General features: G+C 70.0%; 41 protein-coding genes and 1 pseudogene (1 of these 42 running past the window's edge). 26 read left to right on the forward strand and 16 right to left on the reverse strand.

Annotated elements, in window-relative coordinates:
• Positions 1–178: 178 nt before the first annotated feature.
• Both RN901_RS00005 and RN901_RS00010 read right to left on the reverse strand, forming a co-directional pair.
• The gene (locus tag RN901_RS00005; protein WP_310754575.1) at positions 179–928 is read right to left on the reverse strand and encodes an alpha/beta family hydrolase; all 750 of its coding nucleotides are present in this window, start codon (positions 926–928) and stop codon (positions 179–181) included.
• A pseudogene (locus RN901_RS00010) lies at positions 925–2,196 on the reverse strand (MFS transporter); the annotation flags it as partial. The pseudogene RN901_RS00010 and the gene RN901_RS00005, both read right to left, overlap by 4 nt.
• Before the next feature lie 209 nt (positions 2,197–2,405).
• Between RN901_RS00010 and RN901_RS00015 the strand changes: the two are divergent.
• The 9 genes from RN901_RS00015 to RN901_RS00055 all read left to right on the forward strand — a co-directional run bounded on the left by RN901_RS00015 (position 2,406) and on the right by RN901_RS00055 (position 10,340).
• Positions 2,406–3,200 carry an enoyl-CoA hydratase-related protein gene (locus tag RN901_RS00015; RefSeq protein WP_310754579.1) on the forward strand — a complete coding sequence of 265 codons (795 nt, stop codon included), beginning with the start codon at positions 2,406–2,408 and terminating at the stop codon, positions 3,198–3,200.
• Positions 3,201–3,245: 45 nt separating this feature from the next.
• A complete protein-coding gene (locus RN901_RS00020) occupies positions 3,246–4,466 on the forward strand; it encodes a thiolase family protein (RefSeq protein ID WP_310754580.1) in 1,221 nt (406 codons plus the stop codon).
• A gap of 25 nt (positions 4,467–4,491) precedes the next feature.
• Positions 4,492–5,340 carry an enoyl-CoA hydratase gene (locus RN901_RS00025; RefSeq protein WP_310754582.1) on the forward strand — a complete coding sequence of 283 codons (849 nt, stop codon included), beginning with the start codon at positions 4,492–4,494 and terminating at the stop codon, positions 5,338–5,340.
• A complete protein-coding gene (locus RN901_RS00030; protein WP_310754584.1) occupies positions 5,333–5,851 on the forward strand; it encodes a GNAT family N-acetyltransferase in 519 nt (172 codons plus the stop codon). Before RN901_RS00025 ends, RN901_RS00030 begins: the two co-directional genes overlap by 8 nt.
• Positions 5,848–6,705: a 3-hydroxyacyl-CoA dehydrogenase family protein gene (locus RN901_RS00035; RefSeq protein WP_310754586.1), complete on the forward strand. Its 858-nt coding sequence runs from the start codon at positions 5,848–5,850 to the stop codon at positions 6,703–6,705. The genes RN901_RS00030 and RN901_RS00035 overlap by 4 nt, the downstream gene beginning before the upstream one ends.
• 22 nt (positions 6,706–6,727) lie before the next feature.
• On the forward strand, positions 6,728–8,083 hold the full coding sequence (locus tag RN901_RS00040) for an aspartate aminotransferase family protein (protein ID WP_310754588.1): 1,356 nt from the start codon (positions 6,728–6,730) through the stop codon (positions 8,081–8,083).
• Between the two features lie 31 nt (positions 8,084–8,114).
• Positions 8,115–9,020 carry an SDR family NAD(P)-dependent oxidoreductase gene (locus RN901_RS00045; protein WP_310754590.1) on the forward strand — a complete coding sequence of 302 codons (906 nt, stop codon included), beginning with the start codon at positions 8,115–8,117 and terminating at the stop codon, positions 9,018–9,020.
• 127 nt (positions 9,021–9,147) lie between these two features.
• Positions 9,148–9,366 carry an acyl carrier protein gene (locus RN901_RS00050; RefSeq protein ID WP_310754591.1) on the forward strand — a complete coding sequence of 73 codons (219 nt, stop codon included), beginning with the start codon at positions 9,148–9,150 and terminating at the stop codon, positions 9,364–9,366.
• Between the two features lie 62 nt (positions 9,367–9,428).
• Positions 9,429–10,340: an alpha/beta hydrolase gene (locus RN901_RS00055; RefSeq protein WP_310754593.1), complete on the forward strand. Its 912-nt coding sequence runs from the start codon at positions 9,429–9,431 to the stop codon at positions 10,338–10,340.
• A gap of 30 nt (positions 10,341–10,370) precedes the next feature.
• Here RN901_RS00055 and RN901_RS00060 read toward each other — a convergent pair whose 3' ends face one another.
• Genes RN901_RS00060 through RN901_RS00070 form a run of 3 tightly spaced genes read right to left on the reverse strand, consistent with a single transcriptional unit; the run spans position 10,371 to position 22,410 of the window.
• Positions 10,371–12,137 carry a solute carrier family 23 protein gene (locus RN901_RS00060; protein WP_310754594.1) on the reverse strand — a complete coding sequence of 589 codons (1,767 nt, stop codon included), beginning with the start codon at positions 12,135–12,137 and terminating at the stop codon, positions 10,371–10,373.
• Positions 12,134–15,712 (reverse strand): beta-ketoacyl synthase N-terminal-like domain-containing protein, encoded by a 3,579-nt coding sequence (locus RN901_RS00065; RefSeq protein WP_310754675.1) that lies wholly within the window; start codon positions 15,710–15,712, stop codon positions 12,134–12,136. The genes RN901_RS00060 and RN901_RS00065 overlap by 4 nt, the downstream gene beginning before the upstream one ends.
• Entirely contained in the window at positions 15,658–22,410 is a 6,753-nt protein-coding gene (locus RN901_RS00070) for a polyketide synthase (protein WP_310754596.1), read from the reverse strand. Before RN901_RS00070 ends, RN901_RS00065 begins: the two co-directional genes overlap by 55 nt.
• A 181-nt stretch (positions 22,411–22,591) precedes the next feature.
• Between RN901_RS00070 and RN901_RS00075 the strand changes: the two genes are divergently transcribed.
• From RN901_RS00075 to RN901_RS00110, 8 genes are all read left to right on the forward strand, one after another.
• Positions 22,592–23,503 carry a creatininase family protein gene (locus RN901_RS00075; protein ID WP_310754598.1) on the forward strand — a complete coding sequence of 304 codons (912 nt, stop codon included), beginning with the start codon at positions 22,592–22,594 and terminating at the stop codon, positions 23,501–23,503.
• Positions 23,504–23,620: 117 nt separating this feature from the next.
• Positions 23,621–24,694, forward strand: a complete 1,074-nt coding sequence (locus tag RN901_RS00080; protein ID WP_310754600.1) for a lysylphosphatidylglycerol synthase transmembrane domain-containing protein — start codon at positions 23,621–23,623, stop codon at positions 24,692–24,694.
• The gene (locus tag RN901_RS00085) at positions 24,694–25,839 is read left to right on the forward strand and encodes a phosphatidylserine/phosphatidylglycerophosphate/cardiolipin synthase family protein (protein ID WP_310754601.1); all 1,146 of its coding nucleotides are present in this window, start codon (positions 24,694–24,696) and stop codon (positions 25,837–25,839) included. The genes RN901_RS00080 and RN901_RS00085 overlap by 1 nt, the downstream gene beginning before the upstream one ends.
• Positions 25,840–25,843: 4 nt before the next feature.
• Positions 25,844–26,950 (forward strand): hypothetical protein, encoded by a 1,107-nt coding sequence (locus tag RN901_RS00090; protein ID WP_310754603.1) that lies wholly within the window; start codon positions 25,844–25,846, stop codon positions 26,948–26,950.
• 96 nt (positions 26,951–27,046) lie between these two features.
• Positions 27,047–29,482, forward strand: a complete 2,436-nt coding sequence (locus RN901_RS00095; protein WP_310754604.1) for a DUF1592 domain-containing protein — start codon at positions 27,047–27,049, stop codon at positions 29,480–29,482.
• Between the two features lie 5 nt (positions 29,483–29,487).
• Positions 29,488–30,897 (forward strand): DUF1552 domain-containing protein, encoded by a 1,410-nt coding sequence (locus tag RN901_RS00100; protein WP_310754606.1) that lies wholly within the window; start codon positions 29,488–29,490, stop codon positions 30,895–30,897.
• Between the two features lie 32 nt (positions 30,898–30,929).
• Entirely contained in the window at positions 30,930–32,684 is a 1,755-nt protein-coding gene (locus RN901_RS00105; RefSeq protein WP_310754608.1) for an ankyrin repeat domain-containing protein, read from the forward strand.
• A gap of 28 nt (positions 32,685–32,712) precedes the next feature.
• Complete coding sequence (locus RN901_RS00110) at positions 32,713–34,704, forward strand: ABC-F family ATP-binding cassette domain-containing protein (RefSeq protein ID WP_310754610.1); 1,992 nt, start codon at positions 32,713–32,715, stop codon at positions 34,702–34,704.
• A gap of 60 nt (positions 34,705–34,764) precedes the next feature.
• On the opposite strand, the gene RN901_RS00115 is transcribed toward RN901_RS00110, so the two are convergent.
• The gene (locus tag RN901_RS00115) at positions 34,765–37,122 is read right to left on the reverse strand and encodes an SLC13 family permease (protein WP_310754612.1); all 2,358 of its coding nucleotides are present in this window, start codon (positions 37,120–37,122) and stop codon (positions 34,765–34,767) included.
• Positions 37,119–39,389, reverse strand: a complete 2,271-nt coding sequence (locus RN901_RS00120; protein ID WP_310754614.1) for an amino acid permease — start codon at positions 39,387–39,389, stop codon at positions 37,119–37,121. The genes RN901_RS00115 and RN901_RS00120 overlap by 4 nt, the downstream gene beginning before the upstream one ends.
• A 245-nt stretch (positions 39,390–39,634) precedes the next feature.
• Here RN901_RS00120 and RN901_RS00125 point away from each other — a divergent pair, with 245 nt between their 5' ends.
• Complete coding sequence (locus tag RN901_RS00125) at positions 39,635–40,849, forward strand: acyl-CoA dehydrogenase family protein (RefSeq protein ID WP_345782333.1); 1,215 nt, start codon at positions 39,635–39,637, stop codon at positions 40,847–40,849.
• 15 nt (positions 40,850–40,864) lie between these two features.
• Here RN901_RS00125 and RN901_RS00130 read toward each other — a convergent pair whose 3' ends face one another.
• The 4 genes from RN901_RS00130 to RN901_RS00145 are packed head-to-tail and all read right to left on the reverse strand — an operon-like array spanning position 40,865 to position 44,061.
• Positions 40,865–41,923 (reverse strand): phosphotransferase, encoded by a 1,059-nt coding sequence (locus RN901_RS00130; RefSeq protein ID WP_310754617.1) that lies wholly within the window; start codon positions 41,921–41,923, stop codon positions 40,865–40,867.
• A 27-nt stretch (positions 41,924–41,950) separates the two neighbouring features.
• Entirely contained in the window at positions 41,951–42,445 is a 495-nt protein-coding gene (locus RN901_RS00135; RefSeq protein WP_310754620.1) for an aromatic-ring-hydroxylating dioxygenase subunit beta, read from the reverse strand.
• Positions 42,442–43,734, reverse strand: a complete 1,293-nt coding sequence (locus tag RN901_RS00140; RefSeq protein ID WP_310754621.1) for an aromatic ring-hydroxylating dioxygenase subunit alpha — start codon at positions 43,732–43,734, stop codon at positions 42,442–42,444. Before RN901_RS00140 ends, RN901_RS00135 begins: the two co-directional genes overlap by 4 nt.
• 27 nt (positions 43,735–43,761) lie before the next feature.
• Positions 43,762–44,061 (reverse strand): YciI family protein, encoded by a 300-nt coding sequence (locus RN901_RS00145; protein WP_310754623.1) that lies wholly within the window; start codon positions 44,059–44,061, stop codon positions 43,762–43,764.
• A gap of 175 nt (positions 44,062–44,236) precedes the next feature.
• Between RN901_RS00145 and RN901_RS00150 the strand changes: the two genes are divergently transcribed.
• From RN901_RS00150 to RN901_RS00160, 3 genes are all read left to right on the forward strand, one after another.
• Entirely contained in the window at positions 44,237–45,742 is a 1,506-nt protein-coding gene (locus tag RN901_RS00150; protein WP_310754624.1) for a sodium/proline symporter, read from the forward strand.
• Between the two features lie 103 nt (positions 45,743–45,845).
• Complete coding sequence (locus RN901_RS00155; protein WP_310754625.1) at positions 45,846–46,391, forward strand: HigA family addiction module antitoxin; 546 nt, start codon at positions 45,846–45,848, stop codon at positions 46,389–46,391.
• A 4-nt stretch (positions 46,392–46,395) separates the two neighbouring features.
• A complete protein-coding gene (locus RN901_RS00160) occupies positions 46,396–46,827 on the forward strand; it encodes a TA system VapC family ribonuclease toxin (protein ID WP_310754627.1) in 432 nt (143 codons plus the stop codon).
• A 33-nt stretch (positions 46,828–46,860) separates the two neighbouring features.
• Here the strand turns inward: RN901_RS00160 and RN901_RS00165 are convergent, their stop codons facing one another.
• Positions 46,861–48,120 (reverse strand): aminotransferase class V-fold PLP-dependent enzyme, encoded by a 1,260-nt coding sequence (locus RN901_RS00165; protein ID WP_310754628.1) that lies wholly within the window; start codon positions 48,118–48,120, stop codon positions 46,861–46,863.
• Positions 48,121–48,335: 215 nt separating this feature from the next.
• On the opposite strand from RN901_RS00165, the gene RN901_RS00170 reads away from it, so the two are divergent.
• Genes RN901_RS00170 through RN901_RS00185 form a run of 4 tightly spaced genes read left to right on the forward strand, consistent with a single transcriptional unit; the run spans position 48,336 to position 53,156 of the window.
• Positions 48,336–48,863: a hypothetical protein gene (locus RN901_RS00170; RefSeq protein WP_310754629.1), complete on the forward strand. Its 528-nt coding sequence runs from the start codon at positions 48,336–48,338 to the stop codon at positions 48,861–48,863.
• Between the two features lie 37 nt (positions 48,864–48,900).
• Positions 48,901–50,616, forward strand: a complete 1,716-nt coding sequence (locus RN901_RS00175) for an amidohydrolase (RefSeq protein ID WP_310754630.1) — start codon at positions 48,901–48,903, stop codon at positions 50,614–50,616.
• Positions 50,617–50,626: 10 nt separating this feature from the next.
• Positions 50,627–52,333, forward strand: coding sequence for an amidohydrolase (locus RN901_RS00180; RefSeq protein ID WP_310754632.1), 1,707 nt, complete (start codon positions 50,627–50,629; stop codon positions 52,331–52,333).
• Positions 52,334–52,376: 43 nt separating this feature from the next.
• Complete coding sequence (locus RN901_RS00185) at positions 52,377–53,156, forward strand: enoyl-CoA hydratase-related protein (RefSeq protein WP_310754633.1); 780 nt, start codon at positions 52,377–52,379, stop codon at positions 53,154–53,156.
• Positions 53,157–53,257: 101 nt separating this feature from the next.
• Here RN901_RS00185 and rpmA read toward each other — a convergent pair whose 3' ends face one another.
• The 4 genes from rpmA to RN901_RS00205 form a co-directional block, all read right to left on the reverse strand.
• On the reverse strand, positions 53,258–53,515 hold the full coding sequence (rpmA, locus tag RN901_RS00190) for a 50S ribosomal protein L27 (RefSeq protein WP_310754635.1): 258 nt from the start codon (positions 53,513–53,515) through the stop codon (positions 53,258–53,260).
• Positions 53,515–54,072 (reverse strand): 50S ribosomal protein L21, encoded by a 558-nt coding sequence (gene rplU, locus RN901_RS00195; RefSeq protein ID WP_310754636.1) that lies wholly within the window; start codon positions 54,070–54,072, stop codon positions 53,515–53,517. Before rplU ends, rpmA begins: the two co-directional genes overlap by 1 nt.
• Before the next feature lie 103 nt (positions 54,073–54,175).
• On the reverse strand, positions 54,176–55,717 hold the full coding sequence (locus RN901_RS00200) for an Rne/Rng family ribonuclease (RefSeq protein ID WP_310754637.1): 1,542 nt from the start codon (positions 55,715–55,717) through the stop codon (positions 54,176–54,178).
• 180 nt (positions 55,718–55,897) lie between these two features.
• Positions 55,898–57,124 carry an acyl-CoA dehydrogenase family protein gene (locus RN901_RS00205; protein WP_310754639.1) on the reverse strand — a complete coding sequence of 409 codons (1,227 nt, stop codon included), beginning with the start codon at positions 57,122–57,124 and terminating at the stop codon, positions 55,898–55,900.
• A gap of 269 nt (positions 57,125–57,393) precedes the next feature.
• On the opposite strand from RN901_RS00205, the gene RN901_RS00210 reads away from it, so the two are divergent.
• Positions 57,394–57,671, forward strand: the 5' portion of a protein-coding gene (locus tag RN901_RS00210; RefSeq protein WP_310754640.1) for a sigma-70 family RNA polymerase sigma factor. It continues 256 nt past the right edge of the window; the window shows 278 of its 534 coding nt (coding positions 1–278); its start codon is at positions 57,394–57,396; the stop codon falls past the right edge of the window.

Genomic DNA, 57,671 nt, shown 5'->3' on the forward strand with positions numbered 1-57,671 from the left:
CATACCCACCATAATACACACCACATGGCGGGAGATGCAAGGGGACGGAGCTAGCTCGTCCGGGATGACGGCGACACCGAAATGCCGCGACAAATCAATAGAGTTAGGTAATTTATGGACGACATGGGACTCGACTGGAAGACGCGAGCGTTCTATGGAATACAGCCCCGCGGGAACGTCAGGGAGAGGGCTCGAGGCCAGTCGACCAGGCGGCCGCGGAGGCCGCGATTTCGTCCGCCACCTCCTCGTTCGTGAGGTCGCTGCGCTTGAGGACGCGGAAGGAGTGGTCGGCGCCCTCCAGCTCGTGGAGCGTGGCGAGTGGGCCGAGCGAGGCGCACGTCTCTTCGATCAGGTCCCGGCGGGCGAGCGCGTCCCGCGTCCCCTGCAGGAAGAGCATCGGCACCGTCACGCCGCCGAGGTGGGCCGCGCGCTCGGCGGCGCGCTCGGGACGGCCGGGCGCGTGGAGCAGGAATCCGAAGAAGACGAGGCCGCGCACCCCCGGCAGCGGCGCGTCGGAAGCGGCGGTCGAGGTCATGCGACCCCCCATCGACTTGCCGCCCGCCAGCAGCGGAAGCCCGTCCGCCAGGGCGGCGGCCTTCGCGACGGCGGCTCGGACGGTCTCCACGAGGATCGGCGGCCGGTCGGGAGGCCGGCGGCGGCCGGAGAGCGCCCGCGCCTCCATGTAGGGGAAGTGGTAGCGAAACGATGCGATCCCCTGCCCCGCCAGCCGCTGCGCCATGTCCGACATGAACGGGTGCTCGATCCCCGCCCCGGCCCCGTGCGCGAAGGCGAGCATGGCGCGCGGCTCCGGCGGGCGCACAAGCAGCGCCGACACTTCACTCACGCGGAGGGAGACGAACTGAGCCTGCTCGGAGAAGCGATGCGTCTCGCCGACCTCGCCGGCCGCGCGCGGAGCAGGCCCGCTCACGGCGACTTCGTGTCCGGCTGGTCACGCGGTTCGTGCGCGGCGACCGGGCCCGTCCAGCGGTCCGTGGGATCGAGTGCTTCTTCCGCCGTGGGATCGCGCGGCGCCGGGATCCGGAGCGCCAGCCACAGGGCGATGGCCGACGCCGCGGCCCCGACGAGGAACGGGCTCTCGATCGAGTACAGTTCGAACAGGTGGCCCGCCGCCAGCGGCGCCAACACACGGCCCAGGCCCCCGGCCACCTGGCTTCCGCCGAGCACGGACCCCTGTGAGTGCTCATCCGTGTTCCGCGAGATCAGGGCGTGGAGCGACGGGAAGATGAGTCCCGTCGCCGCCGCCCAACTCGGCACGAGGAACCAGAGTTGCCAGCGGTCGGCCAGGAACGGGATGGCGCCCACGCCCAGGGCGAGCAGCGCGCACCCCGCGCGCACGGTGTTCGGTTCGCCGAACCGCTTCACGATCCGCCCGACGAGCCCGCCGCGCACGATCACGGTGACGCCTCCCGCGAGCGTGAACACGAGACCCATGTCCGCAGCCGTCATCGCGAACACGCGCTCGGTGTAGAGGGCGAGCACCGACGTCATCGAAGTGAAGCAGGCGAGCGTCAGAAAATACACGACGAGGAGCAGCCACAGCGGAAACCGCGTCAGAGAGCCCAGCCACATCCCGACGGTCGCGGCCTCCCCCTTCGACGCGTCGGCCCGGCCGGAGCGGAAGTGCCGCGACTCCGGCAGCAGGACCATCGCCGCCATCAGGTTCAGCAGGCACAGCCCCCCGGCGACGTAACCCGGTGCTCCCAGCCCGAAGCGGCTGAAGAACCCGCCGATCGCCGGTCCGAGCATGATCCCGAGGCCGGACGCGGCCCCGATGAAGCCGAGTCCCCGGGCCCGTTCCTCGCCCTCCGTGGAGTCCGCGACGTATGCCTGCGCGATCCCGAGCGTCCCGCCGGCGGCACCCGCCGTCGCGCGAGAGATGAGGAGGAGCCACAGGTTGTCCGCGAGCGCGAACAGGAGGTACGAGAGCGCCGACGCCAGAAGCCCGATGAGGAGGAGGCGCCGGCGTCCCACCCGGTCGGAGAACCGTCCCCAGATCGGTGCCGACAGGAGTTGCGTGATGGAGAACGAAGCGATGATGAGGGTGACCCAGCGCGGCGAGGCGCCCAGTTCCTCGGCGTAGAACGGGAGCAGCGGGAGGACGATGCCGAAACCCATCATGTCCACCATCACCGTCCCGAACAGGACGCCGAGTCCGGAGCGTCTCAGCATGCGAGCAAGGTCTTCACTCTGGTCACGACACCCCGGGCCGACTCCACGTTGCGCTCCGAATCGCGTCCGCGTGACGGAGCGGAACTCGTGGAGAACTCACTGTACGTCACGCGGGAGCCGGGATAGTTTGACCGTCCGCCGCAAGCCGGGGGAAGGCCCGGCGCGGCGGCCTCTCGCACCTCATCTTTCGAGTGGTTCTCAAGAGGAAGGAATCCATGGCTGACACGCTGATTCGTTATGCGGCCGACGACGGCGTCGCGGTCTTCACGATCGACGACCCGCCCGCGAACACATACACGTACGAGATGATGCGCGACCTGGACGACGCGATCCTGCGCGCGCGCTTCGACGAGAACGTCCACGTCATCGTCATCCGGGGCGAGGGAGACAGGTTCTTCTCCGCCGGGGCGAACATCAAGATGCTCCAGACCTCGGACCCCTACTTCAAGTACTTCTTCTGCTTGCACGCGAACGAGACGCTGACCCGCCTCGAGCACACGCCCAAGCTCGTGATCGGCGCCCTCAACGGGCACACCGTGGGCGGCGGACTCGAGATCGCGCTCGCCTGCGACATCCGGATCGCCCGCCGGGACGCGGGGAAGATCGGGCTGCCCGAGGTCAACCTCGGCGTTCTCCCGGGGACGGGCGGGACGCAGCGGCTCGGCCGGCTGCTCGGGAAGCCCAAGGCCATCGAATTGATGGCGGAGGGCCGCACCTTCGGGTTCGAGGAGGCGCTGGAACTGGGGCTCGTGAACAAGGTGTTCGAGGGGGATGACGAGGAATTCCACGCGCAGGTGATGGAGTACGCGCGGCAGTTCACGCCGCCCCACAAGGCGTCGCGCGCGGTGGGCCGCATCAAGCGGTCGGTGTGCAGCGGGGTCGAGGTGCCCTTCTCCGAGGGCCTCGCGATCGAGCGCGAGCTGCAGCAGCTGCTCTTCCAGGGGGACGATGCGCGCGAGGGTCTCGCGGCCTACGTCGAGCGGCGGGCACCCGAGTTCGCGGGCCGCTAGGGCGCGGCGGATCGGGCAGAGACGGCAGGAGCAGGGAGCGGAGCGATGAGCGGCGCCGACCGCACGCCGGTCATCATCGACGCCGTCCGCACGCCGGTGGGACGCGCGGGCGGCGCGCTCTCGTCGATTCGGGCCGACGACCTCCTGGCGCACGCGATCCGCGCCCTTGTGGAGCGGACCGGGGTCCCGGCCGGCCGCATCGAGGACGTGATCGCCGGGTGCACGAACCAGGCCGGCGAGGACAACCGCAACGTGGCCCGCATGGCCGGCCTCCTGGCCGGACTCCCCGTCGAGGTCGCGGGCCAGACCGTGAACCGGCTCTGCGGGTCCGGGCTGCAGGCGGTCGTCGCCGCGGCGCATGCGATCCGGGCCGGCGAGGGCGACGTGTTCATCGCGGGCGGGGTCGAGAGCATGTCCCGCGCGCCGTGGGTCATGCTGAAGACGGACCGGGCTTTCTCGCGCGTGCCGCCGAAGCTCGCGGACACCACCGTCGGCTGGCGCTTCGCGAACCCCGCCATGCCGGAGCCGTGGACGATCCCGCTCGCCGAGACCGCGGAGGTCGTGGCGGAGGACCACGGCGTCCGACGCGGGGAGCAGGACGCCTTCGCGGTGGAGAGCCAGCGCCGCGCCGCCGCCGCGATCGAGGCGGGCCGGTTCGCCGACGAGATCGTCCCGATCGAAGTCCCGCAGCGGAAGGGCGACCCCCTGCGGGTGGAGGGCGACGAGCACCCCCGCCCCGGCACGACCCCCGAACAGCTCGCCCGCCTGCGCGCCGCCTTCCGGGCCGACGGCACGGTGACGGCGGGCAACGCTTCCGGCATCAACGACGGGGCGGCCGCCGTCCTCATTACAAGCCGGGCCGCAGCGGACGAACTCGGCCTTCGGCCGATGGCCCGCGTGGGGGCCTCGGCGGTCTCCGGCGTGGAGCCGCAGCGGATGGGGATCGGCCCCGTGCCCGCCACCCGCAAAGCCCTTCAACGCTCGGGACTTATGGTTGATGACCTCGACCTGATTGAACTCAACGAGGCGTTCGCCGCGCAGGCCCTGCCCTGCATCGCCGAACTCGGCCTCGATCCGGACCGCGTGAACGTGAACGGGGGCGCGATCGCGCTCGGCCATCCGCTTGGCTGTACCGGCGCCAAGATCCTCACGACGCTCGTGCACGAGATGCGGCGGCGGGGCGCAGCCCACGGGCTCGTCACCATGTGTATCGGGGTCGGCCAGGGGATCGCGCTCCTCGTGCACCGCGACGCGGACACGGCATGACGCCGGCGGATTCGGCGGGGTCGACATGAGCGAGGCACACGTCCTGATCGAGATCGAGGACGGCGTGGGGACGCTCACGCTGAACCGGCCGGACAAGCTCAACGCATTCATCGGTGAGATGCGGAGCGAGATCGCCGGCGGGATCGAGGCGCTCGGCGCGGACGACGGGGTGCGCGCGGTCATCATCACCGGAACCGGGCGGGCGTTCTGCGCCGGCGCCGACGTCAAGTACCTCACCCATCTCATCGAAACGCGGGCGGTCGACGAGGCCGTCGCCCTGGTCGAGGCGGGACGCCGGGTCGCGGGGGCCATCCGGGGGATGCCCAAGCCCGTGATCGCCGCGGTGAACGGGCCCGCGGCGGGGGGCGGCGCGAACCTCGCCCTCGCCTGCGACCTCCGGATCGCCTCCGAGACGGCGTCGATCGGCCAGACCTTCAACCGCATCGGCCTCCACCCGGACTGGGGCGGGACCTACGCCGTGCCCCGTCTCGTGGGTCCGGCGCGCGCCGCGGAGCTTTTCTTCTTCGCGGAGATGGTTCCGGCCGCCGAGTGCGAACGAATGGGGCTCGTGAACCGCGTGGTCCCCCCGGAGGAGCTCATGCCGCTCGCCCGCGAGTGGGCGCGCACGCTGGCGCGGAAGCCGGCCCTGCCCCTCCGGCTCGCGAAGGAAGCGGTGCGGCGCTCCCTCTCGTCCAGTTTCGGCGAGATGATGGACTACGAGACAGCGGCGCAGAAGGCGTGCTTCGAGTCCGCGGACGCGCTCGAAGGCGTCCGGGCGTTCGTCGAGAAGCGGACGCCCCGGTTCGGGAGCGGCGGCGAGGGCGGCGGAGAGGCGGAGAACCCGGGGACGACGGAGGCGGGTGAGCGTGTCTGAGACCGTCACCATTCGACAGGCCCACGTCGGCGACATCGATGAACTCGTCGCGATGTGGACCCGGTACATGCGGATTCATGCCCTCAATCCCGCCTACCGCCGGCTTCGCACGGACGCGCTCGAAACGCGCGCGGGGATGTTCCGCCGCCATATCGAAGAGGCCACGAGCGTCGTCTTCGTGCTGGAGGCGGAAGACGGCGGCCTCGACGGCATGCTCGTCTGTTTCGTGGAGGAGAACGAGCCCCTGTTCGACCCGCCGCGCTACGTGCGCATCCAGACCCCGTTCGTGAGGCGGGAGGAGCGACGCAAGGGGAACCTGCGGCGCCTGCTGCGCGCGGCCTTCGAGTGGGCGACGGACTGGGACATCCACGAGGTGCGCCTCTTTACCGGAGCGGACAACCTGATCGCGAACGCGCTCGCCGATGACCTCGGCTTCGAGGCCATCGAGGTCGTGCGCCGGTACTCGCTCCGCCCCGAACCGGAAATGAACCCGGAGGACTGGATCGAATGACGGCTCGTCCGGCGCTGGCCGTGCTCGGGGCCGGCACGATGGGACACGGGATCGCCCAGGTCGCGGCGATGGCCGGCTACGACACCCGGCTGTTCGACGTCATGCCCGACGTGCTGGAGACGGCGCGCGAGCGCATCGAAGCCAACCTCCGCAAGGGGATCCAGCGCGGGAAGGTTACGCCCGAAGCGCGCGACCGTGCGCTCGACGGATTGTCGTACAGCCGGTACCTGAGCGAAGCCGCCGCCGGTGTCGGGATCGCAATCGAAGCCGTTCCGGAGAAGCTCGATCTCAAGCAAAAGGTTCTCGCGCGGTGTGCGGAGGCGGCCGCCGACGGCGCCCTGCTCGCCACGAACACCTCTTCCCTTTCCATCACCGCGCTCGCGGAGGGGCTCCCGTCGCCCGACCGCGTGATCGGGATGCACTTCTTCAACCCCGTCCACATCATGGCGCTCGTCGAGATCGTGCGTGGGGCGGAGACCTCCGACGAAACCGTGGCGACGGCGCGGGAGGTCGCCGAGCGCCTGGGGAAGACGCCGATCGTCATCGCCGACTCGCCCGGGTTCGCCTCCTCGCGACTCGGGCTTGCGCTCGGGCTGGAGGCGATCCGCATGGTGGAGGAGGGCGTGGCGAGCGCGGAGGACATCGACACCGCGATGATGCTTGGCTACCGGCATCCCATGGGACCGCTGAAACTTGGAGACCTCGTCGGACTCGACGTCCGGCTCGACATCGCCCGCTACCTGCACGAGGCGCTGGGATCGCCCGTCTTCGAGCCTCCGGCCCTGCTCGAGCGGATGGTGGCGGCGGGCCGCCTCGGCCGGAAGAGCGGACGCGGCTTCTACCGCTGGGACTGACGCCAGGAACCAGGAGACACTCGTGAGCAACGTACAGACCGCCCCGCAGACATCCTCGACCCACTCCGCCGCCGCCGCACCGGAGACGGAGTCCCGGACGCGGGCGCTGACCGCGGCGCAGAGCGACTACCTCTATCCCTGGGTTCGTCCCTACTACGGCGAGCCGCTCGCGCTCTCCCGGGGCGAGGGCGTCTGGCTCACCGACGTGGACGGCGACGAGTACCTGGATCTGTTCGCGGGCATCCTCACGACTTCGGTCGGCCACTGTAACCCGGCGGTCGTGGAGGCGGCGCGCGCACAGATGGAGCGGCTCGGACACACCTCGGCCCTCTACGTGACGGAAGGCCAGATCGAGGCTGCGCGCTCCCTGGCGGAAATCACGCCGGGCGCCCTCCGCACAAGCTGTTTCACGAACAGCGGCACGGAGGCGGTGGAATCCGCCGTCGCGACGGCGCGCCTGTACACGGGGCGGCACGAGATCGTCGCGCTGCGGCTCTCCTATTCGGGCAGGAGCACGCTCACGAGCCACATGACGGCGCAGGGCGCCTGGCGTCTGCCCGGCGGGGGCGTCGACGGGGTCGTGCACGCCCGGTCGCCGTACCTCTACCGATCTCCGGTCGGTGCCGGCCCCGAGGCGACGGACTTCTTCATCGACGACCTCGTGGAAGTCATCGAGACGACCACGGGCGGGAAGCCGGCCGCCTTCTTCGCCGAGACGATCCAGGGCGTGGCCGGCGTCATCGTGCCTCCCCCGGACTATTTCCGGAGAGCGGCGGAGGTGATCCGGAGCTACGGCGGCCTCTTCATCATCGACGAGGTGCAGGCGGGGTTCGGCCGGACCGGGGACCGCTGGTTCGGGATCGAACACTGGGGCGTCGAGCCGGACATCATGGTGATGGCGAAGGGGATCGCGAACGGATTCCCCGTGGGGGCGACCGTCACGCGGCCGGAGATCGCCGAGGCCTGGCAGGGGCCGTCGATCTCCACGTACGGGGGCAACTCGGTCTCCATGGCCGCGATGGGCGCCACGCTGGGCGTGATGACGAGCGAGAACGTGCGGGCCCGCGCCGCCGAGCGGGGTGCGCAGCTTCGCGCGGGGCTCGAAGAGCTGAAGAGCACGCACGACTGGATCGGGGAGGTGCGGGGCATGGGGCTGATGCAGGGCATCGAGATGGTCGAGGACCGCTCCGGGAGAGCGCCGGACGGCGGGCGGGCCGGGGCGCTGCTCGAGGCGGCCCGCGAGGAGCGTCTGCTCATCGGGCGTGGCGGCCTGAACGGGCATGTGATCCGGATCGGGCCGTCGCTTCTCATCACGGAAGATGAGATGGCGGAGGGCATCCGCCGCCTCGGGGCCGCCTGCCGGCGGATCGACGGCTGACGCGGCGGGCCGCGCGCGAGGGCGTCCGGACATGAGCCGTCTCGCCGGGCGCGTGGCGATTGTGACGGGCGCCGGCCGCGGCATCGGCCGGGCCCACGCGCTCGCCCTGGCGGCCGGCGGGGCGAGCGTCGTCGTCAACGACCTCGGCACGGGCGTGCACGGCGACGGCGCCGATGGCGGGCCAGCCGAATCCGTCTGCGCCGAGATCCGGGCCGGCGGCGGCCGGGCCGTGGCCAGCCGTCACGACGTCTCCGACTGGACCGCCGCCCACGACCTCATCGCCCTCGCGGTCGAATCCTTCGGCGGACTCGACGTGCTCGTGAACAACGCCGGCATCCTCCGCGACCGGGCGCTGTTCAACATGTCGGAGGACGAGTGGGATGCCGTCGTGGCCGTCCACCTCAAGGGCCACGCCGCCCCCACCCGTCACGCGCTCGCCTGGTGGCGCGCGGAGGCGAAGGCCGGTCGGCTCCGCGCCGCCTCCGTCATCCACACGACCTCCTCCTCCGGGCTGTGCGGGAACTTCGGACAGGCGAACTACGGGGCCGCGAAGATGGGCATCGTCGGCCTCTCGAAGGTGCTCTCCATCGAGGGAGCCCCCTACGGCGTCCGCTCGAACGTGATCTCGCCCTCGGCGCGAACGCGCATGGTCGCCGGCATGACGGGCGCCGATCAGCTGGCGGGGCCCGACGAGGCGGGATACGACCCGTTCGGGCCCGAGCACGTCGCCGCTCTCGCGGCGTGGCTCGCGGAGGCCGACTGCCCGGCCCGCGACCAGATCTTTCATGTGTCCGGGCGACGAGTCCGCGTGCTGGAGGTCCCGGGCATCGCGTTCGAGGCCCGCGCGGAGCGCGACTTCACGCCGGCCGCGCTCGCCGACGCGCTGGCGGACCGGCTCGTCGCTCCGCTCGGCGCCTTCGACCTGATCGTTGGCTGAAGTATCGGAAACGAGCCGGCGCTTGACGCTGTCGGCATCGGCGCTAGAGTATCGTGGGCGGTAGAGTATCGCCCCGCGAATCATCGCAGGCGTACCCAATCCATACCCTTTGCGAAAGGCTGCTCCAATGGCCGCTGAAGCTCGCCTCAGAGAACTCGTCAACGAGCATCTGGATCTGGGCCGTGAACCCCAGTGGGATGGTGGGCTCGCGGATTCAGGCGTTTCCTCGCTCGATGCCGTCGCCTTCAAGAAAGTCGTCGAGTCGGAGTTCGGCGTCTCGATCCCCCCGGAGTGCTTTGACACGCTGCGCAAGCTGGCCGCGTACATCGACTCCCAGGCCGGCTGAACGCACCTCGCCGGCTTTGACTGCGCCCCCCCGGGCCGACCGGTTCGGGGGGGCGGCCTGACATGACTTCCGGCGCCCTTTGGGAGATACCGGAACCGCATTCCGTGGACGATGTCCGGCACGACGACGGCAGCGTCACGAGAGTGCGGCGACATGGGAACACCGGCGGCCGCCGTCTGCTCGTGGGCCACGGCAACGGTCTCGCGGTCGACCTGTACTATCCGTTCTGGTCGCGGTTCCTGGACGACTTCGATGTGTTCGTCTACGACCTGAGAAACCACGGCTGGAACGCCATCGGTCCGCGCGACGAGCACAATGTCCCCAACATGATCCGGGACCAGGAACAGGTCGTCGAGGCCATCGCGGCCCGTTACGGACCGGCGCCGACGATCGGCGCCTTCCACTCTCTTTCGGCGCTGACGGCGCTCCTCTCGGATTCGCTCGGCACCGGTCGAACCGGTGAACTCGCCGCCTGGATCCTCTTCGACCCCCCCCTCTTCAAGCCGAGGCTGGGCGAGGCCGAGTTCGACAAGTCCGCCGACCGGTCGGCGGAACTGGCACGCCGCCGCACGGACCGGTTCGGCAAAGCGTCGGAGTTCTCGGAACTCCTCCATCATCTCGTGCTGTCGCGCGCGGTGCCGGGGGCCGCGGACCTGATGGCGCGCACGGTGCTCCGCGAATCCGCGGACGGGGAGAGCGTCGAACTTCGGTGTCCCCGCGAATACGAGGCGCAGATCTTCGCCTACGCGCGCACCTACGCCTTCCTCGTGGACCTGGGGACCCTTCCCTGTCCGACCAAGGTCATCGGGTCGGATCCCACGATGACGTTCTCGTACATGCCGTCGTTCAACCTCAGCCACATCAACACGGTCGACTACGACTTCATACCGGAAGCCACGCATTTCCTGCAGGTGGAGCATCCCGGGGAGTGCGTCGAACTGATGCGCGACTTCCTCGAGGGCCACGGCCTGTAGGCCCCGACGGCCCGCCTCGCGGGACCGTCGCTACTTGCCCCCGCTCCGCGCGGCGGAGACCGCGACCCGAACGGTGATGATGTCGGTGTCGTGGTACTGCCGATGGCGCACCGACGAAGCGAGGTGCCGGAGGAGGCGCAGCGACACTTCGCTCTCCGCGGAGGTCTCCTCCACCTCTCCGCTGAGCAGCGCGAGACGATCCTGGAGGTTCTCGTCCCGCGGGGCGACGACGAATTCGAGCGCCACCTCACCCTTGTCGCGCTGGGCGGCCATGACGAGTCGCCGCCGGGAGGGGTCGTCTCCGGCCGCCTCCGGCCGGGCCAGCGAGAGGAGCGCCTCCTCGGCGGCGGCGTCCAGGCGGTCCGCGGCCTCCGCGTCCAGGCCGGCCTTCGCCGCAAAACTCCCGAGAAAGTCCCGGATCCGGGGCAGCGCCGATGGACCCGGCTCCGTTTCGATGCGTGCCCGGCGGGGTCCGGTCAGGCGCAGGAAAGAGGTCAGCGCGATGGCGGTGAAGCCTCCCGCGTTCATCCCGTTGGCCAGCAGGCCGCCGGCGAATGCGGACACCTGGTCGGGGAGGATGAGCCCGTACTGCAGACTGACGCCGGTGAGGAATGCGAGGCCGACGACGATGCCGTTGCGAACATCGAGGCCGCCCTGCAGGACGATCTTGAGGCCGATCGCGAACAGCATCGCGAGGAGCACGGCCAGGTACGCCGCGAAGACGGGATCCGGGATGGCGAGCACGACCGCAAAGACCTTGGGAAGGAAGGCGAAGGCGATGAAGGCGGCGCCGGCCGCCAGTCCCACACCGCGCGCCGCGACCCCGGTGAGCTGCGTGAGGGGCACGCTGGTCGTGGTCGCGCTGCCCGGCACCGTGCCGGCGCACCCGGCCAGAAGGTTGCCCACCCCGTCCACGGCCACCGCGCCCTGCACGGCCCGGAAATCGGTCGCACGACTCGCGCGCCGCCACGACACCCGCTGGACCGCGACGGCGCTGCTCATCGTCCGGATGGCCGCGATCACGGCCACGAGCAGGAAGGAGGGCAGGAGCGTCCAGAAGGCCGGCCCGAATTCGAGGTCGAAGCCCGGCGGGCGCGCGCTCGGAAGAGCGATCCACGTCGCGGCCGCTATGCGTTCCACGTCGTACAGGCCGTAGAAGGCGGCGATCGCGGTACCGACGATCACGCCGATGACCGGGGCCCACAGGCGGAGCGCCCCCGTCCCGCGCAGCGCGAGGCATCCGATCAGGATCAGCGTGACGAAGAAGCTGAGCGGAGCGCCCGGCAGCGCGCCGCCATCGGGCCCGGCGGCAAGTAGCCCCGACACGAAGGGCAGCACCGTCACCGGAATCAGCATGATCACCGTGCCGGAGACGGATGGGGTCAGGATCCGCTGGAAGAGCGACAGCCGCCAGGAGAGCAGGAGGGGGATGAATGCGGCGACCACGACGAGGGTGGCGAGCAGCGCCGGACCGCCCTCCGTGAGCGCCATGATGCTGGCCGGGATGAAGGCGCCGGAGGTGCCCATCAGGAGGACGTGTCCGGTGCCGAAGCGCCCCATCCGGACCGCCTGCAGCATCGTCGCCAGCCCGCAGACGGTGACGGAAGCGAGCACGGCCCACGACAGGTACGCCTCGCCGACGCCCGCGGCCCGCATCACGACCAGCGGGATCAACACGATCGCCGCGATATTGAGGACCGCGAGCTGGAGCCCGACGCCGATCGTCAGGGACGTCGGGGGCTTCTCGCCGGGCTCGTAGCGGACGCCGGACCCGCCGTCGGCCGCGGTGGCGTTCAAGCCCCGGTCTCGATCCAGTGGCGCCTGCGCTGGAACGGGTAGCCGGGGAGCGCGATCCGGCGTCTCGTTTCGCCCGCGAACAGCCCCGCGAAGGAGACGGGAAGGCCGGCCTCGTACGCGCTCGCCACGGACTCCGCGAAGGGCGTTTCGACGCCGTCGTCCGCGTCCGGCCAGTCGGAGAGCGCCGTCGGACCCGCGGACGAAGCCGCCCCGATTTCCACCACGAGGTCCACGCCGAGATCCGCCAGCGCCTCGGAGGCGCGGCCCGGATCCTCCTGTGTACGCGCCTGCTCGCGCCAGTAGGCTCCATCCGGTGCTCCGGCGGGGTCCATCCTGCGACCCGTCACCTGGCTGACGATCGCCACGGAAGGCGCGGAAAACTCCATCTCCTTCGCCGCGGCCTCCAGGTCGTCGAGGGGATCGTGTGCGGAATCCCCCGCCTCGCCATCGGGCACGGCGGCTGCCAGACGCTGTTTCGGCCGGGCCATGGCGGCCCCTCTCGCCGCGGCGAGCCGCAACCCGTCGTCCAGGCTGAAGACGCCGGCCGCCCAGGCCGCCGCCAGTTCGCCGACGCCGTGGCCCGCCACCGCGCCGGGTCGGATGCCCACGCTCGCCCAGAGCGCCGCGAGCGCGCAGGCCAGGGCGTACGCGGCCGGCTGCGCCCACTCGGGGTCCCGCGGCGTCCCCGGCGCCCCGGCCCGACCGAACATCGCGTCGAGGAGCGACGCCCCGTCCCGTTCTTCCTTCAGCACTGCGTCGCAGCGATCGAGGATGGCGCGGACGACCGGCTCCCGATCGTACAGATCGGCGCCCGAGCCGTCCCGTGCGTTCTCTTCTCCGGCGAAGACGAAGGCCACCTTCGGAGCGGTGACCGGTCCGGCATCGCGGCGCCATTCGTCGTCGACCGCCTGCTCCGCGAGGACGTTCAGCCCCTCGCGAAGCGACGTCGCGTCGCGGAACACGAGGCCGGCCCGGTGGGCGAGGTGAGTCCGGCCGACACCCGCCGTCCATGCCATGTCCGCGAGCACCGAGTCTCCGGCGCCATCCTCCTCCGGCGTCTCCCCGCCGTGCCCCTCCAGCCACTCGATGTACAGCCCCGCCAGCTCCTTCAACGCGCGGGGCGACTTCGCGGAGAGAGGCAGGACGCGGGCCTCCCGGGGAGCGGCGGCGGCGAGCGGCGGCGAACCCGCCGACTCGGGCACGGCGACCGGAACGGCGACCGCCGGACCCGCGGGCATGCGGGCGCCGTTCAGGCTGGCAGCGCGGTCCGGCCCACCGTTCCCCTCGACGACGACGTGCGCGTTCGTCCCCGAAATCCCGAACGAACTCACGCCCGCCCGGGGCGGCCGGTCGCCGTTTGCCGGCCACGCCACGGCCTCGTCGGTGACCCGCACCGGGAGGTCCTCCCAGGCCAGATGGGGGTTCGGGTTGTGGAAGTGGAGCTGCTTCGGTATCCGGCCCTCGTTCATGGCCAGGACGGCCTTGATGAGGCTCGCGATCCCGGCCGCGCACTCGAGGTGGCCGATGTTCGTCTTCACCGAACCGATGAGGAGAGGCCGCTCCTCGTCGCGTCCCCGGCCGTAGACGGCGGCGGCCGCCTGCACCTCGATCGGGTCGCCGAGATCGGACCCCACCCCGTTCGCCTCTAGGTAGTCCACCGACGCCGGCGGGACGCCCGCCTGGGCGAGCGCCCTCTCGATCACGCGTTCCTGGGCCGGCCCGTTGGGGACCGTGAGCCCCGCGCTCGTTCCGTTCTGGTTGACCGCGGATCCGCGGATCACGCCCCAGATCCGGTCGCCGTCCGCCTTCGCATCGGCGTGCCGCTTGAGAACGACCATCCCGCAGCCCTCGCCGCGCACGAACCCGTCCGCCGCCGCATCGAAGGTGTGGCAGAATCCGCTCGCCGAGAGCAGCCCGACCTCCTTCATGAACGTGGCCGTCTCGGGCCACAGGATCGCGTTGACGCCTCCGACGAGGGCCAGTTCCACTTCTCCCTGCCGGACCGCGGCGGCGGCCTGGTGGACGGCCACGAGCGAGGAAGCGCACGCCATGTCGAGCGGGACCGCGGGACCGGTGAGACCGAGCGCGAAGGAGATCCGGCCCGCGGTCACGCTCATCGTCGTCCCCAGGTACCCGTGCCCGTGGCCCATGGCCGCGGCGAGATCCCGGTAGTCTCCCGTGGTGACTCCGGCGTAGACCCCCGTATTCGTGCCCTTCAACTGCGCCGAATCCAGGCCCGCATCCTCCAGCGCGTGCCACGTCGTTTCGAGCAGGAGGCGCTGGCGGGGGTCCATCATGCGCGCCTCGATCGGGGTGATCCCGAAGAAGCGCGCGTCGAACTTGTCGATGTCCTCGAGGAAGGCGCCGCGGCGCGCGTCGTGATCCTCCGAGGCGGGATCTCCGGCCACGCCGTTCCAGGGGCCCGCGTCCCGGCGCCCGTCCGTGACCGCATCCGTCCCGGCTTCGAGCTGGCGCCAGAAGGCGGCGAGGTCCGGCGCGCCGGGGAAACGGCACGCCATGCCGACGATCGCGACGCCGTCGTCCTCGTCCCGGGCCGGGTCGCCCTCGGAAGGCTGGGCCCGAACCTCGGCCGCGGGCTCCGGCACGGGCGCCGCGGCCGGGGCCGGCGCGTCGCCTCCTTCCCCGAGTTCCTCGGCCAGATGCGCGGCGAGTTCGGCGATGTTCGGATAGTCGAACACGAGCGTATTCGGGGCCGTGTACGTCCCGGCGAACGCCCGGTTCAGCCGGTTGCGCAACTCCACGGCCATCAGCGAGTCCATCCCGAGATCGAAGAACCCCACCGTGGGGGCCGGAGCCGACGACAGGCGCAGGACGGCCTGCACTTCTCCCTGCACGAAGGACACCAGGAGGTCCTCGCGCTCCGCCGCCAGCGACCCCCGAAGCCGGGTGAGGACGTCCTCGGAGCAAGCGTCGTCGCCCGCCCTGGCATCGGACACGGCGGAAAGGAGATCCTCGAGCATGGGCGGGGGATCTTCGACCGCCTCCTCGAACACGTCCCAGTCCATCGACATGACGACGGACGTGGTGGCGTCCTGCCGCACGAGCCGGTCGAACGCCCGCATGCCCTGCTGCGGCGTGAACCAGCGGCCTCCGAGCGCCGACCGCTGCCGGTCGATCCGGTCGCGCTGTTCCGCTGCCTCGCCGATGTCCGACCAGGCGCCCCACGCGATGGCCTGTCCCGGGAGTCCCAGTGCGCGGCGGTGGCCGGCGAGCTGGTCCAGGAAGGCGTTGGCCGAGGCGTGGTTCGTCTGGCCCGGGTTGCCCATGACGCCGACCCGGCTCGAGAAGAGCGTGAAGAAGTCGAGGTCGCGGTCCACCGTGGCGCGGTGCAGGTGCCAAGCGCCGAGGATCTTGGGCCACAGCACCCTCTCGAACCGCTCCCAGCTCTGATTGGGGAGCGCGCCGTCCGACAGCACGCCCACGCTGTGGATCACGCCTCCGAGCGGCGGCAGATCGCGCTCGATGCGCTCGAGCATCCCGTCGATGGCCCCCTGGTCGGTCATGTCGGCCAATTCGACCTGGATCGTCGCGCCGCGTTGCCGGAGCGCGCGGATCGTTCCTCGGCTTCGGGGTCCGGGTCCCGTCGTCCGTTCAGCACGACCGCTCCGGCGCCCCGTTCGGCGAGCCAGTCGGCCACGGCGATCCCGATCCCGCCCAGGCCGCCCGTCACCAGGTAGCTCCGATCCGCGCGCAACGCGCCCCGCACGAGCGGAGGCGTCGTCACGACGATCTTCCCCAGGTGGCGGGCCGAGCGCATGAACGACAGTGCGGCGCCCGCTTCGGCCAGCGGCCACCGGCTGTGGATGATCGGCTCGAGTTCTCCGGCCGAGACGCGGGCCATCAAGTCCCGCAGGATCCGCCCCGCCCATGCGGGGTCCGTCTTCTTGACCACGTCCAGTTCGAGGATCCAGTAGCCCACGTCCGGACGCACGGCCGCCATCTCCTCTTCGGTGAGGATGTCGCGCCGGGCCATCTCGACGAAGCGGCCCCCCTGCCGGAGACAGGCGAGGCTCGCGTCGATGAAGCCCTCGCTCGTGAGGCTGTTCAGGACCACGTCCACGCCCTCGCCGCCCGTCGCCTCGAGGATCTCCTCCCCGAAGTCCGTCGTGCGGCTGTCGAACACATGCTCGACGCCGAGCGAACGCAGATACGCCTGTTTCGGGGCGCTGGCCGTGGCGAAGACCTCCGCGCCGGCCGCCTGCACGAGCTGGATCGCGGCCAGTCCGACACCGCCCGCGCCCGCGTGCACGAGCACCCGTTCGCCCGCTTCCAGCCCGGACAGTTCGAAGGGCAGCGCCGCCGACACGAACGCGCTCGGCACCGTCGCCAGGCCGCTGACGGAGAAGCCTTCCGGCGCGGGAGCGACGAGTTCCTCGTGCGTGATCATCTGGGGCGCGAAGGCGCCGAACCCCAACCCCACGACGTGATCGCCGACCGCCACGGAGGACACGTCGGAACCCACCTCGAGGATGTGGCCGCACATTTCCCGCCCCAGCAGCCCCTCCTCGATGAAGCCGAGCGACCGGAACACGTCCCAGAAGTTGAGGCCGGAGGCCTCGACCGCCACGCGGACTTCAAGCGGTTCCAGCGGCCGCGCGGTCAGGGGCTGTACGTGCGGCCGGTCGAACACGCCCCCTGTGTCCGGTGCCAGCACCCATTCCGTCTCCTCCGGGAACTCGAGGCGCTCGGGGCCCGAGTCCATCCGCACGAGACGCGCCACCCGACGGCTTCCGCGGCGGTACGCGATGTGGTTCTCGGGATCGGGGTAGAGGAATTCGTTCACGAGATCCGGTTCCGGCGCCATCGAGCCGGGATCCAGATCGAGCATCCGTGCCTGCAGGTGCGCCGCTTCCCGGGCCACGCCCTTGCCGAACCCCCACACGGCGGCCCCGGCGAGTTCCCCGCCCCGCTCCCGCTCGAGGATCTGCGCCCCGCGCGTGATGAACCACACGCCCTTCTCGGGGGTGAGGTCCGAATCGCCCACGCCCTGCACGAGCGCGAGCGCGCTCGCCACCGCGCCCTCGATGTCCGCCGCCATTTCATCGGTCGAGGCGCGCTCCCCGTGGCCATCCAGCGCCGCGAGATGCACGGCGCCGTGGAACGGGACATCCTCGGGCAGACTCTCGATCAGCGACCGCCACGCCTCGCGGTCGCCGGCACTCTTTCCGTCCGCCACGACGACGGTCTGGTTCCGCGCCCTCATCTCGGCGGCCAGCCGCTCCGCCACGCCGCCAGCGTCCGCCGCAAGCACCCACGCGCCCGCGGGCTCCGCCACCTTCGCCGGGCCCTGCGCCACGATCACGCCCTTGTCGAGCTGCATGTCGGGATCGGACTCGTCGACGCCGAGGACTTTCACCGCCTCGAAGCCCGCGTCGCCGAGGGCCTGCCGCCACACGCCGGGGCCGGCCAGCGCGTGGTGCGGACGGTAGTCGTCGGCGAAGCGCCACCAGCCGTCGAGCTGCCCGAACGTGAGGTCCATCCAGCCCAGGCCGGTGAGGTTCTCGAGCGCGACCAGCTGCCCGGACGGCGCCATGAGGTCGCGGCAGTGTCCGAGCGTCTCCTCCAGGTATCGCGTCGCGTGCAGCACGTTCGAGGCGATCATGAGGTCGTAGCCGTGGGCGTCGAAGCCCTGGGCGATGGGGTCCTTCTCGATATCCAGCGGACGGTATTCGATGCACCCGCCGCCGTCGCCGAAGCGCGCCTCGGCCTCCGCGAAGAAACCGGCGGAGATGTCGGTGTACACGTACTCGAACCGCCCCGCCGGAAGCTCGGGCAGGACCGACGCGGTCGCCGACCCCGTCCCCGCTCCGACCTCGATCACCCGCAGCCGCCGGCCGTCGGGGAGCGCGGCCACCAGGGCCCGCACCGCCTCCGCCAGCAGTTCGTTCGCCGCGCGCGCGACGGGCGCCTTGAGGTACAGATCCGCGGCTGTCGGCTCCCCGCTGCTGAACAGGAGCGTGAGGGGATCCGCCTCGCCCCGGAGCGCGTCGGCGAGCGCCTCGCCGGAGCGCCGGAAGAGGCCGACCTCCGTGAGACCGTGCGCATAGCGGCCGGCCATCCCGGTCGCGAACTCGTCGAGATCCCGCGGCAGCTGTTCCGGCAACGGATCGTCCGGCCCCACGAGGATGTGGAAGCCGTCGGCCGTTTCCTCCGCTACCCCGGACCAGGCGAGCATCTCGAACATGCGGCGGAAGAGGCGCCCGTGTTCCGGGAGCACGTCCAGCTCCTGCCGGAGTCCCTCGGGGTCCACCGCCTCCCCGGCCTTCCTCCGCCAGCCCAGCTCCTCGAGGGTCGCCAGCGCGCGGGCATGCGACCAGCGCTCGAGGTCCGCCAGCATGGCGTTCCGGTCGTCCGGATCGACCCCGGCGTCGGTCAGGTAGCCGGCGAACAACTGTGCGTTCTCCGCGATGGCGGCGGGGCTCGGGAAGAAATCCGCGGGAGCGATGCCCAGCGGGAGTTCGCGCTCGCGCCATGCGACCTCGTACAGCAGGTCCTTGATCCCCTCGACCGCCGCGAGCATGGCCTGCCGCGTGGCCCGCTTCACCGTGTAGCCGCTCAGCCGGCCGAGCGGCGCGCCGTCCGGGTCGTAGATGCGCAACTCGCCGCTCAGCACCTCCGCGGGCTCGCCCCCTTCGGACTCCGCGGCGCGCGACGCTTCGCTCAGGCGCACATGGCACACCACCCGGTCGGGCAGCCGCCCGGCCAGCCACAGCCGTTCCCAGCCGAACGGGAGATACGTGGCGCCGCCTTCCGACCCCGCCACGTTGCGGGCCACGCCGACGGCCTGGAAGCAGCCGTCCAGCACGAGCGGATGCACGTCCAGCCCGTGTCCCGCCATGGCTCTCGGCAGCGACACCTCGGCCACCGCCTCCCCCGGGCCGGACCAGGCTCGCTCCAGCGTGCGGAAGGACGGACCGAGATCGACCCCCGTGCTCGCGCGGTGCCGGTAGTACTCCGCCGGGTCCACGGGCGAGAGATCGGCCCTCAGGCTCTCCAGGTCGATGCGGGCGCTGTCTTCGGGGTCGGGAACGCCGGCCGCGAGATGGCCCTCCACGTGGACCGTCCAGACGCCTTCGCTCCCCCGGCTGAAGATCTGGACGCCGCGCGGCGCCGACGGGTCGCGGGCGTCGAGCACGACCTGCAGCGTCCGCCCCGCCGCATCCGTTTCGTCCTCGTCCTCATCGAAGACGAGCGGGTTGTGCAGCTGCATCTCCTCCACGACCACCGACCCGCCCTCCTCGAGGAGGGAGGCGGCGATCGTCATGGCCCCGTACAGCGCGCCGGGCGCCACGACGCGGCCGAACACCCGATGGTCGTCCATCCAGGCCGGATCCGAGGGGAACACATCCGTCTCGAAGGTGATCTCGCCGCGGGCGGACTCGTGGCGGGCGCCCAGCAGCGGGTGGCCCGCGCTTCCACGACGGCGTTTCGGCGGCGCGAGCCAGTGGCGGACGCGCTGGAACGGGTAGCTGGGGAGCGAGATCCGTCTCCGCGTCTCCCCGGCGAAGAGTCCGGCGAAGCGAATCGGGAAACCTGCCTCGTACGCCGCGGCGACCGCCTCCACGAAACTGTCCGCGCCCTCGGCCCCGGGCGCATCGGCGGGCGGCGCGTTGACGCTCGACAGGACCGCCGGAGCCGGCGTCTGCGGCGACTCCGGCCAGGCGGAGGCCGCCATCGGGGCCAGCAGCGATCGAGGACCGATCTCCAGCACAAGGTCGACGCCGAGGTCCGCCAACGTCCCGACACCCTGGGCGAAGGCCACCGGCTCGCGCGCGTGCCGCCGCCAGTAGGCCCCGTCCAGCGTCTGCCCGGCCTCCACCGCCCGGCCCGTGAGGTTGCTGACGACGGTGAGGGACGGCGCCTCGATCGCTGCCCCGTCGAGCGACGCCGCGAGTTCGTCCAGGATGGGATCGACGAGGGCGCTGTGGAACGCCCGCTTCGTGTTCAGACGCCGGACCCGGACGCCCTCCGCCTCGAATCGCTTCGAGATGGCTTCGATGTCGGCAACCGGGCCGGAGACCACCTGATGACCGCCGTTGTAGCCCGAGATACTCAGCCCGACGCCGGACGCCTCCGCGTTCACGGCCTCGACCGTCGACGCTACCTGCTCGGGCGACGCGAACACCGCGGCCATGCCGCCCTCCGCCATGCGCGACATCAGCGCCCCGCGCGCCGCGGCGAAACGCATCCCGTCCTCGAGGGAGAACACGCCCGCAGCCTGCGACGCCGCGAGTTCGCCGATGCTGTGCCCGATCACCACGTCGGGGCGGACGCCGAGACTTGCCCACAGCGCCGTCAGCGCGCACTCCAGCGCGTAGAGCGCGGGCTGCTCCCACGCCGTGTCCCCGAGATCCCCGGTCCCGCCCGGCCGGCCGAACATCACGTCGAGCAGCGAAGCGCCTCTCTCTTCGACGAAGACCGCCTCACAGCGGTCCAGGACGGCCCGCGCCACCGGCTCGCTTTCGTAGAGCGCCGCTCCCATGCCGGCCCACTGGCTCCCCTGCCCCGTGTAGGCGAAGGCCACCCGGGCCGGCGCTCCCGCCGGAGCACCCCGATCCAGCGAGGCCAGCGCGACAAGCCGCTCCCGCAGCGACGCAGCGTCGCGGAAGACGACGCCCGCGCGGTGGTCGAAGTGGCTCCGTCCCACACCGGCCGTCCACGCCATGTCCGAGAGGAGCCGGCCCGAGGCGCCGTCCCCGGACGAAGATTCCTCGGCGTGCTCGTCCAGCCACGACACGTACCGTCCGGCGAGGTCGCGGAGCGCGTCCCCGGATTTGCCCGACAGTGGAAGCAGGCGCGCCGCGCGCGGGCCGATGCCCTCCGGCACGGGCACGTCCGCCACCGCCTCCGACATGGAAACCGCCACCGGCACCCCGGCGCCCGCGACCCAGCCCCCATCGGCCCGGGCTTCGTCCGCGGCCTCGTCCGGGACGCGGTATTCCTCCATCACGAGGTGGGCGTTCGTCCCCGAGATCCCGAACGAGTTCACCCCCGCGCGTCGCGGCCCTTCCGGACGGCTCGGCCACTCCATCATCGACGAGGTCACCCGCAGCGGAAGGCGGTCCCAGTCGAGGCTCGGGTTGGGATCGTGGAAATGGAGGTGCTTCGGAATCACGCCACGGTTGAGGACGAGCGCCGCCTTGATCACGCCCGCCACGCCCGCGGCCGATTCCAGGTGCCCGATGTTCGTCTTCACGGAGCCCATGAGAAGGGGGTTGTCCGCATCCCGGCCCTTCCCGTAGACCGCCACCACCGCGTTGGCCTCGATCGGGTCGCCCACCGTGGTTCCCGTCCCGTGGGCCTCCAGGTAGTCGACCTCGAGGGGAGAGACGCCCGCATCCGCCAGCGCCGTCTCCATCACCTCCTCCAGCGCCGGCGTGTGCGGCACCGTGAGCCCCGTGCTCGCTCCGCCGTGGTTCACGGCCGATCCGCGGATCACGGCCCAGATCCGGTCGCCGTCCGCCGCCGCCTCGCTCAGCCGCTTGAGGACGACGACCCCGCACCCCTCGCCCCGCACGTATCCGTTGGCCGACGCGTCGAAGGTTTTGCACTGCCCATCGGGCGACAGCATCATCGCGTCCGCGCGGAGTTCGTAGATGCGGCCGTTGAGGATCGCCTGCACGCCGCCGGCGATGGCCAGATCCGCCCTGCCCTGCTGCAAGTCCGCCACCGCGTCGTGGACCGAGACCATGGAGGACGCGCACGCGGCGTCCACCGCTTTCGCCGGCCCCCGGAGCCCGAGCACGAAGGAGACCCGGCCGCTGGTGCCGTTCAGGTTCGTGCCGCTGAGCGCGTAGAGGCAGCTGGCCGCCTCGGCAGGCTTGCTCGAGTCCACGACGAGCATTCGATACTCGTCGTTGCTGATCCCGGTGTAGACGCCGGTGAGGGTCTCCCTCAGCCCGTCGGGATCGATCCCCGCGTCCTCGAGCGCCTCCCAACTCGTCTCCAGCATCATGCGCTGCTGCGGATCCAGCAGTTCCGCTTCGACGGGTGAGATCCTGAAGAACGCGTCGTCGAACTGGTCGATATCGTCCACGAAGGCGCCGAAACGGCAGCCGTCGCTCAGGACCGCGTTGTCCCCGAAGATCTGACCCCAACGCCCCACGCCGGAACCGGGGACCCCCTCCTGGACGGAGTTCCCGCCCTCCTCGAGCAATCGCCAGAACGCCGGAATGCTCGACGCGCCAGGAAAACGGCACGCCATTCCGATGATCGCGACCGGCTCCGCCCGCCGCCCGTTTCGATCTGCCATGGTTATGGTCCCCTTGCCGGCCGGCTTCCCCGGACCGGACATTTGTTCGGCCGCAACGTCACCCGAAAGCAGTGTCACTCCAAAATATGACGTGAAATATCACGCCGTTGTAGTCCGGCCAATCCGGCCCGGCTCCGGGCCGGCCGATTCCGGTCCGGCACGAGGAAACAGGAGGAGGACGATGACGCACGCCCGTTCGACGTTGACCGCCCTGATCGCCCTGGTGGCGATCCCCCTCGCAGTCCCGGCCGGAGCCATGGGCCAGAACCGGGACATGACGCCGGAGGAGCGCGCCCGTCTCATGGCGGAATACGAGGCGCGGATCGACGCCGAACTCGTCTCGGAGCGCCCGATCGAGATGTTCGACTCGATCTGGATCGAGGAACTCACGTGGATGGAAGTCCGCGACATGATGGCGGACGGGTACAACATCGCGATCGTCTCCACGGGCGGCATCGAGCAGAACGGGCCCTACGTCGCCACGGGCAAGCACAACTACGTGCTGCAGGGGACGTGCGAGGCCATCGCCCGGGAGCTGGGCAGCGCGCTGTGCGCGCCGGTCATGAAGCTCGTTCCCGAGGGAAATATCGACGAACCCTCCGGCCACATGCGCTACCCCGGCACGATCTCGCTCCGCCAGGAGACCTTCGAGGCGGTGCTGGATGACGTCGCTTCGAGCCTCCGGGCGCACGGCTTCGAACACATCGTCTTCATCGGCGACAGCGGCGGGAACGTGCAGGGGATGGCGAACGTCGCGGCACGCCTCAACGAGCGCTGGGACGACGCCCACGCCCATCACATCCCCGAGTACTACCGCTACGGAGGCGGGGACTTCCTCGAGTCCGAGCTGGGGATCGTGGAGACGGAGAACGACGGCATCCACGACAGCTTCGGCATCACGAGCCTGATGATGACCGTCGACCCCACCGTCGTCCGCTACGACCAGCGCGTGGAGGCCGGGCTCGCGAAGATCAACGGCGTCCCGATCGCCCCGAAGGAGAAGACGATCGAGATCGGCCTCAAGCTCCGGGCCTACCGGACCGCGCTCACCGTCGAGAAGATCCGCGAGTCCATCGCCAACACCGGCACGTAGCGCGAGTTTCCCACCGCTCAGCCCGCGCGGCTCACGGTCCGCGCGGGCTCGTTGAATCTCACCGCCCCCCGCGAGGCGTAACACTCCCTTTCGGCCGGCCCCAGGAGAGAAGGACGAGTGGCGAGTCCCCAACCGAGTTCCCCCATCCCCGCGCGAAGCAAGCTGATCGTCGGCACGCTCGCGTTCGGCGGACTCACCGCGCTGGGGCTCGTGGCGCTCATCCGGTGGCGCCCTCCTTCCGAACTCGACAGCATCCTCGCCCGCATCACGCCGGGGTTCGCCGTCGCGCTGCTGGCGCTGCTCGCACTGGATTTTACGCTGGGCGGCCTCCGATACCGGCTGCTCCTCGACGGCCGCGTCTTCTCGCGCGTCCCGCTCTGGCACTGCATGCGGGCGAACTGGGCGAACATGCTGCTGGGCGCGATCACGCCGGCGCAGACCGGCGGCGGTGCCGCGCAACTCTACGTGCTGTGCCGGCGCGGGGCGCGGCTGTCCGAAGCGATTCTCTGCTCATTGCTGACGTTCGTGGCCACGCTGCTTTTCTTCGCGTTGGGCGGCCTCGCCGCCCTGGGGTTTCTGCCGGGCGAGGCGTTGTCCCGGGGCGTGCTGGTCGCGCTCGCAGTCGCGGTGGCGGTCATTGCGATGCTGGCCGGGCTGCTGATTTCGGCCGTCACGGCCCGGCGGCGAACCGTTCGGCTGCTCCGACGCTTCCTCAACGCGGTTTCAAGGCGGGGGACGCGGGTCCGGCGCTGGGCGGCGGCGGGCAGGCGCCTGCTGAGCCGTGAGATCGACCGGCTGGCCTCCGGGGTCCGGGCGGTGGCCTCGCGCGGCAAGGTGACGCTCGTCTGGGTGTGCGCCGCGACCGCCGTCCTCTACCTCAACAAGTACTTCATGGGTTACGTCCTCGCGGCGTCGCTCCAGGGGCCGGTCGACCTCTCCTTCATCGGACTCCAGCTCCTGCAGCACATCGTCCTCTATTTCTCGCCGACGCCGGGCGCCTCCGGCGTCGCGGAGGCCTCGACGGGCCTGCTGATGAATCGGGTGCTGCTCGCCGAGGTGACGGTGCTGTGGGTCGTGGGCTGGCGGCTGCTCACAACGTTTTTCGGGACGATCCTGGGAGCGTTCGTGCTGTTCGCCGAGGCGCGGCGACACGTCGATGACGTCCGGGCCGAGGAGAGGGGGGCGGCGTAATGAAACTCTGCGTCGGCGGGGCCGAGTTCTGGAAACGCCTCGAACGCGACATCCGCGGCGCGCGCGACTACGTCTACATACAGACGCTCTCCTTCGAGGGGGACGCGGCCGGGCTGGGCCTGGCGGAAGCCGTGCTGGCCTGTGAAGCGCCGCGCAAGCGCATCGTCGCCGACGCCGTGACGAAGTACCTGATCAACGACCGGTTCATCGGCCTGCCGCGGGCGCGGCGCGACCCGGCCCTGCAGCGCGAGGTCGCGGCCACCGGCGAGATGTGCGACCGGCTGGAGCGCGGCGGCGTGCCCGTGAGGTTCACGTGGCCCGTGGGACGGCGATTCCACCGACTCATCGCCCGCAACCACAAGAAGCTGGTCGCGATCGACGACCGGATCGCCTACCTGGGCGGCATCAACTTCAGCGAGCACAACTTCGCCTGGCACGACTTCATGATCCGGATCGAGAGCCCGGGGATCGCGGCGTTCCTGCGCGAGGACTTCGAGCACACGTGGCGGGGACACGACCGGGCCGCCGCCGCGCAGATCGACGGCGACGAGATCGTGGTCGGCGAGGGCCGGGGCAACGCCGGGTTGCGCGACGCCGTCTCCCGCGCGCTCGATCGGGCGACCCACCGGATCGTCGTCCAGTGCCCATACATCAGCGAGCCCTTCTGGAGCGCCCTCGGCCGGGCGCACCGCCGCGGCGTGCACGTCACGGTGATGATGCCGGAGGATCACAACCGGGCCGTCATGAAATGGGGTACGCTCGACGCGTCGCGGCGCGAAGGCTTCGAGGTGCTCATGCTGCCCGGTCCCATGACGCACGCGAAGGTGATGCGGATCGACGACTCGGTGGTCCTCGGTTCGGCGAACTTCGACTACGTGAGCTTTCGCATGCAGCCGGAGATCGTCCTCATCACGAGCGCGCCCGATCTCGTCCGCGACATCGGAGAGCGCATACTGGAGCCCGATCTCGCGCGCTGCCGGGAGCCGGCGGAGGAGCGCCGCCAGCGGTGGCGCGAGCACCTGGGCGGCATCTCGATGCGCGTGCTGGAGTCGCTCTCCTCCACGATACGCGAGCGCCGGCCGAGCCCGATCCCGCTCGCGACGTGGCGCGACGGACGCGCAAAGCCGGGCCGACGACAGGATTGAGCCGATGACTTCGTGGTTTCGGCGGTATCTGCTCCCCGGGTTCATCTTCCAGTCCATCATCATCGCGGGCGGGTACGGAACCGGGCGCGAACTCGTGGAGTTCTTCCTCCGCTTCGGTCCGCTGGGCGGACTACTGGGAATGCTCCTCCCGTCCACGATCCTCGTCAGCATCACCGCGATGGCCTCGTTCGAGTTCGTACGCGTCTTCGGGACATACGACTACCGAACGTTCTTCCAGCGTCTGCTGGGGCGCGGCTGGTTCGTGTACGAGATCGGGTATCTTGCGGCCGTCCTCCTCATCCTGGCCGTGATCGGCTCCGCCGCGGGGACGTTCCTGCTCGAGACGTTCGGGCTGCCGTACGCGGCCGGCGTGGTCGGACTCCTCGTCACCGTCGGCTTCCTCGTCTTCAAGGGGACGGACGCGATCGAGCGCTTCCTGTCGGGCTGGTCGTTCGTCCTCTACGGCGTCTACCTGGTGTTCTTCGCCTGGTCCATCGGCGCCTTCGGAGAGGCGATCGGCGCGGCGTTCGCATCGGGCGAGGCACGGGAGGGATGGGCGCTCTCCGGGTTCCGCTACGGGGTGCTGCAGGTGTCGCTCGTGCCCGCGATGCTGTTCGCGACGCGCCACATTCGGCGGCGGCGGGAGGCGCTATGGGCGGGCGCCCTCACCGGGCCGATCGCAATCATCCCCGGCGTTCTCTTCCTCGTGGCGATGGCGGGGCAGTACCCGGGCATCGTGGACCGCCCCGTACCCGCCAACTACCTCCTCGAACTGCTCGGTTCGCGGGGATTCCAGATCACCTTCCAGGTCGTCCTCTTCGGCACCCTCATCGAGTCCGGCACCGGCGTGATCCACGCGTTCAACGAGCGGGTCGCAGGCGTGTTCGCGGCCCGTCGGGCCCAAATGCCCTCTGCGCTGCGTCCGGCCGTGGCGGTTCTTCTCCTCATCGTCGCCTCGCTCCTCTCGCGGTTCGGGATCATCGACCTCATCGCGACGGGCTACGGCGCCCTGAGCTGGGCCTTCCTCTTCATCTTCGTGCTTCCGCTGCTGACCATCGGGATGTACAGGCTGTACCGGGGCGGAGCCGCGGGGCGCGGAGGATCCGCGTAGGGCGAAATCGGGTCGGCGTCCCTATATTGGAGGGTTAGGCAGGAGAAGGTTCGAGGAGCCAGATCGCACCGCCGGTCGTGGAGGACGAGCGATTCCATGAAGAGACTCGCGATTGCGCTGTCCTGCATTGCGCTTTGGGGGTTGATTTCCACGCTTCCTGGCGGCTCGTCTCTCTCCGCCCCTCTCCCCGCCCAGGCCCGTGAATTCATCCCGGACACGATCCCGCAGACGGTCGTGAACCAGGTCTGCACGAATTGTCACAACGACACCCGGGTGCTGGGGAACCTCTCGCTGGAGCGTTTCGAGGTGGAGATGGCCCACCTCGAGGCGGAGACGGCGGAGAAGATGATCCGCAAGCTCCGCGCCGGAATGATGCCGCCGCCGGGGATCCGGCGCCCGCCGCCCGAAGACCTGCTCGCGCTCGCCGAAACGCTCGAGGCGCGTGTCGACGCCGTGGCGGCCGACCGCCCCGACCCCGGCGTCCGCTCGTTCCAGCGGCTGAACCGGGCGGAGTACGAACGCTCGATCCGGGCGCTCCTCGGACTCGACATCGACGCCTCCGCCTACCTGCCGAACGAGACGATCAGCGCGGGCTTCGACAACATCGCGGACGTCCAGAACCTCTCCGCGACGCTGCTCGAGGGGTACCTGACCGCGGCGAGCGAGATCAGCCGGCTCGCGCTCGGGGACCCGACCGTCACGCCGAGCGAGACGGAATACGAGGTGTCCCGATACGCCGAGCAGCGGCAGCACGTGCCCGGCACTCCGATCGGCACGCGCGGCGGGATCTCCGTCGTGCACAACTTCACCGCGGACGGGGACTACGTCTTCCGGCTCGCCTTCCAGCACGAGTCGACCGGGAACTTCTTCGGGCAGACGACGCCGTTCGACGAGCAGGTCGAACTCTCGGTGGACGGGGAACGGCGGGCGCTCATCGACATCGACCGCTGGATGCACCGGCAGGACCCCAACGGGGTTCAGGTCGAGACGCAGCCGATTCACGTGACGGCGGGGCCGCACCGCGTGTCCGCCGCCTTCATCAAGCGCTTCGACGGACCGATCGAAGACCTGGTGTCGCCGCACGAATGGAGTCTCGCGGACAAGAAGATCGGCTATTCGCACGGGATCACGGTCGTCGCCCACCTCCGCGACCTCACGATCCGGGGGCCGTTCGGCGTGTCGGGCGTGTCGGAGACGCCGACCCGGACGCGCGTGCTGACGTGCCGGCCCGAGACCGGGGATGAGGCGGCGGAGCGCCGCTGCGCGCGGGAGATCGTGGAGCGGCTGGCGGCGCAGGCCTACCGGCGGCCGGTGGACGGAGCGGATGTCGACGCACTCCTCGCCCTGTACGACGCCGGGGCGGAGGAGGACGGCTTCGAGGTCGGCATCCGGACGGCGCTCCAGGGCATCCTCGCGAGCCCGGACTTCATCTTCCGCTTCGAGGAACCGCCGGCCGGGGCGGGGACCGAGGGTCCGTATCGCATCGCGCCCCTCGATCTCGCTTCCCGGCTCGCCTTCTTCCTGTGGGGGATGCCGCCGGACGAGGCGCTCATCGAGGCGGCCCGGACGGGCGGGCTGGACGACGCGGCCGGCGTGGAAACCCAGGTCCGCCGCATGCTCGCGCACCCGAACGCCGAGGGGCTGGCGACGCGCTTCGCCGCGCAGTGGCTGCGGCTGCAGGACCTCGACAGCGTGCACCCGGACGCGCTCCGCTTCCCCGACTTCTACGAGCAGCTCGCCCGCGACATGCGCCGCGAGACGGAGCTTCTGTTCGAGCACCTGGTGCGGGAGGACCGCAGCTTCTTCGAGTTGCTGACGGCGGACTACACCTTCGTCAACGAGCGGCTCGCGCGGCACTACGGAATGGCCGGCGTGGCCGGAACCCACTTCCGGAAGGTCGACTATCCCGACGACGCCCGCCGCGGCGTGCTGGCGCACGGGAGCATCCTCACCTCGACCTCGCATGCGAACCGGACATCGCCCGTGCTGCGGGGCAAGTGGATCATGGAGGTCCTGTTCGGGACGCCGCCGCCCCCGCCGCCCCCGGACGTGCCGGACCTCGAGGCGATCGACGAGGCCGAGGAGGGCCGCTTCCTGACGGTGCGCGAGCGGCTGGAGATGCACCGCGCGAGTCCCGCCTGCCGTTCGTGCCACCGCGTCATCGACCCGCTGGGGCTCGCGCTCGAGAACTTCGACGTGACGGGCGCATACCGGATCAAGGACCAGGGGCGCACGGTCGATCCCAGCGGCGACCTGTACGACGGAACACCGCTCTCGGGGCCGGCCGACCTGCTAACCGCCCTGCTATCGCGGCGCGAGTCGCTGGCGAGGGCGTTCACCGAGAGTCTCATGGCCTACGCTCTCGGACGCCGTGTCGAGTACTTCGACATGCCGACCGTGCGCCGCATCACGCGCCGCGCCGAGGCGGAGGACTACCGCATGTCCGCCTTCATCCTCGGAGTGGCGGAGAGCCCGGCCTTCCTCATGAGCCGGGGCGGCGCCATCGTCGAACAAGACAACCAGGGGACGTGATTCAGATGGACATCATCACCGGAAAGCACATTCCGCGCCGCACCTTCCTCCGCGGAGTCGGAGCCACGGTGGCGCTTCCGATGCTGGACGCCATGGTTCCCGCGGGACGGCTGTGGGGATCGATCCGTCCCGCCGATCCGACGCGGCTGATCGCGATCGAGATGGTGCACGGCGCGGCGGGCTCGACCGCATACGGAGCGTCGCGCGGCTACTGGTCGCCGCTGCAGACCGGTCGTGACTTCGACCTCAGCACCGGGGCGCTCGCCTCTCTCGAACCGTTCCGGGACCGGCTCACGATCATCAGCGACACCGACATCGAGGCGGCCGAGGCGCGGATCCCCAAGGAGATCGGCGGGGATCACTTCCGGTCCAGCGCGACCTTCCTGACCCAGTCCCACCCGCGACAGACCGAGGGCTCCGACATCCGCGCCGGGACGTCGATGGACCAGATCTACGCCCAGCGCTTCGGGCAGGACACGCCGATCCCCTCCATGCAGCTCTGCATCGAGAACGTGGACCAGTCCGGCGGGTGCGCGTACGGCTACGCCTGCGTCTACACGGACACGATCAGTTGGCAGTCGCCCACGGAACCGCTCCCCATGATCCGCGATCCGAGGATCGCCTTCGACCAGTTGTTCGGCGCGGGGGGGAGCGCGGAGGAACGCGCCGCCCGCCGCCGGGCGAACCGGAGCGTCCTCGACTTCATCGCGGGCCGCATCGGCGAACTCCGCCGGGAACTGGGACCCGTCGATGTCCGCCGGCTCGACCGCTACCTCGACAACGTGCGCGAGATCGAACGACGCATCGAGCGGGTGGAAACGCAGAACCGGAGCGGCGAGGAGCGGGCGCTGCCCGAGGCGCCGGCCGGAGTGCCAGACTCCTTCGTCGAGCACGTGCAGCTGATGTTCGACCTCCAGGCGCTCGCCTTCGAGTCCGACATGACGCGCGTGTTCTCGTTCAAGCTCGGGCGCGACTCGTCGGCCCGGGTCTTCCCGGAGAGCGGCGTCGACAAGCCGTTCCACCCGGCCTCGCACCACGGCGCCGACGAAGGGAACATCGACGACTTCGCGCAGATCAACCGGTTCCACGTGTCGATGGTCCCGTACCTGCTCGAGCGGCTGCGGAACACGATGGACGGCGAGACGGACCTGCTCGAGAAGACGATGGTGATCTACGGCTCCCCCATGGGCGACCCCAACGTCCACAACCACAAGCGCTGCCCCCTGTTCGTGGCCGGCGGCGCGAACGGGAAGCTGGACGGCGGAGTTCACGTGCGGGCCGCGCCGAGCACGCCGATGGCCAACGCGATGCTCTCGCTCATGCACGCGCTCGGGCTGGAGGACATCGAACAGTTCGGCGACAGCACCGGCGCCCTGTCGCTCGCCGCCCCCGACGCGAGCGCGGCCGGCTCGTGAGGCGGGACGGGCGCCACCGGATGGCCGCGGCGATGAAGCCGCCGGCGGTCGCGCTGCTGGCGGCACTTCTGAGCGGCGCGCTGGCCCCCGATTCGCCGGTCGCCGACGCAGCGATGGCGGGCGACCTCGCCGCCGTGCGGGCGCTCCTGTCCGATGGCGCCGACGTGAACGCGCCGCAGGGCGACGGAATGACCGCGCTCCACTGGGCGGCGCGCTCCGCGAACGCCGACCTGACCCGCCTGCTCCTCGAGGCGGGCGCGGATGCCGGCCCCATCACCCGCATCGGCGCCTACACGCCGCTGCACCTCGCGAGCGAAGTCCGTGGCTCGGAGGTCGTGGGCCTGCTCCTCGAAGCGGGCGCGGAACAGACCGCCACCACGGAAGACGTGGGCGGCGCGACGCCGCTGCACCTCGCCGCCGGCGCGGGCGGCGCGAAAGCCGTCCGCCTGCTCCTGGAGCACGGCGGCGACGCCGACGTCCGCGAAGCGCGCTGGGGCCAGACGCCGCTCATGTACGCGGCCGCCCGCGGACGGGAAGCCGCCGTGAGGGCGCTGCTCGATGGCGGCGCGGATCCCGCTCTCGCCACCTGGGTCACCGACATCACGGCGTTGGCGGAGTGGTCGCAGGCGGATCGCCGCGCCCGCGCGGCGCGGATGCGCGGCGAGCCCGAACCGCCGGTGCCGCCCCGCCCCGCTCCGTCCGATGCGCCGCTGGCGGCCGCCTCCGCCGCCCCCGCGGAACGTCTCGCGTCCGACGACGAGGAGGACTACGAGCGCCCGATCGAGGAGCCCGAGCCCCTCGGCTACGGCGACCTCATCGGCGGCCATGGCGGTCTCACGGCACTGCTTCACGCCGCCCGTGAAGGGCACGCCGGCACCGTGCGCGCGCTCATCGAGGGCGGGGCGAACATCGACCAGGTGAGCGGGGGCGACCGCACGAGCCCCATGCTCATCGCGATGATCAACGGCCACTTCGACCTCGCCATGGAACTGCTCGAGGCCGGAGCCGACCCCAAACTCGCCTCCGCCGCCGGCGCGACGCCGCTCTTCGCCGCCCTCAACGCCCACTGGGCGCCGAAGTCGCGCTACCCGCAGCAGCACGCTTACGGGCAGCAGCGGCACAGCTATCTCGACGTGATGCGCCGCCTGCTCGACGCGGGAGTGGATCCCAACGCTCGTCTGGAGAAGCACCTGTGGTGGGTGTCGTACAACTTCGACCTCCTGCAGATCGACCTGAAGGGCGCGACCCCCTTCTGGCGCGCCGCGTACTCCCTGGACGTGGAGGCGATGAAGCTCCTCGTCGAGTACGGCGCCGATCCCCGCCTCGCCACGATCAAGGTGCCGCCGCGGCGACTCCCGGCGTGGGACCGCGAGAAGCGCGACCTGTCCGGCGTCCCCCCCGTGCCCGTGGGCGGCCCCGCCGACTACCCGATCCACGCCGCGACGGGCATCGGCTACGGCCAGGGCTTCCCCAGCAACGCCCATCGGTACGTCCCGGACGGCTGGCTGCCGGCCGTCCGCTATCTCGTCGAGGAACTCGGCGCCGACGTGAACCAGCGCGACGACGAGGGCTACACGCCCCTCCACAACGCGGCCTCGCGCGGCGACCTCGAGGTCATCCGCTTCCTCGTCGAACACGGCGCGGACCCGACCGCCGTGAGCCGCGTCGGCCAGACCACCGCGGACATGGCGAACGGCCCCTACCAGCGCACGCAGCCCTTCCCGGAGGCCGTCGCCCTGCTCGAGAGCCTCGGCTCGAAGAACAACCACAACTGCGTGTCCTGCTGACCCACAGCCCGCCCGCACGACTCCAGCCGTGATCACCGTCTCCGGTCTCGGAAAGGCATTCGGCGGTCAGGTCCTCTTCCGGGAGGCCACCTTCCTCCTCAACCCCGGCGAGTGCTACGGCCTCGTGGGCGCGAACGGATCCGGAAAGACCACGCTCCTCAACATCCTCGGCGGCTCCGAGGACGCGACGGAGGGATCCGTCACCATCCCGAAGCGCCTCCAGGTCGGCGTCCTGCGCCAGGACCATTTCCTCCACGACGAAGAGGAGATCCTCGGCGCCACCCTCATGGGAAACCGCGACCTGTGGCGCGCCATGGTCGAGCGGGAGGCGCTGGTCGAGGCGGAAGACGGAGACTTCGACGCCGACCGCTTCTCCGAACTCGAGGAGATCTTCCAGCGTCACGACGGCTACACGGCGGAGGCCCGCGCGGGCGAGATCCTCGAGGGCCTCGGCTTCCCGAGCGAGATTCACCGCCGCCCGCTCTCCACCCTCTCCGGCGGGTTCAAGCTCCGCGTGCTGCTCGCGCAGGCGCTCGCCGGCGCGCCCGATGTCCTCCTCCTCGACGAGCCGACAAACCACCTCGACATCCTCTCCATCCGCTGGCTCGAGAAGTTCCTGCGGGAGTTCAAGGGGGCGATCGTCGTCATCTCCCACGACCACCGCTTTCTCGACAACATCGCCACGCACATCCTCGACATCGACTATGAGACGGTCACCACCTACAAGGGCAACTATGACGACTATCTGGTCCGAAAGAAGGAGGACCAGGAGAGACGGGAGAAGGAACTCGCGAACCGCGAGCGCGAGATCGCCCACCACCGACAGTTCGTCGACCGCTTCCGGGCCAAGGCGAGCAAGGCGCGACAGGCCCAGAGCAAACTGCGCCTCATAGAGAAGCGGGCGGAGGCGCTGCAGCCGCTCCCGGTCTCCTCGCGCCGCTATCCGAACTTCCGCTTCAAGTCCCGCCGTCCGAGCGGGCGCACCGTCCTCGAAGTGGAGGGCGTGAAGAAGGCGTTCGGCGACGGCGAGGAGTTGAACGAAGTCCTCCACGGCGTCGACCTCTCCCTCGAGCGCGGGGACCGCATGGCGATCATGGGCCCCAACGGGATCGGGAAATCGACCCTGCTCAAGATCGTCATGGGCGAACTCGAGTCCGACGCCGGCCGCGTCACGTGGGGCTACGAGACGCACCCGAGCTATTTCGCGCAGGACCAGGAGGCCCGCTTCGAGTCGCCGGGGCAAACGGCCGAGGACTGGATCGCGGGCTTCTGTCCCGGCCGAACCCTCGGATTCGTGCGCGGCGAGATGGGGCGGGTGCTCTTCTCCGGCGACGACGCGAAGAAGCGGGTCGGCAACCTTTCCGGCGGCGAGGCCGCCCGCCTCGTCTTCTGCCGGATGGCGATCGAGCGACCCAACGTCCTCGTTCTCGACGAACCCACGAACCACCTCGACCTCGAATCCATCGAGTCACTGGTCGACGCGCTCCGAGGCTACGACGGCACGCTCATCCTCGTCTCGCACGACCGGTGGTTCGTCTCGCAACTCGCGACCCGCATCGTCGAGATCTCCGAGGACGGGATCCGCGACTTCAGGGGAAGTTACGAGGCGTACGTCCACTACTGCGGAGACGACCACCTCGATGTCGACACGGTCGTCCTCAAGGCCCGGAGAGAGAAACGCGCCGGCCGCGCCGCCGCAGCCGAAACTCGCGGCGCCGGCAACCTCGCTGCCCGGGGAAACGCACGCGGCGGCGACCCCGAAGTCGCGCGGGGCAACCGGAACCGCTACCGGGGCGGCTCGCTGCGGAAGAAGCTGAACGACATCACCCGGCAAATCGAAGCGGCCGAGACCCGCCTCGCCGAAATCGACGAGATCTTCGCCGACCCCGCCTTCTACGCCGAGACCCCGATCGAGGATGTCCGCGCGCTCGAGACGGAGCGCACGTCCCGGCAGGGGGAACTCGACGAACTGATCGGCGCCTGGGAACGCATCGAAACCGAACTCGCCCACCTCGACTGACGACGCCCAATCGACCCCGGGCGGACCATCTCGCGCGGCCCCCCGCGCGCCCGCAGCGGTCTACAGCGGCCAGACGAGGGGGAGGAAGAAGACGACCATCAGGAGCAGGAGCAGGAAGAGCGGCGCGCCGACCTTCGTGTAGTCCACGACCTTGTAACCGCCCACACCCATCACGAGCAGGTTTACGGGGTGGCCGAAGGGGCTCAGGAAGGCGCAGGAGGAGCCGACGGCCACGACCATGAGCAGGGCCCGCGCCGAGAGATCCAGTTCCGACGCGGCGCTGAGCGCGATCGGCGCGACGAGCACGGCGACCGCCGAGGTGGGGACGAACTGCGCCGCGAGCGCGCAGATGAGAAAGATGCTCGCGATGAGGATCCGCGGTCCCATCTCCGCCGCCCGCCCCACGACTTCGCGCGCGATGAGTTCCGCCGTACCGGAGTCCTCCATCGCGAGACCGAGCGCCAGCATCCCGCCAAGGAGCATGACGACCCGCCATTCGACGAAGGTGTAGACCTCGTTCCCCTTCACGCACCCCGTGAACACCATGAGGAGCGCACCGAGAAGCGCGGCGATGTACACGGGGAGCAGGTTCAGGGAGGCCGCGAGGATGAACCCCACCATGACCGCGCTCGCGATCCACGCCTTGTGGACACGGAACACCTCGTGCAGTTGCCCGTGGAGGACGAGGAACCGCGGGTCGCGGGCGAGGAGCGCGATCTTCTTCCGGTTGCCGTAGACGAGGAGGGCGTCCCCGAAGGCGAGCGCCGTGCGCGAGATGCGGATGTTCGAGTGAAAGGCCCGCCCCCCGCGGAAGATCGAGATCAGGTTCAGTCCGTAGGATTCCCGGAAGAGGACTTCGCGCAGCGTCTTCCCGACCAGGTCGGAACTCGGAGCCAGCGTGACCTCCGCGAATCCGACGTCCTCCGACTCCAGTTCGTCCACCGAAGGTCGTTCGTCCACCTGGACCAGCTCCTGCAGCGCCTCCAGCACGGCGAAGCAGGCCGGGGGCCCCTCGACGATGAGGCGGTCGCCGGCCCGCATCCTCTCCGACGCATCGGGCAGCGCGATATCGCCGTCCTCGCGCTCGATTTCCAGCACGGTGAGATCGAAGGCGCGCCGCAGACGCGACGCCTCCAGCGTCTGTCCGTCCAGCCAGGAACCATCCGGGATGTGGAGCCGCATCAGCCATCGGTACAGCTCGTACTCCTCGGTGGCGGAGCCGATGTCCGTCCATCCGATCGATGAGAACTCCGTCGCGTAGCGGAGTTGCTGGAGCTGGTCTTCGCGGCCCAGCAGGAGGAGCGCGTCCCCCGCCTCGAGCTTCACCGTCTGGAAGGAGCCGCTCAGGACCTGGTTGTCGCGCCGGACGGCGACGACGTGCGCCTGGAACCGGTTGCGGAAATCGATGCTCCGAACCGTGCCGTCGACGAGGTCGGATTTCTCGGCGACCGCGACTTCGGCCAGCACCGTCGAATCCTTCACGAGACGTCCCAGGGCATCGTTCGATTCCCTGTGCCGGACGAGGCGACCCCAGGCGCGCAGGCGCTCGAGCGCTTCGATCCGCCCCTCGACGATGAGCACGTCGTCGCTCCGCAGCCGGAAATCCCGCTCCGGCGCCCGCACGAGATGCCCCTTGCGGCGCACGGCCAGGAGGTCGTACCCCAGGGCCTGTCCGAGCCGCCCCTCGACCAGCGAACACCCGTCGAGCGCCGAACCCGACGGAATCCGGAGCGCGAGCAGCGACTGCGCGAGCCGGTAGCGGCCGGTCAGGTCGATCTCGTCGCCCCCCTCCTCGTCCCCGGTGGAACGGTCCGGAAGGAAGTGCCTCCCCGCGAGGACCACATACAGAACCCCGAGGGTGAGCGCGGTCGCCCCGACGGGCGTGAAGGCGAAGAAACCAAATCCCCCCTGCCCCATGCGCTCGAGTATGCTCGAGAGGAGGATGTTGGGCCCCGTCCCGATGAGCGTCGTCATGCCGCCGAGGAGGGCGGCGAAGGAAAGCGGGATCAGAAGACGGGAAGGACGCATCCCGAGACGGCGGGAGATATCGATCACGACGGGGATGAGGAGGGCGACGGCCGCCGTGTTGTTCATCACCCCCGACATCAGCCCGGACGTGAGCATCAGCAGCGCCGTGACCCGCACGGGAGAATCCCCCGCGAGCCGCAGCACCTGCGCGCCGACGACGTTCGCGACGCCGGTCTTGTAGAGGCCGCCGCTGAGCACGAGCACGGCCGCGATCGTGACCACGGCGGGGTTGGCGAATCCTTCGATGGCGCGCGCCATCGGGATGACGCCGGAGATGGCCAGGGAGAGGAGCACCATGAGCGCCACGCCGTCGTAGCGGACCCATTCCGTGACGAAGAGGACGACCGCCACGGCGACGATCGCGAGGACGATGACGACGTCGACCGTCACGGTCCCGACCTCGGTCCCGGCCTCTGCATCGTCGACACGGCCTGCGCGAGCCCCTGAGCGGTGAGCGTCCCGGCGTGGCGCCGCCGGCCGAGGAGGATGAGCGGCATGTCCGTCCTCCGCGCCACCTCCAGGGCGAAGGCGCCGATCGCCGGTTCGCCCCGGGCCCGCCGTTCCATCCCCATCACCACGAGATCGTGCTCCCGTCCCAGGCGGGCGACCGGTGCCGCGGGGTCGTCCGTGTGCTCGAAGGCGACGTCATACGGACCCGCCGCCTCATCCCGCGCGAGTTGCCGGACGGTGCGCTCGACCCTTCGCCGCCGGTCGGGGGAAGCGTCGGGCGGGAGCGTACACAGGAACGTGACGGACCGCTCGGAGGATCGCGCCAGACTCCCGAGCAGACGGGCGCGCAGTTCGCTGTGATCCCGCCGTCCCTTCACGGGCAGGAGAATGCGTCTCGCCTCCTCGATCCGCCAGCGGAGCGGCGCCCGCACGATGACCACGTCCGCCGCGATCCTCGAGATGAGGCCTTCGAGCCGCGATTCCACTCCGGGCTCCGTGAGTCGCGGCAGACCCACGAGTACCGTTTCGCACGTCTGGCTGTTGGCCACGCGGGCGATCTCGCCCCACACATCCGACGCGATCGTGAACAGCGTCTCCGGCAGGACCGCGTCCTCGAGTCCGCGCCCCACGGACTCGCCCAGGATGTCCTTCGCGTCCCGCACCGCCGCGTCGCGGGAGCCGGCGGGCCGTCCCTCTCTCGGAATCACCGACAGCAGCAGGATCCGGCCGACGCTCGGGGCGCGCACGGTCGCGGCCACGTCGACGAGGCTCGCCGCGCTGGCGGGATTCCCGATCGGCACGAGGACGAGCGGGCTGCGGCCGCGGAGGCGGGCGAGGTCCGGATCCCGCGCCTGGGCGCTCGCGTCGGCGAGACGGGCACCGGGCGCGAGCAGGATCAGGTAGAGCGCCACGCCGAGGCCGAGCCACAGCGCGACGACCCGTCCCGCCTCCGGCACGGCGATGGCCTGGAAGATCGCCAGCCCCAGGCAGAGGGCGGCGCCGACGGCCGGGAGCGCCGCCGGCCGCGGGTGGCCGGAGCGCCGCCGCGCAAGCATCGCGGCCCAATGGACCATCGCGAACGAGATGAGGAAGATGAGGCTCGACGCGGCGCCCGCGGAGGCGACGTTCCCCACCGCGACGGCGATCAGCGTCATCATCGCCCCCGTCGCGACGACGGCGACAGCGGGCGTCCCGGTCCGCCCCCGCATCTCTCCCACCTGGTGCGGGAGCGTCCGGTCGCGCGCCATCGAGAACGCGACGCGCGAGGCCCCGAACAGGTTCGCCTGCAGCGCGGACAGCATCGACAGGAGTCCGGCGCCGATGACGAACCAGTAGCCGGCCGGCCCCATGAAGCGCTCGGCGGCCTCGGCCACGAGCCCCTCGGTGTTCGCCCGCGCCGCGGCCTGAATCCCCTCGGAAGGCGCGCCGACGGTCGCGACGATGACGAGAAGGGGGATGTAGACGACGAGTGCGATCCCGAGCGACAGGTACATCGCGCGAGGCACCGTGCGGCGGGAGTCCCGGACTTCTCCGCCCACGGCGGCGATGAGGTCGAACCCCTGCAGGGCGATGAAGGTGTAGCCCATGGCCTGCAGAAGGCCGAGCGAGCCTTCCGGGGCGAACGGGCTCAGGCGCCCCAGCGTCTCGGCGGGAGAGCCGGCGGAACCGACGAGCCACGCGATGAAGCCCCCGGCGATGAGGACCGCGAACACGATCACCTTGCCGATCGTGGCCGCGTTGCCCCCGCCGGCGCTGCGCTGAACGAGGAGGAGCGAGTAGACGGCGACGGCCCCGACCGCGAACGCGATCTGCGTGCGGCCCTGACCGATCCAGTCCCATGAGGCGCCCAGCGCGGGGCCCAGGCGCTGCAAGCCCTCGATGAGGAAGGCGGCGAAGCCCAGCGCGTAGAGGACGCCGGCCACGATGGAGGCGAACCACACCACCCATCCGACCACGAAGGCGACCTCGATCGAGAGCACCTTCTTCGCATACGTGTAGATGCCGCCGGATTCCGGGAAGCGGCGCGCGAGGCGGGCGAAGCTCATCGCGGTGAGGAACGCGATCCCCCCGTTGAGGCCGAAGGCGAGGATCGCGGCGGGACCCGCGGACGCGAACGCGACGCCGGCGAGCGCGAGAATCCCGCCCCCCACGATCGCGCCGACTCCGAGCGCCGTCGCGCCGTAGAGTCCCAGATGCCGTTCGCTCATCCCCGAGTCCCTGGAGGTGCCGGCCGCTGGTGCCGGCCGCCGTGCCGTAACGGTGCTGCAGGCGGTGCCCGTTGTTTCCGCCGGAAGGCCCGCTAATCTTGGGGCCCACCCCGACAATGTCACCCCGACCTCGACACTGAGCCGGCAACCCCGACACGGACCCGACACCCGGCGGAGCGCGAGTGAACGCCCCAGCCCTCTTCTCCAGACGGTCTCTCGAACTCCAGGCGCGCGTGCGCGAGTTCATGGAGGCGCACGTCCACCCCAACGAGGAGACCTTCGATCGGGAACTCGAAGCGGCGGAGAACCGGTTCTCCACGCCTCCGATCCTCAAGGCGCTGAAGAGCCGGGCGCGCGACGAGGGCCTGTGGAACCTCTTCCTCTCCCCCGACGCGGAGCCCGCGAACGACCCGGGGGACGCACCGGACGCACCGGGAGACGATTCCGGGAGAGCCTACGGGGCAGGCCTCTCGAACCTCGAGTACGCGCTCATCTGCGAGGTCATGGGACGCGTGGAATGGGCGCCCGAGGTCTTCAACTGCAACGCGCCCGACACGGGCAACATGGAGACGCTGGCCCGCTACGGGACCCCGGCGCAGCGGAAGGAGTGGCTCGAACCCCTGCTGGCGGGGGAGATCCGTTCGTCGTTCGCCATGACCGAGCCGGACGTGGCGTCATCGGACGCGACGAACATTCGCTCCTCGATCGTCCGCGAGGGGGACGAGTGGGTCATCAACGGCCACAAGTGGTGGGCGACGCAGGCCCCCCGGGCCGAGTGCCGGCTGTTCATCTTCATGGGCAAGACGGACCCCGGCGCGGCGCGCCACCGTCAGCAGTCGATGGTGCTCGTGCCCCGCGACGCCGCCGGCATCGAGGTCGTGCGGCCGCTCGGCGTGTTCGGCTACGACAGCGCCCCGGTCGGGCACGGCGAGGTGCGCTTCACCGATGTCCGCGTGCCCGCCGGGAACATGCTCCTCGGGCCGGGCCGCGGGTTCGAGATCGCGCAGGGACGCCTCGGCCCCGGCCGCATTCACCATTGCATGCGGCTCATCGGTGTCGCCGAGCGCGCGATCGAGGACATGGCCGAGCGGGCGAGGACGCGCGTCGCCTTTTCCGGACCGCTCGCCGAGAAGGGCGCCCTTCGCCATGCGCTCGCCGAGTGCCGCATCGCCGTGGATCAGGCCCGGCTGCTCACCCTCCACGCCGCGCACATGATGGACACCGTCGGGAACAAGGCGGCGCGCCGCGAGATCGCGATGATCAAGGTCGTCGCGCCGCGCATGGCCTGCCGCGTCCTCGATCAGGCGATCCAGGTCCACGGCGCCCTCGGCGTGAGCCCCGACACGTGGCTCGCCGCGGCCTACGCGCACTCGCGCACGTTGCGCCTCGCCGACGGCCCGGACGAGGTCCACCTCGAGGCGCTCGCGAAGCTGGAACTGCGGGGACCGCGGGAGCAGTAGGCGTCGCGGCGGGCCTCAGGCGCGGCGGGCGAAGCTCCAGCCGGCTTCCGCCAGCATCGGCGCCTTCGCCCCGACTTCCAGCGCGTTCCGCGAACTCGCGTTGCCCTGGATCGCCCGCGCGTACACGCCCTGGCAGATCGAGGCGAGGCGGAAGAGGCCGAAGGCCATGAAGAACTCCCAGTCCGGCACCCCGTCGCGTCCCGTCCGCCGGCAGTACGCGGCCACGTAGTCCTCCTCCGACGGAATCCCCAGCGCCTCGCAGTCGATCTCCCCCAGCCCCTTCCACAGGGGCCCCTCGGGCAGGTGGTACGTCATGCAGTTGTAGGCGAGGTCGGCCAGCGGGTGGCCCAGCGTCGACAGTTCCCAGTCCACGATGGCGAGCACCCGCGGATCCGTCGGGTGGAGGATCATGTTGTCGAGCCGGTAATCGCCATGCGCGATCGTCGTCTCCCCCTGGGACGCGTCGCTGGCGGGAATATGCGCGGGGAGCCACTCGACGAGCGCCTCCATGGTCGGGATCGGGTCGGTCCGCGCCGCCTCGTACTGTCTCGTCCAGACGGAAATCTGTCGCGCGACGTAGTCCGACGGTTTTCCGTAGTCCCCCAGACCGACGGCCGCCCAGTCGACCGCATGGAGCCGCGCCAGAGCTTCGTTCATCGCGTCGTAGATCGCCGCCCGTTCGGCGGGAGACTCGACCTCGGGCAACGCCGGGGCCGCTGGCACGCGCCCCTCCACGTGCTCCATGACGAAGAACGCCTGCCCGATCACGCCGGGGTCCTCGCACAGGTGAATCATCCCCGGCACCGGCACGCCGGTGTCCGCGAGCGCCTTCATCACGCGGTATTCCCGTTCGACGAGGTGCGCGGAGGGCAGCAGCTCGCCCGGCGGCTTCTTCCTCAGGACGAAGTACTGCCCCCCCGCTTCGAGGCGATAGGTGGGGTTGGACTGGCCGCCCTGGTACTGGAGCGCCGTCAGCCCGCCCGCGAACTCCCGCAGACCGCGGGCCCGCAGGTAGCCGGCAAGTCGCCGCGCATCGAAGCGGTGCGTCTCCGTAACAGGTCCCAGGGTGGCCAACAGGTGTCTCCGTCCGGACGGGGCGATTCAGAGGATGATGCTCACCGCACCGTGCCAGGCGAGGTCTTCCAGATCGAGCACCGCGCGGCGGTAGGCGATTCTCAAGTTTCCGCCGTTCCTCCTGAGGATGTACTCGATGGCGCCGACGTAAGGCGCTCCCTCGCCGCTACGGAACCGGTAAACCAGCACGTTTGCGGAAACCCGGAGTTCCCCGTCGCCGCTTTCTTCAACCCTCACGTTCGAAACGAAGCGGCGGGTCCGCGACCGCGGAGACTCGCGGTGCGAATGTCGGCTGTTCAGCCGCTCGACCCGGGCGCGCAGGCGGACGATGTCGTCGTCGATGAACACGAGATCGCACGCGGGATCCCCTTCCGGCAGATCCGTGGAGGGAACCACGTACCGGGCGTCGTCCGAGAACAGGTCGACCCACTCGTCCAATCTCCACTCGTCCAGAAGCGCCGCTTCCCTGAACAGGAACTCCTCCACCATCGCGCGTAGCGCGGACCCGCCGTTGCCGGTCACTCGTCCAGCCGGTCCTGGACGTTGGTCCTGCTCCGGCCCTGCATGTGGGCGTGCCACTGCCGCCAGAATCCCCGCATCTGGAGTTCGTCCGACGTGCCCGGCGAGGGGTTCAGCATGCCCCTCGAGATGTCGGACCATTCGGCCTCGGTGGCGCGGAAACCGGCTTGACACGATTCGAGGACTTCCACGTCATCCGGCGTGGCGAAGCCGCCCGGTCCGAGGAACGTCAGGTAGCTGTCGAGTCGGGTGGCCAACGCCGGACCCGACTCCTCCCTGGGCACGAGATGCCAGGCTGTGACCTCCATTCTGTCCGGCGCCACGGGTTCGATATACCGGATGCTGATGGCCACGAAGTCCATGATCAGCAGATTCGGATAGATGAGCAGATTTCGCGACGTGTCGGCCATCCGGTAGGTGCGCTCCTCTCCGTACTTCTGCACCAGCCGCCGGCGCACCCGCGAAATGCGCTCCCTGGCTTCCTCGCCGAAGATCGGGTGCCAGCGGGCGATGGGACGGCCGTTCCGGGAGATGTTCTCCGACACGCAGTGGCCGCCGCCCAGGGCCTTCGCTACACCGGGGGGACGGGCGGACACCGTGTCTCCGCTGTCGTCCGTCCCGAAGCCGGCGATGTAGTCCACATAGGTTCGATGGGTCGGGACCAGGTGGTATCCGTCCAGGCTGTTCTCGGCCAGCAGCTTCCAGTTGGCCTTGATCGTGTACTTGTTGGAACCGGGAACGACCCGCATCCCCTCCTCGGCCTGGTCGACGACCAGGTCAAGGTAGTCTCTGGCCCCCGCCAGATACGTGACCAGATCTTCGACATCCGGGTTGAAGCTCACGAAATGGAAGCCCCGGTAGCTGTCGACTCTCGGTGGCGCCTTCAGGCAGAACTCTTTCCGGTCGAAGTCGGGACCGTAGGCATCTTCCCCGGGGACGCCGATCAGATCGCCGTTCGTGTTGAAAGACCAGGCGTGATAGAAGCACTGCAGGACTCCGGCGTTCCCGGCGTCGCGGCGGCAGATCATAGCGCCGCGGTGCGGACAGGAATTGAGGAACGCCCGAACCTGCCCGTCTTTACCGCGGACAAAGAACAGCGGCCGGCCGGCTACCGTGCGGCGGCGGTAGTCACCCGGGGCCTCCACTTCCGATTCGTGCCCGAGGTAGATCCAGCAGCGATCGAGAATCCGTTCCCGTTCCTGCTCGAACAGATCGACGGACGTCATGCACGACCGGTGGACCCTGAACACCCCGCGGTCCCGGTCGTCGACGATCAGATCCTTGATGTCCACCGCTGGTTTGCTAGCAGGGACGCCTCGCTACCGGGGACGTCCCGTCATCCAGTCCCAGGCGTGGACATGGCATTCGGCGAATACGTCCGCCTTCGCGAAGGGGCTGTCGGCCAGGAACGCGCGCGCCGCCGCGACCGAGGGAGCCTCCATCACGATCAGCCGTCCGACGATGCTCTCGCCGTCGTCCGCGAGCGTCGGTCCGCCGTGATGCACGACGACATTCGGGTGGGCCGGATGACTGCCGAGATACTCCAGGAATGCGGGGCGCGTTTCGTCCCGCGCCTGCGCCGCCCCGGGCTTATCGGTGATGAATGCAGCGACGTACATTGACGCACCTCTCTGGCCTGTGCCCATCACGGTTGGTATTCGACCGCCTCAGGGCCTCAAGCTGCGGTCCCGGTTGGGGTTCACGCAACGCTCGACGGGCGACGGTTGTCAGCGGCGGGTTCCCGGTGGAACGTATGTCGTCAGCAGTTCCGGTAACACTCGAACGGAGGCGTGAATGCCCTCTCCCGTGATCATCGGCGTCGTGGTCGTCTACCTCCTCTTCCTCCTCGTCATCGGCGTGTGGGGCGGCAAGGAATCGCACGACGTGAAGGGCTACTACGCCGCGGGCAAGAAGCTCCCGTCGTGGGTCCTCGCCTTCTCGTCCAACGCGACGGGAGAGAGCGCCTGGCTCCTGCTCGGGCTCACGGGGATCGGGTACGCGCTCGGCATGCACGCGCTGTGGGTCGTCCTCGGCGAGGTGCTCGGCGTCGCGCTCGCGTGGGCCTTCGTGGCGCGGCCGTTCAAGGCGTTCACCGACCGCTACGGTTCGATCACCGTCCCCGACTACCTCGAGGACCGCTTCCGGGACAAGACGCACAGCTTCCGGATCGTCGGGGCCGTCATCGTGCTCTCGATGGTCGCCTTCTACGTGGGAGCGCAGCTCACCGCGACCGGGAAGGCGTTCGACTCCTTCCTCGGCACCGGCTACGGCGTGGGCGTCGGGCTCGGCCTCGCCGTCGTCCTCTTCTACACCGTCGTGGGCGGATTCAAGGCGGTCGCCTACTCGGACTTCGCCCAGGGCGTCCTCATGTTCGCGTGCCTCCTCGTCCTGCCCTTCGTCGGCATCGGCGCGGTGGGAGGCTGGGGCGCGCTCATGGACGGGCTGCGGGCGGCCGAGCCTCTCGCCGTGTTCGAGGGGCTGCAGGCGTCCGGTTCGGACCTCCTGCGGCTCGGCGGCGGGCTGGGACTCACCCCGCTCGGGATCGCGAGCGCGGCCGGCTTCGTGGGCGTCGGACTCGCGTTCCTCGGCGCCCCGCAGCTCCTGGCGCGCTTCCTCGCGGCGCGCGACCAGCGCGAGATCCGGAAGGCGGGGCCGATCGCCGTCGGCTGCATCATCGTATTCGACATGGGGGCGGTGTTCACCGGGATGGCCGCCCGCGTCCTCTATCCGGCGCTCGCCGACCCCGAGACGGCGCTCCCCGCCATGGCCGCGGGACTGCTGCCCGACCTGTTCACCGGCCTCGCCCTCGTCGTCGTCCTCGCCGCCATCATGTCGACGGCCGATTCGCTGCTCATCCTCGCCTCCTCCGCGGCGGTACGGGACGTCTATCAGAAGATCTTCCGCCCGGACGCCCGGCAGCGGGCGCTCTCCGTGCTGGGGAAGGCCGTGACGGTCGTGCTCGGCGTGACCGGGCTGCTGCTCGCGCTCACCGCCGAGCGGGCGATCTTCTGGTTCGTCCTCTTCGCGTGGTCCGGCCTCGCGGCGGCGTTCGCCCCGGTTGTTCTGTGCTCGCTCTTCTGGGCCCGGACGACGCGCGCGGGCGCGCTCGCCGGCATGATCGCCGGTTTCCTCGTGACGATGCTGTGGGTCGTCCTCTTCAAGGAGGGCTTCTACGACCTGTACGAGATGCTCCCGGGCTTCGCGGCCGGCTTCGCCGTCACGATCGGCGTGAGCCTGTTCACCCGGCCCCCCGAGGGCGCGGCCGAGGAACTCGCCGCGATCCGCGAGGAGATCAGATAGACATCCGAACCGCTGGCTTCAGGGTTTGGTTCGGAATTTGACATCCGTATCGCGTCATGCGACACTTTACGGGCGGGTTGAGCACTTTTTCTGGGAGCGGTCGGTGAACAAGCGGAGTCCCCTTCACCCCGGGGAGTTCATCAGACTGGAGGTTGTCGAGTCTCGCGACCTGACTGTGGTCGAGGCGGCGGCGGCGCTCGGCGTCTCGCGCCCCGCGCTGTCGGCCTTCCTGAACGGTCGCTCCGATCTCTCCGGGACGATGGCGCTGCGCATCGAAAAGGCGTTCGGGGTAAACGTGGAGCAGCTGATGCGGATGCAGGCGGACTACGACAGCGCCCGGATTCGGAGACGGGAGGACGAGATCAACGTCGAGCCGTATGGAGTGCAGGCGGTGCGCGAAAAATCGACGCCCTATGAGACTCTTCACGTCGACAACACGGTGATGCGCCGCCTGCGCGAAGAGGCCGAGCGGCGGCAAACGACCGCGTCCGAACTCCTGGAGGCGGGGCTAAGGCGCGTTCTGGCTGAGCGAGTCCCGGCGGACGCCGGTTCCGACGCGCTGAAGCCCCTTCCAACCTGGCGCGGTGGCGAACCTCGGGTCGACATCGCCGACCGGGACGCGCTCTACCGCTTGATGGAAGAGGAGTGAGACGTTGGTCTTCGACACCAATGTGCTGGTGTACGCCGCGAGCAGGAACTCGGAATTCCACCTCCCCTGCCGGCGGCAGCTGGACGAAGCGCGTCGAGGGCCTTCACCATCCTTCCTCACCTGGAGCGTCTGTTACGAGTTCCTGCGCGTGACCACGCACCAGCAAGTGATGCCGTCACCGTGGCGAACTGCGGAGGCCTGGCGCTTTCTCTCGGAGCTCCTGCACTCGCCGGGCGTCGACCTGTTGACCGCGACGCCGCGTCACGCGGCCATCCTCGCGCGGACGATCGAGGAGCTTCCAGACGTCCGCGGCAACCAGGTACACGATCTGCACACGGTCGTCCTGATGCGCGAGCACGGCGTGAGCCGTATATGCACGCGCGATGCGGGTTTTCGCCGTTTTCCGTTCCTTACCGTGATCGATCCGGCGGCATAAACCGCGAGAGAAGCTGCGCGCCGGAACCGACCCCTATACGCGGGCGGCGAGCACTCCGAGGAGGCGGTCGACGTCGTCGCGGTTGTTGAACATCGCGACGGCGGCGCGGAGGAGTTCCCCTCCCTCCTGGTAGGTGAAGAACACGCCTTCCGCGCGGAGGGCGTCGCCGAGTTCATCCGGATCCATCCCGTGATAGAAGCTCACGATCGCCGAGGGATTGGCGGGCGGCGTGAACAGCTTCATGCCGAGGTCCGCGGCCCCCTCCCGGAGCTGGCCGGCGAGCGCGTGCGTGTGCTCGGCGATCCGCTCCAGCCCCACCTCGCCGAGGAAGCCGAGGGCGGCGTCCATGGCCGCGATCGGGCCGTAGGCCGGGTTCGCGTACTCGTACTTCTGTGCGTCCGTCTTCAGCCGGTACTGGTGCTCGGGGAGCGTCTCGGCCACGTGCCCATGCCCGAAGCGGTCGGGCTGCATCCACTCGTGGTGTTCCCGGCGCACGTACAGTGGCGCGCAGCCGAAGTCGGCGAAGAGCCACTTGTAGCCGTTGCCGCACGCGAAGTCGACGCCCTCGTCGTGGAGGTTCGTGGGGAACGTGCCGAACGCCTGGATTCCGTCGGCGAACAGGTAGCCGCCGCGCGCGTGCACGATCTCGGCCAGCGTCGGCAGGTCGTGTCGGAACCCGTTCCGGTTCGAGACCCACGCCACGCTGATGAGGCGCGTGCGGTCGTCGGTGTAGGCGTCGTAGTCCTCGGGGTGGGCGCGCCCCTCGCGGGAGGGGATGATCCGGAGTTCGACTCCGTGGCGCCGCTCGAGCTCGCGGTACACGACGAAGGCGGTGACGAAGTGGAGTTCGTCGATGACCACGTTGTCGCCCGGCTGCCAGTCGATCGCCTTCGCCACCATGTTCTCGCCGTCGCTGGTCGAGAACAGGAGCGCGATCTCGTCCTCGTCCGCCCCGAACAGGCTGGCGAAGCGGCTGCGGGCGCGGGCCGTGGCCCGCCCGCGGCTCCCCGGATCGTTGTAGCTCAGCTTCTCGTCCGCGTACGCGACGAGCGCCTCGTGAACGGGACGCGGGAGCGGCCCGGTTGAGGCCGTATTCAGATACGCGAACTCCTCCGTGACCGGGAACTCGCCACGGATCCCGAGCGGATCATCGTCCGACCCGGGGACAGGAGACGTACGCGGGCCGGCATCGCGAGCCTCGGGCGCGTGCGCGGCGAGGGCCGGCGCGACGGGCAGCGCGAGCCCCGCGGCGGCGGTCGTCCTGACGAAGTTGCGGCGGCTCCACTCAGTCATCCGTCCCTCCTGATCCCTCGCGTGCCCGATCTGTCGCAGACCCCCGAAACGACCCTCGGAACGTACGTCCACAACCCGTTCGGGGGACAGCGACGCACCCCGAAACGTTCCCGCGGGAACGTCGGTCGGCGCGCAAGCCGTGGACCGGGCCGATGGGCCGGTCTAGAATCCGCGTGCCGTCTCATCTCTCCATGAATCGAAACCGGAGCCGGACCATGTCGAAGCTGATCGTCGCCACCCTCGCGGCGGGCGTCCTCTGGAGCGCGGCGCCGGGCGACCGCCCGGACAACCCGCCGGCCACCTTCATCTCCGCGGCCGACATCCTCGCCACGATCGCGAACGCGCCGGAGGGCCGGGTCAGCGACCAGGCGATCCGGCACATCGACGCGGGCGGACACAACGCCGGCGTCGGCGTCGTCCAGCGCCCGCCGACCACGTCGCTCGGGGCGATCCAGCACCACAAGCAGACCGAGGTCTACTACGTCGTCTCCGGCCGCGGCACGCTGGTGACGGGCGGAGAACTCTCCGACGCGCGCGAACTCGACCCGGAGGGCCAGACGGTGCGAACGCTCACCGGCCCCAGCGCCGTGGGCGGGATCGTGGGCGGCGAGAGCCAGGAGGTCGGCCCCGGCGACATGCTCATTATTCCAGCGGGTTCGCCGCACGGCTTCAGCGAGGTCACGGAGACGATCACCTACATCGTCGTGCGCGTCGACCCGGAGCAACTCGTCGAGCTAAAGTAGGGAACGCCAACCGATCCACCGTCGGAGGGACACGGGTATGAGCGACTTCACGCGGCGTGACTTCATGGCGGTCTCCGGCCTCGCGGCGGGCGGCGCGGCGCTGGCGGGCTGCGGCCCCGAAGGCCCCGGAGGCGGATCCCGCACCGCCGTCACCGCGGCCGGAGGCGCCGCGGACCTCGTCGTCCGCGACGCGACCGTCTACACCGTGGACGACGACCTGCCGCGCGCCGAGGCGTTCGCCGTCAAGAGCGGCCGCTTCCTCGCCGTGGGCTCGAGCGACGATGTCTCGAACCTCATCGGCCCCGGCACCGACGTGATCGATGCCGCCGGCCACACCGTCGTCCCCGGCTTCATCGACGCCCACAACCACCCCTTCTATTCCGGCACCAAGCACCTCAAGCAGGTGAGCCTCGACGTGCGCTCGATCGAGGGCATCAAGAGCGCGCTGAGCGAGCGGGCCCAGAACACACCGCCGGGCCAGTGGGTGCAGGGGTTCCTCTACGACGACACGAAGCTCGAGGACGGGCGTCCGCTGACGCGCGCGGACATCGACGACGCGGTCCCGGACCACCCCGTCTCCGTCACCCACCGCGGTGGCCACACCGGCGTCTACAACTCCCGGGCGTTCGAACTCGCCGGGATCACGGCGGACACACCCGACCCGCCCGGCGGCAGGTACTACAGGGAGAACGGCGAACTCACCGGGCGCGTGGCGGAACACGCCAAGGACCCGCTCGAAAGCCTCATCCCCGCGGGGACGACGCGCGCCGAGCGGCAGGAGAGCATCCGCCTCATCGGCGAGCGCATGGCCGCGGCCGGCCTCACCTCCGTGCACGAGACCGGGGCGGGCAACGACTTCGTGAGCTACCAGGACGCCCACGAGGCGGGCGAACTCCACTTCCGCGCCTACGTCTTCCCCAACGCGGGCCACCCCTCCGGCCTCTTCGACGCCCTCAAGACGGCGGGCATCCGCACCGGTTTCGGGGATGAGTGGGTGAAGGTGGGCGGCATCAAGTACGGGGCGGACGGCTCGGCCTCCGAGCGCACCATGGCCATGTCCACGCCGTATGTCGGGCGTCCGGACGACTACGGCATCCTCACGATGAACCAGGAGGAGATCCACGAGGCGGTGGACGACGCGGTGCGCAACGGCTGGCAGATCGGCATCCACGCGAACGGAGACCTCGCGATCGACATGTGCCTCACCGCCTTCGAGCGCGCGCAGCAGGAGATGCCGCAGGCCGATCCCCGCTTCCGCCTCGAGCACTGCTCGCTCGTGAACGACGATCTCCTGCGCAGGATCCAGGACGTGGGCGCGATCCCCACGCCGTTCTACACCTACGTCCACTTCCACGGCAACAAGTGGGGCGAGTACGGCGCCGAGAAGATGGAATGGATGTTCGCGCACCGGCGGTTCATCGACTACGGGATTCCGGTGGCGGGCGCTTCCGACTATCCGCCGGGGCCGTTCGAGACGCTGATGGGCATTCAGAGCATGGTCACGCGCACGGACATGCAGGGGCGCGAGTGGGGCCCGAGCCAGAAGATCACGGTGGAGGAGGCGCTCCGCGTGTGCACGATCAACGGGGCCCACGCCGCGTTCGAGGAGGGGATCAAGGGATCGATCACCGCCGGCAAGCTGGCGGATTTCGTGATCCTCGCGGAGGACCCGCACACGGCGGACCCGTTCGCGATCAAGGACATCGAGATCCTGCGCACCGTCGTCGGCGGACGCGCGACATACGAGGCCTGAGGAGACGAAGATGAGCGAGGTCAATCGCCGGGAGTTCATGGCCCTTTCCGGGCTCGCGGCCGGGGGCGCGGCCCTGGCGGGCTGCGGGACGCAGGGCGGGAGCGGCGGGCAGGGCGGCGCCGGCGGCTCCGCGCACGCGGACCAGGTCGTGACGAACGCGAACGTCTACACGGTGGACGACGCGAACCCCAGGGCCGAGGCGCTCGCCGTACAGGGCGGCCGCTTCCTCGCCGTGGGCTCGAACGACGACATCGCCAACCTCATCGGACCGCGCACCGCGCGCATCGACGCGGGCGGCGGTACCGTCGTCCCCGGCTTCATCGACGCGCACAATCATCCCTCCTCGGCCGGCATGCGCCACCTCACGCAGGTGGACATGAACATCCGCACGATCGAGGGGATGAAGTCCGCCCTCCGCGAGCGCGCGCAGAACACGCCTCCGGGCGAGTGGGTCGTCGGCTTCCTCTACGACGACACGAAGATCGAGGAGGGGCGCCCGCTCAACCGGCGCGACATCGACGAGGCCGTGCCCGACCACCCGGTCCAGGTCACGCACCGGGGCGGGCACACGAGCGTCTACAACTCGAAGGCGTTCGAACTGGCCGGGATCACCGTGGACACGCCCGACCCGACGGGCGGGCACTTCTACCGCGAGGACGGCGAACTCACCGGCAAGGTCGCCTCGCTCGCGCGCCGCCCGCTGCAGCGCCTCGTCCCCGGCGGGAGCACGCGGGACGACCGCCAGGCCGGCGTCGCCCTCATCGGCGAACTGATGTCCGCGGCCGGCATCACCTCGGTTCACGAGACGGGCGGGAACAGCCAGGGCCTGACCGCGCTGCAGGACGCGTACGACGCGGGAGACCTCCGCTTCCGCATGTACTACTTCCCCTCCGGCGGCAGCCTGCTCTTCTCGGCGCTCAAGCAGGCGGGGGTTCGCACCGGCTTCGGCGACGAGAACCTGCGCATCGGCGCGGTCAAGTACAGCGCGGACGGCTCCGCCTCGGAGCGCACGATGGCGATGCGCACCCCGTACGTCGGGCGCCCGGACGACTACGGCATCAGCACCATGACCCAGGAGGACATCCACCGGGCGGTGGACGACGCCGTCGGCGCCGGTTTCCAGATCGCGATCCACGCGAACGGCGACAGGACGATCGACATGTGCCTCAACGCATACGAGCGGGTCCAGCGCGAGATGCCGCAGGCCGACCCCCGCTTCCGCCTCGAGCACTGCTCGCTCGTGGATGATCCCCTTCTGCAGCGGATAAAGGACATCGGCGCCATCCCGACGCCCTTCTACACCTACATCCATTTCCACGGGAACAAGTGGGGCGAGTACGGGGCGGAGAAGATGGAATGGATGTTCGCGCACCGCCGCTTCCTCGACTACGACATCCCCGTGGCGGGGGCGTCCGACTATCCGCCCGGGCCGTTCGAGGCGCTGATGGCCATCCAGAGCATGGTCACGCGCACGGACATGCAGGGACGCGAATGGGGCCCGAGCCAGAAGATCTCGGTCCCCGAGGCGCTCCGCATCTGCACGATCAACGGGGCCCACGCCTCCTTCGAGGAGCACATCAAGGGCTCGATCACCGAGGGGAAGCTGGCGGACTACGTCATCCTGGGCGACGATCCCCACGCGGCCGACCCGTACGCGATCAAGGAGATCGAAGTCGTCCGCACCGTTCTCGGCGGCCGCACCACCCACGAGGCCTGAGCCCGCGCCGCCGGAAACCGCCAACCCGAAGCCTGGAGTCGTCATGAGTGACGTTCTTCTCGTCGAGAAGCTCGACGGACATATCGCCAAGCTCACGGTCAACCGGCCGGAGAAACTCAACGCGCTGAACGGCGCCGTCCGCTGCGCCATCTTCGGCGCGCTCGACCGCCTGGCGGCGGACGACGAGGTCCGCGTCGTCATCATCACCGGGGCCGGCGACCGCTCCTTCATCGCAGGCGCCGACATCTCGGAGTTCAAGGACGCGCGTCCGGTCGAGCAGTACCGCACCATGACGCGCGGCGACATGTACAGCGCGATCGAGGCCTTCCCCAAACCCGTCATCGCGATGATCAACGGCTTCTGCCTCGGCGGCGGCTGCGAACTCGCCATGTCGTGCGACATGCGCGTGGCGTCGACCTCGGCCCGCATCGGCCAGCCGGAGATCAACCTCGGACTCATCCCCGGCGCCGGCGGCACGCAGCGGCTCCCGCGGCTCGTCGGCGAGGGCTGGGCGATGCGGCTCGTGATGAGCGGCGAGTTGATCCCGGGGGAGAAGGCCGAGCAGATCGGCCTCGTGGAGGCCGCGGTCGCCCCCGAGGAACTCGAGGGTCACGTGATGGAACTCGCGTCGAGCATCGCGAGCCGCAGCCCGGTCGCGCTTCAGGCGGCCAAGGAGTCTATCCTCGCCGCGCGGCGGATGCCGCTGGATGAGGGGCTGAAGTTCGAGCGGAGCTGGTTCTCGCTCCTCTTCTCGACGGACGACATGGCGGAGGGCGTGGGCGCCTTCCTGGAGAAGCGGAAGCCCGAGTTCAGGGGCTCCTGAGCGGGATCCTCACGGGACGCCGACGGCGCGGCGATTGCCCGGCGCGGCTGGCAGCCGGTGGCGGTGCGGCTGCGAGCGCGCGGCGGGCTACCGTCGCGAGGCTAGGACGCCGGCGTTACGACGCTGACGAAGCGGCGGCCTCGCCGGCGGTGGAATTCGACCTGTCCGTCGGCGAGCGCGAACAGCGTGTCGTCCTTCCCCCGGCCGACGTTGCGACCCGGGTGGAAGGGCGTGCCCCGCTGCCGGATGAGGATGTTGCCCGCGACCACGTGCTCGCCGCCGTATTTCTTGACGCCGAGGTACTGCGCGTTCGAATCGCGTCCGTTGCGGCTGGAGCCGACACCTTTCTTATGCGCCATCAGTCGCCTTCCTTCGCCGCAATGGCCTTGTCCACGTCGCTCTTGAGGATGCGGCCGTCCTTGCCCGTCCCCTCGATCGCGCCCAGGTCGAGTCCGTGCTCCTCTGCCAGCTTCCGCGCGACGGGCGTGATGTCCACCGGCGCCGCTTCGACGGCTTCCGGCGCGGGAGCGGCCGTGGCCTTCGGGGCAGTCTTCGGCTTGGGCGCCGCGGCCGCGGGCTTCGCCGCCGCCTCCTGCGGTTCGCCGGGCAGATCGATGCCGACGATGCGGATCTCCGTGTAGCCCTGGCGGTGCCCCTGCTTCCGCCGGTAGCCCTTCCGCCGCTTCATCTTGTAGACGATGATCTTGTCGCCGCGCCCGTGGCTCACGACCTCGGCCGCAACCGAGGCGCCCGTCACGCACGGGGCTCCGACGTGAACGTCCCCGTCCTGCTCGGCGAGCAGCACGTCGTCGAACTTGACCGTATCCCCGGGCTCGGCCTCGAGGGAGGGGATGCGGAGCACCGCGTCCTCCACCGCGCGAAACTGCTTTCCCTGGGCTTTGAAAATCGCGTACATATCGTCGGATCACCGCTGAAATGCTGCTGGAATGCGCCGGATTGCGAGCCGCTGAGAGTACCCGCGCCGGGCGGATGTGTCAAACAAAACGGCCGGTGGATGGCTAGCTGGAAATGTACTTCTTCGTGACGTCGGCATCGGCCGGGTGGGCGAGGAGCCGGAACTCGTCGAGACCCAGCAGAGGGTCGTCGCGCAGATCGATCGCGATCCTGCCGCTGTTCCTCATTCGGCCCAGGAACTCCCGCTCGCGCTCCAGCAGGTGGAGGGCAATCACCGGGTGCGTGAGGATCGTGATCCCGCTCTCCCGGCCGGCCGCCGCGACCCGGTCCAGCGCCCGCTCCAGGCGGCGCACCACCGTCTCGGAGGCGAGGATTCTCCCCGCGCCCTCGCAGTAGGGACAGGGTTCCATCATCCGCTGGTGCAGGCTGGGGCTCACGCGCTGCCGGCTCAACTGGAGCAGGCCGAGTTCGGAGAGCCCGAACACCTTGGTGCGCGCGCGGTCGTGGCCCAGCAGCGTCCTCATCTGCTGCACGACCTTGTTGCGCGACTCCTCCTCGTTCATGTCGATGAAGTCGATGACGATGATCCCGCCCACGTCGCGCAGGCGGAGCTGGCGGGCGATCTCTCCCGCCGCCTCGAGGTTCGTCTTGAGGATGGTCTTCGCCGGGTCGCGGCGACCCGTGTAGCGCCCCGTGTTCACGTCGATCGAGACGAGGGCCTCCGTCTGTTCGATCACGACATGGCCGCCGGACTTCAGGTGGACGGTGCGGCCGAACGCACGCCGGATCTCCTCCTCGATCCCGAACTCGTCGAAGATGGGCGCCGCGCCGTCGTACCGGCTCACGCGCTCGAGCAGATCCGGGTCCACCTGTCCGAGATAGGAGCGGATCTCGTGGAACAGCTCCGCCGAATCCACCGTTAGCAGGTCGATCCGGTCGCTGAAGAGGTCGCGGATCATGCCCGACGTCAGCCGCGCGTCCTGGTACACGAGGGCGGGCGCCTTCATCCCCTTCTGTCGGCGCCGCACCTTCCGCCACGTCTTGCGCAGCGACTTGAGCTCCCGCTCGCAGGTCTCCTTCGTCAACTCCTCGCCGACGGTCCGGACGATGACCCCGCCGTCGTCGCCGAGGATGTCCCGCACCATGCGTCGCAGGCGGGCACGCGTTTCCCGGTCGCCGATCTTGCGGCTGACGCCGACGTGAGATGAGTCCGGGATGTACACCAGGAAGCGGCCCGGGAGGGAAACCTGCGTCGTGACGCGGGCCCCCTTCGTGCCGATGGGCTCCTTCACGACCTGGACGAGGAGCGTCTGATCCTTGCGGATCGCTTCCTCGATGCGGGGAGCGTTCTCGTTGCGGGCCCTCCGACGTCCCCCGTTTCGTTCCCGTCCCCCGTTCCCCTCTTCATCGGGATCTTCGTCGGACTGTAGATCGGAGGCGTGCAGAAAGGCGGACTTCTCGGCGCCGATGTCGACGAAGGCGGCCTGAAGTCCGGGCACGATCGCTTCGACCACGCCGAGATAGATATCGCCGGCGATGCGGCGCTCGTCGGGCCGTTCGTACATCAGTTCGACGAGCTTGCGGTCTTCTACGATCGCGACCCGTTTCTCGCGGGTCGTGGCGTTTACGACGATCTCGCGGCGCACGTTACGTCAGCGCACGCGCGGGTTCGCCGCGCCCGATTGTGCTACCAGAGGGCTGGCATCCTGTAAGACTCGATTCTTCGCTGCGAACCGCCGGACGCTGCCCGGGGGTTCGTGTATCTGTTCGTTACTGCCCTGTTTCCGCTGACAGCCGTGACGCTCGGCTGAAACTGCTGCCCCAAACTAATCGACGGAGCCCGCTTCGCGCAGCATCTCCCTTGAAATCACGATCTTCAGGATCTCGCTCGTCCCCTCGCCGATCTCCGTGATCTTCGCGTCCCGCATCATCCGTTCGACGGGATACTCGCGCGAATAGCCGTACCCGCCGTGCAACTGCACCGCCATCGTCGTCACGTCCATCGCCGTCTCCGAGGCGAAGAGCTTGGCCATCGCGGCCTCCTTCTTGTGCCTCGTCCCCGCCATCCGGAGGTGCGCGGCGTGGTGCATCATGAGCCGCGCCGCGTGAATGCGCGTCTGCGCTTCGGCAAGCATGAAGCGGACGCCCTGGAAGTCGTGGATCTTCTTGCTGAACTGCTTCCGCTCGCCCGTGTAGCGGACCGTCTGGTCCAGCGCCCCCTGCGCGATCCCGATCGCGTGGGCGGCGATCCCGACCCGGCCGCCGTCGAGGGTGTCGAGGAAGATGGGAAAGCCCCGGTCCACTTCGCCGAGCACGTTCTCCTCCGGAACCTCCACGTCCTCCAGCGTGAGTTCGCGCGTGTCGGAAGCGTTCCAGCCCAGCTTGCGCAGCTTCTGCCCGGCGCTGAACCCCGGCATCGGGTCGAGCTCCGGGGAGTGGCCGAACCCGACGCGCGCGGCATCTTCCAGATCGCACGTATCCTTGGTGAGGACGAACGCCGTGATGCCGCGGGAGCCCTTCTCGGGCGACGTGAGGGCGCCGACGACGAACACCTCGCCCACGCCGCCGTGCGTGATCCACGTCTTGCGGCCGTTGAGAATCCACCGGTCGCCGGCCTTCCGGGCCGTCGTCCGCATGCCGCCCGCATCGGAGCCCGACCCCGGCTCCGTGAGCCCGAATCCGCCCAGCACGCGGCCGCTCGCGAGGGGCCGCAGGAACCGTTCCTTCTGCGCCTCCGTCCCCCAGCGCGCGATCGGGGTCGCGGCCAGGCTCGTGTGCGCTCCGATCATGATCGAATGACTGGCGTCCACGCGGGCGAGTTCCTCCACGGCGATCGACGCGGCGAGAAGGTCCATGCCGGCGCCGCCCAGCCCCTCCTCGAACGGAATCCCGAACAGGCCCAGTTCCGACATGAGGGCGCCGGTGTCCCACGGAAAATCCTCCGACTCATCGTAGCGGGCCGCGACGGGAGCGATCTCCGCCTCGGCGAACTCCCGCACCATCTCGCGGATCATCTCGTGATGGTCTTCCAGGTAGAAGCTCGGGTCTGCCATTCACTCCTCGGTTCGATGTTTGCGGCCGGCGTCGCAGGCGGCACGTCTCGTATGCGCGCGCCGGGTCGGGTGCGTGGCCCCTGCGGCCGGCGGGCTGTGACTTCGAGACGCCGTACGCCTAACGTACCGGAGGCGGGCCTCCCGCCCAACGGTCGAGTGGACTCCGGACGCGTCACGATCGGGCCCCGGCAGGCGTTGACCCTATGGATGGCAAGGGTGCAAGCCCGCGGCGCTCTTCGCGTACCGGCAACGGTGTGGAGGGGAGAACCGTGGACTTCGAGGCGGCATACAAAAGCCACTGGACGCCACTCTTTCGGTATGTCGACCGGATGGTGGGTGACGCCGACCTTGCGGCGGACGTCGTGCAGGAGGCGTTCGTGCGGCTGTTGGACCAGTCTCTTCCGGACGAGGAGGTACGGCGCTGGCTGTTTACGGTGGCGACGAACCTGGTGCGGGACGACGCTCGCATGAGTTCGCGGCGGAGGCGGTTGCTGTCGCAGCGCTACGAACAGGCGGACCTCGCGCACGATCCGGCGGAGTTGCCGGA

It is taken from the genome of Candidatus Palauibacter soopunensis, assembly GCF_947581735.1.
GTDB classification, from domain to species: Bacteria; Gemmatimonadota; Gemmatimonadetes; order Palauibacterales; family Palauibacteraceae; genus Palauibacter; species Palauibacter soopunensis.

Coding starts and splice junctions, on each gene's coding strand:
- RN901_RS00015 (WP_310754579.1), top strand. CDS start 2,406: ATGGCTGACACGCTGATTCGTTATGCGGCCGACGACGGCGTCGCGGTC.
- RN901_RS00020 (WP_310754580.1), top strand. CDS start 3,246: ATGAGCGGCGCCGACCGCACGCCGGTCATCATCGACGCCGTCCGCACG.
- RN901_RS00025 (WP_310754582.1), top strand. CDS start 4,492: ATGAGCGAGGCACACGTCCTGATCGAGATCGAGGACGGCGTGGGGACG.
- RN901_RS00035 (WP_310754586.1), top strand. CDS start 5,848: ATGACGGCTCGTCCGGCGCTGGCCGTGCTCGGGGCCGGCACGATGGGA.
- RN901_RS00045 (WP_310754590.1), top strand. CDS start 8,115: ATGAGCCGTCTCGCCGGGCGCGTGGCGATTGTGACGGGCGCCGGCCGC.
- RN901_RS00050 (WP_310754591.1), top strand. CDS start 9,148: ATGGCCGCTGAAGCTCGCCTCAGAGAACTCGTCAACGAGCATCTGGAT.
- RN901_RS00055 (WP_310754593.1), top strand. CDS start 9,429: ATGACTTCCGGCGCCCTTTGGGAGATACCGGAACCGCATTCCGTGGAC.
- RN901_RS00070 (WP_310754596.1), bottom strand. CDS start 22,410: ATGGCAGATCGAAACGGGCGGCGGGCGGAGCCGGTCGCGATCATCGGA.
- RN901_RS00075 (WP_310754598.1), top strand. CDS start 22,592: ATGACGCACGCCCGTTCGACGTTGACCGCCCTGATCGCCCTGGTGGCG.
- RN901_RS00085 (WP_310754601.1), top strand. CDS start 24,694: ATGAAACTCTGCGTCGGCGGGGCCGAGTTCTGGAAACGCCTCGAACGC.
- RN901_RS00090 (WP_310754603.1), top strand. CDS start 25,844: ATGACTTCGTGGTTTCGGCGGTATCTGCTCCCCGGGTTCATCTTCCAG.
- RN901_RS00095 (WP_310754604.1), top strand. CDS start 27,047: ATGAAGAGACTCGCGATTGCGCTGTCCTGCATTGCGCTTTGGGGGTTG.
- RN901_RS00100 (WP_310754606.1), top strand. CDS start 29,488: ATGGACATCATCACCGGAAAGCACATTCCGCGCCGCACCTTCCTCCGC.
- RN901_RS00105 (WP_310754608.1), top strand. CDS start 30,930: ATGAAGCCGCCGGCGGTCGCGCTGCTGGCGGCACTTCTGAGCGGCGCG.
- RN901_RS00120 (WP_310754614.1), bottom strand. CDS start 39,389: ATGAGCGAACGGCATCTGGGACTCTACGGCGCGACGGCGCTCGGAGTC.
- RN901_RS00125 (WP_345782333.1), top strand. CDS start 39,635: ATGGAGGCGCACGTCCACCCCAACGAGGAGACCTTCGATCGGGAACTC.
- RN901_RS00145 (WP_310754623.1), bottom strand. CDS start 44,061: ATGTACGTCGCTGCATTCATCACCGATAAGCCCGGGGCGGCGCAGGCG.
- RN901_RS00150 (WP_310754624.1), top strand. CDS start 44,237: ATGCCCTCTCCCGTGATCATCGGCGTCGTGGTCGTCTACCTCCTCTTC.
- RN901_RS00165 (WP_310754628.1), bottom strand. CDS start 48,120: ATGACTGAGTGGAGCCGCCGCAACTTCGTCAGGACGACCGCCGCCGCG.
- RN901_RS00170 (WP_310754629.1), top strand. CDS start 48,336: ATGTCGAAGCTGATCGTCGCCACCCTCGCGGCGGGCGTCCTCTGGAGC.
- RN901_RS00175 (WP_310754630.1), top strand. CDS start 48,901: ATGAGCGACTTCACGCGGCGTGACTTCATGGCGGTCTCCGGCCTCGCG.
- RN901_RS00180 (WP_310754632.1), top strand. CDS start 50,627: ATGAGCGAGGTCAATCGCCGGGAGTTCATGGCCCTTTCCGGGCTCGCG.
- RN901_RS00185 (WP_310754633.1), top strand. CDS start 52,377: ATGAGTGACGTTCTTCTCGTCGAGAAGCTCGACGGACATATCGCCAAG.
- rpmA (WP_310754635.1), bottom strand. CDS start 53,515: ATGGCGCATAAGAAAGGTGTCGGCTCCAGCCGCAACGGACGCGATTCG.
- rplU (WP_310754636.1), bottom strand. CDS start 54,072: ATGTACGCGATTTTCAAAGCCCAGGGAAAGCAGTTTCGCGCGGTGGAG.
- RN901_RS00205 (WP_310754639.1), bottom strand. CDS start 57,124: ATGGCAGACCCGAGCTTCTACCTGGAAGACCATCACGAGATGATCCGC.